Source organism: Roseofilum halophilum BLCC-M91 (assembly GCF_030068445.1).
In the GTDB taxonomy this organism is placed as follows: Bacteria; Cyanobacteriota; Cyanobacteriia; order Cyanobacteriales; family Desertifilaceae; genus Roseofilum; species Roseofilum halophilum.
The window spans coordinates 1-49,980 of sequence record NZ_JAQPOK010000155.1; the positions used below are offsets into that span (position 1 = coordinate 1).

A 49,980-nucleotide genomic window follows, 5' to 3' on the forward strand; every position below is an offset into this window, starting at 1 on the left:
CGAATGGCTAAGGGTTCTTTACATTTGGCTAAATAGATTTGACCTTCTTTGAACTTGAATGCGGATTTGGTAAACTCAGCACTCCCTCCTTGGTGTTTTTTCTTGAAGTTGGGATATTTGGCACGCGCGGCAAAAAAGTTGGTAAATGCGGTTTGTAGGTGTCTTAACCCCTGTTGCAAGGGGACACAACTGACTTCGTTTAAGAAATCTAACTCTTCTTGTTTTTTCCAGGCGGTCAACAGAGAAGATGTTTGAGCGTAATCGATTCTTTCTTGTCGTTGATACCAAGCCTGAGTTCTTTCATGGAGCGCTTTGTTGTAAACTAATCTTACACAACCCAAAGTTCGCCGCAATAGGGACTCTTGCTCTAAGGTTGGGTAAAATCGGTAGTTAAATGCTCTTTCCATGTTGGAGTCAAAGGATTTTTTACAGGGTAGCACCTAAGATGTAATTGTGGTAGCCTATGGTTAGTAAAGCCCCCCTGGAAGGGCGGGGTTTCAGACCCAATTTTTCTGATGAAAAGACGAGATATACTGCGCTGGGGAGCCTCAGCCGCTCTGGGATGGAGTGCAACTTCTGTATTGAATGCCTGTCGCCGCTTGTCCCCCCCTTCTGCCGTTCAATTATCCCTGGAAGCCACTCGCGGTTCCCAATCGGCAAGTATTGTAGGAACTGATGCTTATCACTTTCTCAAAGACGTAGGCAAAAGATTTTCTGGTACGACTCTACGATTGGTAATAGAAGATGTACCGGGTGTAAGAGTCGCTCGCGAATTAATGCAAACCGAATTCACTCCCCTAACGGGAATCGATGTGCAATGGGATCTACTTCCCCTCCATCGCGTTTTAGGACGAATTGAGCAAGATATCGCCAGAGAAGCCGGAACCTATGACATCATGTATTGGGATCAGGCTTGGATTGGTCGTTTTCTTGAGGTTGGGGTCAATCCTAAAGAACTGCTGGAAAACAGCGAGCTGCGATATCCGAACTACAACTTTGAGGACTTTTTCCCCTCTTTAGTTGCCCATGTTTCCTCTTATCAAGGACAGTTGGCTGCTATCCCCTATGATATCCCCATATTTATCATGTTCTACCGCCCCGATATTTTGGAAGAATTGGGGTTATCTGTGCCGACGACGATGGCAGATTACTTGGGGACGATGCAAAAGATTAGCGAAGCCAAAGCACCGCAAGTCTATGGAACAGTCGGCCAGTGGAAGCTAGAGCATTACAGCTTGTTTTGTAATATGACGGCTTGGTTGTGGGCACATGGTGGATCGACCTATTATGCCAATGGAGAGCCAGCCATTAATGACGATCGCGCGATCGCCGCCCTAGAATATATGCTGGCTCAACGGCAATACGCTCCCCCCGAAGCCATAACCTGGGACTGGGATGGGGAAGCAGAAGCTTTTCGCCAAGGTCGCGCCGCCCTGTTTATCTCTTGGGGAGAAAGGTTTCCCTGGTTTGAAGGTTCACCTGGCTCCCAAATTTCTGGAAGAGTAGCCGTTGCTCCTTGTCCCCAAGAAATTCTCCTGCGTCCAAAGAGTGAATGCAGCTTTGGAGAAGTTCCAGGAATTAGCAATCAAGGGGGCAGCAGTTTGGCCCTGTCTCGTTACAGCAAAAATAAAGATGCAGCCTGGGTGTTTTTGCAATGGCTCACCAGTGCCGATATTCTCACCCGCACGGCGATTCTAGCTAAAACCAACAGCACTCGCCGCAGCACCTATAGAGATCCTCGATTGCAAGCGGGGTTTGGAGATAATCCCCAAGTTACCAATTATTTTCAGGTTACCCTAGATGCTATTGAAAATCGCATGGGAACGGAACCCCACCATCCTAATTGGATTAACTTGGGTTTCGATCGCTTCCCTGTAGAGCTGGGAAAACTAATGACCGACCAACAGAGCATCAAAACTACCCTAAACAATATGGCAGAAGCGGCTGCCAGAGCAACAGAAACCTTCTAAGACCAAACCATGAAAGCTCCTCCTGGGAATATTGGCTCACGAATTGAGCGTTTTTTTTATCAGTACAGTTTACGCCATCAACTTTTAGGCGTATTTTGCTTCATTGCCCTGACTCCCCTTGCGGGCTTCGCTTGGTGGAATTACACCAGTACGCGCACCGCCTTGATTGCATCGGCCAATCAATCCCTGAATGCGGCCGCATCCCAAACGGCTGCCACCCTGGATGCCTTCATGCGCATCAATTTAACGGTTATTTTTACCGAAGCGCAACAGGAAATCCTGGCCGCCTATCTACAAGCCACACCCAGCCCGGCTGAAACTCTGAAAGAGCAGGCCCTCAATACCTTAAATAGTTTAATCGCCAAAGATAAAGTTTTCTTGGTTTCCTCCGCTCTGCTCGATACCGAGGGCAAGAATCTCCTCGATACCCAGTCCTCTCAGATGGGACGAGATGAGTCCAATCGCGACTATTTCCAAATTGCCCTAGAAACGGGTGAGCCTTTTGTTTCTAATGTAGAATTTTCTGAAGTTGACGGTCAGCCTTATTTATATTTCAGCCAATCGATCCGCGATCGCCAAACCGGAGAAGTCGTTGGCGTGCTTCGCAGTCAATATAGCGCGGCTAAACTCCAATATCTGATCCTCGAAAGTAATAATTTAGCCGGTTCTTTTTCCTTTCCTATTCTGCTTGATGAGTATAATTTGCGCTTGGCCCAAGGCTATCGAGATGATGGCAGCCTGCCTCAAGAAATTCTATTTCGATTTCTCGCTCCTGTCGAACCCGAAACCCTTGAGCAGTTACAAGAAACTTCTCGCTTGCCCGCTTCCCTCCCAGAAGAGAGTGCCACTCAACTAACAGAATTTGACAAATTGGCGGCCGATTTTAACCCCGATCGCCCCGACTTCAGTACCATTCTTTCTCAACAGCAGCAAATAGAGTATGCTGGCGCGATCCAACTGAGCCAAATTCAACCTTGGAAGATCGCCTATTTGCGTCCGAAATCCGTTTTTCTGCAACCGATAGATATTCAAACTCGCCATAACCTCCTGCTGGGTTTGGGAACCACTCTTGCCGCCCTTGGTGTAGGGTTTGGCATGGCGAATGTAATTGCTTCTCCCATTCAACGCTTGACCGAGACTGCCAAGCAAATCGCCGAGGGGAATTTAAGCGCCCGTGCAGACATGGAATCGCGCAGTGAAATTGGTCAATTGGCTCGCGCGTTCAATACCATGACGGCGCAGTTGCGATCGGCGATCGATACCCTAGAAGAAAAAGTGCAAGAACGCACCCTAGAATTAGAAGTCGCCAAAGAAGCCGCCGACAATGCCAACCAAGCCAAAAGCGAATTTTTGGCCAACATGAGCCACGAATTAAGAACCCCCCTCAACGGTGTTCTCGGCTACGCCCAAATTTTAGGACGCTCCAAAACTCTCTCCGACGCAGACAGCAAGGGCGTGAATATCATTCACCAATGCGGTTCTCACTTGCTGACGTTGATTAACGATGTCTTAGATCTCTCCAAAATTGAAGCTCGCAAACTGGAGTTGAATCCCACTGCCATTCATTTGCCCTCCATCTTGCAAAGTGTGGTGGAAATGTGCAGAATTAAAGCCGAACAAAAAGGAATTAACTTCATTTATCAGCCCAGCTCTCGCCTGCCGGAGGGCGTGAAAGCCGATGAAAAGCGCCTGCGACAGGTGTTAATCAATCTGTTGGGCAATGCGATTAAATTTACCGATCGCGGTGCGGTGACTCTGCGGATCGATGTTCTCGACGAGTCCGAAACCAGTGTCACACTCTTGTTCCAAGCGATCGACACTGGAGTTGGCATTGCCGAAACCGATCTGAGCAAACTCTTCCAAGCCTTTGAACAGGTGGGCGATCGCCACAAACAATCCGAAGGAACTGGGTTAGGACTAGCCATTTCCCAGCAAATTGTCGGCTTAATGGGTAGCACCATTGAAGTCACCAGCCAATTCGGTAAGGGCAGCGAATTTTCCTTTTCGGTGTGCTTTCCCCTAGCTTTAGACTGGGCAGAACAACAGATCGGTTGGGAAGGAAGCGATAATGCTCGACATCCCAGGCGCGATCGCATCATCGGCTACCAGGGAGAGCCGCGCACAATTCTCGTGGTGGACGATCGCTGGGAAAATCGCACCGTTGTCTCGAATTTACTCGCACCCCTTGGCCTTAAAACCGTCGAAGCCGAAAACGGTTGCGAAGGCTTAGAAAAACTGCGGGAGGCACAAATCGATTTAGTCGTCACCGACCTCGTTATGCCCGTGATGGATGGTTTTGAGTTCCTTCACCAGATCCGCAGTTCTCAGGACTTGCAGCATCACCAAGTAATTGTCTCTTCCGCATCCGTCACCCAAATGGATCGCTATCAAGCGATCGATGTCGGCGGCAATTACTTCATCGGCAAACCCATCAATGGGCGAGAGTTATTATCCGCGATCGGGGAATGCTTGGATTTGCGATGGATTTATGAAGAGCAAGAGAATACGGATGTAGCTCCCGGAAAGTCAAGCCAAATGGTTCTGCCAGCACCTGCCATCCTCACTACCTTATTAGATTTGGCCCAGCAAGATCGGGTCAAAGATTTATGTGAGTCCCTCGAAGAACTGGCTCGGAACGATTCCACTTATATCCCTTTTGCCCAACCCTTACTCGATCTGGCCAACCAATTTGCAACTGAGGAAATTGAAGATATCCTACAACAATATCTCAGCGAAGGAGGCTCTCATGGACAATAAAGCCGAAATTTTAGCCATTGACGATACGCCAGCCAATTTGCGAGTGGTAGCTGATGTGTTATCTCCTGCGGGCTATACGGTGGCGACTGTAACCAATGGCGATCGGGCGATCAAGCGCTTACAAAACTATATTCCCGATCTCATCCTCCTGGATATTCAGATGCCCGGCATGGATGGATTTGAAACCTGTCGAAAAATTAAGGAAAATCCCCATACTGCCAACATTCCCATCATTTTTCTGACTGCCCTATCCGATGACAAGAGCATTAGCAAAGGATTTGACTTGGGAGCGGTGGATTACATTACCAAACCCTTTCGCGAGGTGGAAATGCTGGCACGAGTGAAAACCCATTTACAGTTGCGAAACTTCATGGCACAACTGGAGCAACAAGTCCAGCAGCGCACGGCTGATTTAACCCAGGCGTTGGAAAAATTGCGATCGTCACAAATGCAATTGGTTCAACAGGAAAAAATGGCCACCTTGGGGAATCTCGTCGCTGGTGTTGCTCATGAAATTAACAATCCTTTGGGGTTTATTGGGGGCAATCTCAGTATGCTTCAGGAATGTCTGGTCGATCTGACGGAAATTGTTAAAGGCTATCGCCAAGCATATCCGGAACCAAGTCCTCAACTGGCAGAAGCAATTCAAGAAGTGGATCTCGATTTTTTGCTGGAGGATATTCCCAAAAATATTGCTTCTATGGAAAAAGGAGTAAAACGAATTGCTAATATTAGTACATCTTTGCGAACCTTTTCCCGCACGGATACGGAGGTCAAAACCGAGTTTCATTTACATGAGGGTCTTGACAGTACATTACTTATCTTAAAATACCGCCTGAAAGCCAACGATAAACGCCCCGCTATTGAAATCGTGAAAAATTATGGCGATATTCCGGAAATAAAATGCTATCCAGGTCAAATCAATCAAGTTTTTATGAATATATTAGCCAATGCGATCGATGCTCTCGAAGAAAAGACTAAATCAAAAACATTTCAAGAGATAGAAAAAAACAATAATTGTATCACTCTTTCCACAGAGATAAGCACAGATAAAAAGGATATAATCGTTAGAATTATGGACAATGGAATGGGAATGCCCTTATCCGTACAAGAAAAAATATTTGAGCAGGGATTTACGACTAAGGAAGTCGGGAAAGGAACGGGATTGGGCATGGCGATCGCCTGTGATATTGTCACAGAAAAACATGGTGGAAAAATTACCTGTTCTTCAGAATTGGGACAAGGCACTGAATTTGTAATTTCCCTTCCTTTTCATGAGTAATCAGTAATCACTAATCAGTAATCTCCCCTATCCCCCCATCTCCCCATCCCCCCACCCATCCTATCCGGTTGCTTTGTGTCCCCTTTATCCGGAAAATAGAGGTTAACCCAAATCAAGGCTCACTAGGGATTATGGCTTTAGACTATTCAGATATTGATATTGCTGACTATATCGAACATTCCCTGTTGCATCCAACAGCAACCCCGGAGCAGGTGCAACAATGGTGCGAACAGGCAATGGCGATGAATTTTCCTACAGTTTGTGTATCTCCGGTTTACGTGCGGCAAACGGCGGATATCTTGCAGGGAAAACCGACTAAAGTGTGTACGGTGATTGGCTTTCCCACTGGCGCAACAACCCCAGGGGTAAAGCTCTATGAAGCGCAAGAAGCGGTTGAGCATGGAGCCGTAGAATTGGATGTGGTGATGAATATTGGTTTACTGAAGGCGGGCAAAACGGAAGAAGTGCATCGGGAAATGGCCCAAATTTGTGAGGAAACGGGGCAAACGGTGAAGGGGATTTTGGAGATGACGGTGTTAACGGAGGCGGAAAAACGATTAGCCGCAGAGCTTTGTTTAGATGCGGGGGTGGCGTTCTTGAAAACGAGTACGGGTTGGCAAGGGGGGGCAACGGTGGAGGATGTGAAGGTGTTGAAGTCTATTAGCCGTGGGAATGTGGGGATTAAAGCTTCTGGTGGCATTCGGAATTTAGAACAAGCTTATGCCTTAATTGAGGCTGGAGCAACCCGGTTAGGGACTTCACGGGGGATGATGTTAATTGAGGAGCGCGATCGGGCGCTTCGCCCTGGTAATGGGTAACAAGCTGTGATGGGGGGATAGGGGGATAGGGTTTTAAACCACCCTCTGCCAGGCGATCGCCCTAACTAACCCAGTGGACTGTATCAGCTATGGTGAATATGGGGGCAATGAATCGATATTCCCTAAAGCAAAATTCAGCATTTCTTCCCCCTGAGATAGCAGTTGTTCCACATCAGTTTCTGAAATATCAAGTTCGGTATTGTAATCGGCTCTTAATCGGATTCTTTCCGCATCAATGAGATAGCGATGTAGCTCAACGGGAATGCGGTTCGTGCGAGCAAATATCCTACCGAAAGCAGCGATAACGGCTGAATGTTTAGAGTAGGACAACCCCTCGCCTTCTAAAAATGCTGTGGCAATGTAAAACATAGCGTAGTAAGTGCGCGATGCCGCAAAATCAGGAAAACCTTTACGGTTTAATTCTCTGGCAGCTTGTAGACTGCGAGTCGCTTTTTCTAGCAATTTTTGTTGTTCCGGTGTCATAGGGGTATTCCTTCTTTGCGGATGTTACGAAAGAAGCTATTGTTATACTCTTGGAATTGGCGACTGCTGACCAAAGCGCAGCTTATCAACGTATTATGTTCTAAGCATAAATCGGCAATTGTTTGGCTAATTCTGTTGCTCTCTTTAGAGTATTGGAAGTCTTGTTTCAGGATAATTAAAAGATCGATATCTGAGTCAGGTTCTGCATCACCTCTTGCTTGAGAACCATAGAGAATGATTTGGTCAATTTGCTGGCCATACAGGGTTTTCAGTCCTTGACAGGTTTCGTTTAATATGGTGTTAAGAGTTTCTTTTCTCATCTTTGATTTGAACCCTGTAATTAGTCTAATGATAACACTTATCGATCCCCCCAACCCCCCTTAAAAAAGGGGGGCAGTAAAAGTCCCCCTTTTTAAGGGGGATTTAGGGGGATCGTTCCAACTGTTCGTCATTGTCGTGCGAAGCGCTATAGTGTTGAATGATGGGTTCTAGAATCAACTGGAAGTGTTTAGAGTCTAGAGATGTTTGAATTAAGCCCCGTTTTCTTAAAGAGTAAATGTTGGCTAACAGATTGAATTCTGAGGGGAATGGTTCTGAAGGAATATTAGACAGATCGCTGATGTCCTCTTGATGAGCTAAGTAGGATAACAAAGATTTTTCTGAGGGAGATAAGCGCTGGTAATGTTCTATGATGATGAGTTCTATATCGCCTAAAAATAGGTTTGGATAGGATAAGAATTGGGCGACGCTACCGTTAAATAGGTCTTGGATCGTCGCAGCAATAATGTTAAGCCATGAGGGGTTTTGACTGTAGCGGTTGATGAGTTCTAACCATTGCTCTGGATCGCTTAATCCTTTGTTTTTTAAGAGTTCTTGCGCGAGTTGGACAGAACCGGATAATAATAGGCTATGACAAGGACGGTTTTCTGCTTCGAGGGTAGCTATTTCTGGGGGTTGTTCCCAACTGAGAATCAGTAAGCAACTGTTGTGGGGCGATCGCCCAATATCTTGCAGCAGTTTACCAAAATTCTGGTATTCGGGTAAGTAGCGCCCAACGAGTTCTCCAGGGGTGAGGGTTTCCTGGAAGTCGTCGAGGATAATGAAGCAACGGTGCGATCGCAAGTAGTCGAGTAGTGCGCGATGTTCGGTTGCGTCTCCTTGGGAGAGGAATTGGATCAAGTCGGTGGTGAGGGCGTTAAGATTGGGGAAGGTGCGGTGACTATACCAGATTAGGCGATCGAAATGCTCTGCGATATCGTCTACGAGTTGGGTTGCGAGGGCTGTTTTTCCCATTCCTGATAACCCATAGATGGTGATAATGGCGCTATTTTCGTTGAGTATCCAGTGTTTGAGCGTGTTGAGTTCCTCTGTGCGGTGGGGATAGAGGCGATCGTATTTGGGGATGTGGGTGCGATCGTGAATTTTATTTGGTTGATTGATTATAGAATTTAATTCCTTTTTTCCAGTTTCACCACAATTCAATTGTTCTCCACAAACATTGATATTGTATGAAACATGATTACTATTACTAATATGTGCATGGTTAGCAATATAGTATCTTTGCATTGCAGCACGCAAATTTGACTTATTAACTTTTTCCTCCAACTCTTCCGATAAAAACTTGTACAACTCACCCGCCACCCTTTTCACATTTACTTCAGTACAGTGATAATTATCCGCAATTTGTTTATATTTTTGACCATTCCAAACCCCAATTAACACAGCTTGTTGCAGGCTATTTAGGTGGGAGCCAGTTTTAGCAAGCACTAATTTATCAGCCCAGGCGAGGACTTCCTTGACATTCATCAGAGATACATATATGAGTTTTGCAATTTTACTACTTTTTTAACCCTTTTGCAACCTTTTGCAGCTAAATTAGACTTTTGGTTACTAATGAAGACTTTTTAAAAACGTTTAACTCTGCACTTGGTTATACTTTTTTTTGCTTTACAAGTTCATTATAAATGTTTATTCTTAAAGTAAGTCGCTTCCATCTGACTATCAGGAGAAAAAAATGAGTCAACAATTAATAGAACAAATTAAAACTATTCAGCTTCAACCAGCTAAGAAAGTTGCCCTAGCATATTCTGGAGGTTTAGATTCAACCCTTTGTATCAAGCTACTTCAAAATTTTTATCATACAGAACAAGTTTTATTAATTAATGTAAATGTTGGGCAAGGTGCAGTTGAAATAGAAAAAGCTCGCACTCAAGCTTCATCGCTAGATCTAGATGTAATACACCTTGACGCGGAGGAGGAATTTCTGTCTGAGTGGGTTAGCAAAGCTATCAAAGCCAACTCTAGCTATGGAGGTTATCCACTTGCTACTGCAATGACACGCCATTTAATTGCCAAAAAAGTGACTGAAATTGCCTTAGAACACAAGTGTGATGCAGTTTCAGAAGGAACGACGGGGAAGAGCAATGACCAATTTAGAATGAGAAACACCTTTGAGCTATTTGGATCTGGAATCAGAACAATTCAACCAATCAGAGAATTTGATTTATCTCGTGTCGATGAAAAACAACTAGCAGAATACTTTGGAATAGCCTACTACGAGGCTATGTTTGGTGGAGATGATAAAACAATTTGGTGTCGATCAATTGCTAGTGGAGCTATTACCAGCCTAGATCAAATACCACCTGATGTGTGGATTTGGTATGTTCCGATTGAACAGGCAAAAGATGAATCAACCTATCTTGATATAGAATTTTCAAACGGTATTCCTATTGCTGTTGACAATAAAGAAATGTCACTCAAGGAAATTCTTAACCACTTGAATACTGTAGGCGGCCAAAATGGAATTGGGTTTATTGATACTTGGGAGCAAGACGTTATTGATGTAAAATCTCGCGAATTTTACGAGGCTCCAGGAGCAGTGATTATATTAGAAGCACATAAAAATCTAGAGCGTGTTTGTTTTCCAAAAGATGAATTAAGATTTAAAGAAACGGTAGACTCTGAATGGGCACGGTTAGTTTTCAATGGTGATTGGTTTCACCCATTAAAAGCAGACTTAGATGCGTTTATTGATAAATCTCAAGAAGCTATAACTGGAAAAGTAAGGCTGATGATTTACAAGGGAAGTATTCGTGTAATTGAATGTACCTCAAAATATTCTCTTTACAAACCAGAGATTAGAGCTTTACAAAGTAGAGGATTCGATCAGCGTATTTGTGGGCCTGCTGCCGAGCTAAAAGCTCTTCCATACAGAATACTAGCAATGAGGAAGTAGAACCCTCTTGAAAAAGTAACCGAATAATTTTTTAGACTTTTCATGGGAGGTAAGGATAATGTCAAATTCTAGTCTTGCGACTAAGGCAGCAAGAAGGCTTGCCTCGCTTCCCCTGAAGCAAATTAGAGAAGCTGGTATATGGCGAGATCGCTCTTCATATTTCCTGAATATTGCTTATCCTTCAATGCAAGCGATGGAAACAATTTCTTGTGCTGATGTCTATCCATACGAAGTGAATAAGTGTGACCAAAAAACTGTTGCTCTATACATCCATATACCATTTTGCACTTCAGAATGTTACTACTGCCATTACTACAAGCAATTTGGCAGATCTCCTGAGCAAGTAGATACATACTTAGATGCTATTGAGCAAGAACTCATCATACACAAAGAGCGTTTCGGTAAGATATATGCTGCGTCTGTATATGTTGGTGGTGGTACACCTAGTTACATGACTGCATATCAAGTAGATCGGCTATTTCAGGTTGTCAATAATTATATCACCTTGCTTCCCAAAGCAGAAGTTTCTTTTGAAATTCATCCTGAAAACGGAACTCTAGAAAAACTCAGGATTCTAGGAGAACAAGGTGTTAATCGAATTAATATTGGAGTTGAAAGCTTTAATGATACTCTTTTGGTTTCAGAAAATAGAAGGCACACTGCTTCAGAAGCAGTAGAGACTTTTGAAAGGGCAAGAGCGCTAGGTTTTGAAAATATTAATCTCGATCTTATCTATGGACTTAAAGATCAAAAGGTTTTCATGTGGGAAGAAAGTTTAAGTAAAGTTGCTCAACTGCTTCCGGCATCAACAACAATGTATTATTTAAGGCTAAAGCGGGGGACTCCCGAATTTAAGCTTTGGAAAAAAAGTCCTGAAACCTTCCCTTCTGATGAAGACTTGTTGTTGATGCACGCGATGAGCTTTGAAAAAATGGAGGGTGAGTTAGGTTATATACAAAATCCTGTTGACTGGTTTATAAAAGATGACTTTTACTTCCATACATATCAAGACTTCAATTGGCGAAGAAGTGATGAGGTAGAACTTTTAGGAATTGGAGCATCATCTTACTCCTATGTAAATGGCTGGCAGTATTACAATATTAATGACGTAAAACTTTATCAAGAATTTATCGCAAAAAAAACTTTGCCAATTTGGAAGGGAGAGTTTCTCAGTAATGAGGAACGCATGAGAAGAACAGTTATGCTTGGACTCAAGATGGGCATTGATCGAGAGTTGTTCTATACAACTTATGAAACTGACGTTTTAGAAATATGTACCCAGACTTGGGAAGAGCTTTCATCGCTAGAACTTATTGATATTAACCACAAATATATTAACTTAACTTACCTAGGCAAACTATTTGCAGATGAAGTTGGACAAAAGTTCTATTCAGATGATATGAAGAGAAGAATGGCACTCGTCGATCCAGATCTGGTTTCAACAACGTGGCCTAAATTCAATCCTTATAGGTAAAAAATTTAAAAGTTCAACAGCCGCTAAATTAGTAATGGGCGAAGTATCGCTGATAACAATCATAGACGACCGAGAGCTTGCAAGGTTTTCATATCCTCTTCAAATTCTTCAACATCATAATGAATGCAAATACCGCGACTAGCAATTTCTTTCTGAAACTCTAACAAGTGCATCCCGGCTAAATGACGCGCTTTGCCTATACTAATTCTGTCTTGTTGGAAGAGCAGAATTGCAATCTCCAGCTTCAACTGTGCTTCGGACATTTCGGCAGCTTTGAGAATATCATCTGGAATGAGGACAGCCATGTTTAGTTACCTCCTGAATGGTTTAGAATCGATCGCACCTGCTCCTGACTCAAGGGTGGATAATCGGCTACAATTTGTTCTACTGTGACTCCCTCTGCCAAGTTATCTAAGATTACAGAAACCATAATCCGAGTTCCTTTTATACAAGGCTTCCCATGACAAATATTGGGGTTAATCTCAAGGTGTTCTTGCCAATTGTTCATCATTTACTTTATCAATCCGTAATCTTCATGATAGCCTAATCTAGGGCGATCGCCGACCTAAGAAAGAATATACAGCAGTTTTCTTTCTCTGTGCCCTGCATTTCGATCCCCCCAACCCCCCTTAAAAAGGGGGGCAGTATAAAGTCCCCCTTTTCAAGGGGGATTTAGGGGGATCTTGTGCCTGTACCTCAACCGCCCAAAGTGCTGTAAACCTAGAATCATCTTTGTTCTCTCGGACTCTCTTAAGATTTATGAGTCAAACCTATAAGGCGACGGGTATTAATTTGAAGGGAATGCCGATGGGGGAATCCGATCGCCTATTAACGGTGTTAACTTTTGAATTTGGCCTCATTCGGGCGATCGCCCCCGGAGCGAGAAAAGCGAAATCGAGTTTGGGGGGACGCAGTGGGCTGTTTGTGGTGAATGAGTTGTTGGTGGTGAAGGGGCGATCGCTCGATAAAATTATTCAAGCGCAAACGATTAAATCCTATCCTAAATTAAGTCAACATTTACTCAAACTCACAGCCAGCCAATATTTAGCCGAATTAGCCCTCTGTCAAGCCTTGAGTAATGGCTCCCAAAGTGACCTCTACGATCTACTGCTTCTCCACCTCGATCGCCTGGAAGCCAGCAGTCTCAATCTTACTTTACCCCATCTGATCCAAGGAACCTTTCACCTGCTGGCTCTGGCGGGGATTGCGCCCCAAGTGCAGCATTGTTGCCGCACCGGAAAGGCGATCGCGCCTAATTTCCAAGATCCCCAGTGGCAAATCCAATTTAACATCGCCTCCGGTGGTCTTGTCAGCCAGGAAAAAGAGCCACAAGCCTTTCAGGTTAAGGAATCTGGCGGTTCCTATCAGGTGCGAAATTTAGCCAAAAAATCCCCCCAAACCCAAGCATTTTCCCTCAACGCCAGCCAATTATGGACGCTCCAGCATCTAGCGGGGCCAGAACTCCCTAAACTAGAACAAGGAACAGAAAATCTCTGGCCTTCCCTAGAACATCTCCTGCGTGCCTATGCCCAATATCATTTCGATCGCCCGATCCGAGCAGCAACGCTCATGGAACCTTGCCTGGCCAACTTGCCCAAAGATCCCTGAAGTTTACAGCATTTTTATACATTTTAACTAGCGACCATTACCCAGTTCGCCATTGCCTATGTCCTTATCCAAAACTGATATAAAAGTAACCCCCCAAACCCCTACCCCTAATTCTGCTCCACCCTCCCCTAGCCTGGGTGCAGTGCTAAAGAACCGCAATTTTCTCACCCTGTGGAGTGGTCAAGTATTTTCCCAGTTAGCCGATAAGGTCTATCTGGTGTTAATGATTGCCATTATTACCAGCCGCTTTGAACAACAGGGACAAACCATTAGCGGTTGGGTTTCGGCGATCATGATTGCCTTTACCATTCCGGCGGTTCTGTTTGGCTCCTTAGCCGGTGTATTTGTAGATCGCTGGCCGAAAAAATCCGTCTTGGTGCTGACAAACTTGCTCCGGGGAGCCTTTGTCCTCACCATTCCCCTATGTCTGAGCCTCTCTACAGGAATAGATTTGGCGATCGATATTCCCCTAGGGTTTGCTTTGCTCTTAGGGATTACCTTTGTCGTCTCTACCCTAACCCAATTCTTTGCCCCGGCTGAACAATCCATTATCCCCCTAATTGTCAAGCGCCATCTGCTCCTGCCGGCCAATTCCCTCTATACTTCCACCATGATGGCCTCCATTATCTTGGGATTTGCCCTGGGAGACCCGCTTCTAGACCTGGCCAGCCACCTGATTAGCCCGATTTTAGGCAATGGCGAACTGGGTAAAGAATTCTTGGTGGGAGGCGGTTATCTGCTGGCCGGTGTGATTTTATTGGTGGTGAATACCAAGGAAAATACTTATCCTCCCGACCACGAACATCCCCATGTTTTCCAGGATCTGCGGGATGGATTGAACGTTTTGCGCGATCGCCATCGGGTTCGCAATGCGATTTTACAACTGATTATTCTCTCCTGCATTTTTGCCGCTTTAGCCGTGTTAGCCGTTCGTATTGCGGAACTGATTCCCAATCTCGAAGCGTCGCAATTTGGCTTTTTATTAGCCATTGGCGGTCTCGGCCTGGGCATTAGTGCTGCTGTCGTGGGAGAATTTGGCCATCGTTGGGCCTCGAATGCCCAATTGAGTCTGATCGGATCGATGGGTATGGCTGGCTCCCTGTTAGGTTTGTCATTTACAGTTCAATCTTTGGGATGGTCTCTATTTTGGATTGGTCTGTTAGGTGCATCGGCCGCGTTCATTGGCATTCCCATGCAAACTACGATCCAATCGCAAACGCCCGAAGCAATGCGGGGTAAGGTTTTTGGCTTGCAAAATAACGCCATTAATATTGCTTTGAGTTTTCCTCTGGCTTTGGTGAGTGTGGCAGAAGCATGGCTAGGAATTCAGTCGGTTTTACTGGCTTTAGCGGCTTTGGTCTTCGCAGGGGGAGTCTCAACCTGGTATATTTCCCGTACAGGAGGTCGGGATCAATGGCCATCGTCTCCTACCCGATAATTTTGGGCATCCTTGGTGCGATATGGCAGTTTGGGCTGCACAAGACCCTCTATCTCCCCATCTCCCTATCCCCTTTTTGGCACTTGAATGCATATCGCTTGGCTTGGTAAAAAATCTCCGTTCTGTGGTAATGTCACTTATTCCCGTGAGGTGACCAATGCGTTGCTTGACCGGGGACATCAGGTGAGCTTTTTTCATTTTGCCTCGGAGGATGGGGTGGCAGAACTGCTATCGAATGGCGATCGCGGGTCTCCGGAAGGATGGCCCGATTGTCCGGAAGTGCCGATTCCTTGTTTGTATAAATCGACGATTTATACGATTCCGACGTTCAGTTCGTCTAAGGTTTTAGCGCGATCGCTCCATTCTTTGCAACCGGATCTGGTTCATGCGTCGTTAACTCTGTCTCCTCTGGATTTTTTGTTGCCGGAAATCTGCCAAGATTTGGATTTACCTTTGGTGGCTACGTTTCATCCGGCCTTTGACCGCAAATTACGCAATTTTTCTTCGGGAACTCAACAACTGACCTATCAACTCTATGCCCCTTGTTTGGCTAATTATGATAAAACGATTGTGTTTTCCCAGATTCAGCGCGAGATTCTGATTAAACTGGGGGTTCCCAAATCGAAGGTGGTGGTGATTCCGAATGGGGTGGATGCGCTGAAATATTCCCCCGGCCCCTCTTTGATTAAGCAGGATTTGCAGGCGGAGCGGTTATTTTTGTATCAAGGACGGATTGCGATCGAGAAAAATGTAGAATCTTTGCTCAAGGCTTGGAGGATGGCAGACTTGGGGCCGGGGTGCAAATTGGCGATCGTCGGCACGGGCCCCCTGAAGAGTTCCTTAAAAGCCTCCTATGGTACAGAACAGGGGGTGATTTGGTTGGGCTTTATTGGCGATGAGCAGCGACGGATCGAGATATTACGGGGAACAGATGTGTTTATTCTTCCTTCTTTTGTGGAGGGGTTATCCCTGTCTCTGTTGGAGTCCATGGCCTGCGGAACGGCTTGTATGGCAACGGATGTGGGCGCAGATGGTGAGGTGTTGGAAAAGGGAGCCGGGGTGATTTTGAATGCCAATCGAGTTACCACTGAGTTACAAACCTTGCTTCCCTTGTTTCGAGACCATCCGGAATTAAGTATTATGCTGGGACAAAAGGCGCGGCAACGGGTACTAGAGCGCTATACCCTGAATCGGAATATTTCTCAGGTGGAACAGCTTTATGATGAGGTGATTAAACAGGGTAATGATGCTGCTTATGGGAGTTTGGTGAATTAAGGGGACTCCAGAGTATCGGGATCGATATTTATAGTCTATTGAAATAGCACTAAATCGGTTGGTTTTGGCGATCGCCGGATGCAAGAAACCGAGTTCTTCAACCCATACCTTCACCCTTTTCTCGTAGGTTGGGTTGAGAAACGAAACCCAACCTACAAATCATTGAATCTAATTAAGGAGCTAGGATTCTTTGGCTTCTAAGGCTTCGACCCGACTTTTTAAGGTTTGATTGGTTTTCTTCAACTGCTCCATCTCTTGTCGTAGGGTCTCTATAGCGCTATCAGAGCCGATCGCCTTCTGCACCTTTTGCACAGCTTCTTCTGCTCGACGTTGCACCCGGCCATCTGGGGTTGAAGCGGCGATCGCCTGTAAAATCTCCATCGCTTTTGCCGTTTTCATCCCTCCCAAAGCCTGGATCGTCGCCATTTGCGTCAGGAAAAAGGATTCGGCCGATAGACTCTCTAACCGCGCTAACACCTGTTCCACCTGGGCTTCATCTTGACCAGAGGAGGCCGTACCTAAAGCACGAATAGCACTTAAACGCAGAGCTTGAGGAATACCAGCCTGAGTATAGTCGAGGATGACCTCTAGGGCCCCTTGAGAACGATGCATTTGACTTAATCCGGCGATCGCCCCACTGCGAACCACCTCATTCCAACCGGCCTTGGTTTCCAACACCTTCTTGAGCAGTTTAACCGCCTTACGAGGTTTCGGGGTATGCTCATCCTTAATTGCGGCGATCGCCCCCACTGCCCTAGCAGCAGCCGCTTCTACCTGATAAGACGGATCGCCATTGACCAAAACCGACTTCAGCACCTTATAACTCGCCTTAGTTTTGATCTTCCCTAACGCCTCAATCACCGTCTTGCGAACCCTCGCATCCCCATCTTTCAAACCCGGCAACAAAGCCTCAAACCCCTGATCTAGGCGAATTTTACCCAAACCCTTGGCAATTTCCACCCGTACCCCCCAAAAGGCTTCGGTTTTCAGCGCTTCAGCCAAAGCCTTCACCACCGGTAACGTGGCTTTCTTAACTAAAGCGCTAATGGCGTAAATCCGAGAAATGGGGTCAGGATCGTAACACAACTGAGCCTTTAATTCAGGCACAGGATACTCTAAAACCACAGTTTTCAGATAGCAATTGCCCACATCAAAACTGATAAAACTGGGCTTCTCCTCTAACGGAAAATAAAAACTTTCTTCCCGTTGATGAATTCTCACCGTATGGGAGTCGATCGCCACCTCCGGCTTTTGACCTTCTTTCTCTGATGGCACAACCGAGCCAAAACCGATGGGAATGTTCAAATCAAATAAAGCTTTTTCATCATCTTTGGCTTGGGTCTGCACCACCGTCACCTTCGCCAGCTTATGGTCGCGATCCCAACTGTAACTGACCTTAAAATCGGGATGCCCCCCGCGATAGACATATTGATCGAATAAAAACAGCAGATTGCGCCCCGTCGCTTCTTCAACCGCTCGCAATAAATCCACAGTTTCTACGGTACTGTGAGCATGATTGCGGACAAAGGTTTGCATCGCCTTCAAAAATAAATCATCCCCCAATTCTGCCCGCATCATATGATAGACACAGGCTCCTTTTTCGTACAAATGGCGGTCATAGAGTTCGATTGGCTCCCGATAGACATGGGTGACGATGGGGCGACGGTAGCGGGTTTTATCCTCTTGTATATAATTGCGGGCTTCTCTCAAGTAATAATAGGCAGCATCCTCTGCGCCATATTCGTGTTCTGTCCACAGCACCTCACAATAGGAAGCCATCCCTTCCTTGATCCAAGCATGAGACCAATGTTTAATTACCACTAAGTCCCCAAACCATTGGTGAGCCAGTTCATGGGCGACTAAACTTTCGGTGAAGGGATGATCGAGTAAGGAGCGTTTATCAAGTAAACAGCGATCGGTTAACAGGGTTGTTGAGGTATTTTCCATGCCCCCAAAGATAAAATCAGCGACACAAACTTGGGCATATTTGGGATAGGGATAGGGATAATCAAAGATGTTACTAAAAAAGTCGATCATTCGGGGCGTTTTGCCCATGCTTCTCTGACCATCATCTTTGCGGCTTTTCTCCACGTAATAAGTGACGGGTTTATCTTGCCATCGATCTTTGATTTCTACGAATTCCCCCACAGCTAGAGTGATTAAATAGGTGGGATGAACTTCTTTTTGAAACCAGTGATAGATCTTGGTTTTGCCTTGAGTTTGGGTGTCGATCAGTTCCCCATTGGAAATAGCCATAAATTTAGCCGGGACTTGTACGCGAATTTCGGAAGTCGAGAGTTGTCCGGGATAGTCGAGACAGGGGAACCAGTAACGGGAGTCTTCATCTTCTCCCTGAGTCCAAACTTGGATGGGTTTGTCGGGATAGTGAGCATCGGGATGAATGAAATAGAGTCCTCTTTGGGGATGTTCGACGCGATAGGTAATTTGGATTTCTAGGGTTTGTTCGGCTTGGGTAGGGGGGTCTAGATGGATGTGAAGTTGTTGACCATTGTAGTCAAAATTTTGGGTTTTGTGGTTGATTTTGACACTCTCTATGATTAGATCTACTGCATCTAGAGTGAGGGTTTCAATACCGTTACGAATGGGTTTGAGATGGAGAGTACAGGAACCGCTATATCGAGATTTGGGAATATCTAAGACTAAATCTAGGAAAATATGTTCGACTTGTCCGGGGCGATCGGGGGTATAGTGGGGATAGGAGCCGGGAAGTGCAAAGGATTTATGCTTGGGTTTTTCGCCATCGAGGAAGGATTGCAATAGTTCAGACATGCAGTTACGGATTAAATTAGGAGCAATTTTTTAGTTTAATACAGTTTTTAGGGTTTGGAAAATTTACTGAGGAAAACTAATCTATGAGTCAGTCTTCTATTGGTATCGGTATTGTGGGCACAGGATTTGGTCAAAAAGTCCATATCCCTGCTTTTAAGCATCACCATCGTACTCAAGTGGTAGCAGTGTATCATCGGGATCTAGGGACTGCTGAGAAGATCGCCGCCGAACATCAAATTCCCCATGCTGTAGATACCGTAGAGGCGATCGCCCAATTACCAGAGGTAGAAGCGGTTAGTATTTCTACCCCGCCCTTTTTACACTACGAAATGGCGAAAACGGTTCTGAAGGCGAAAAAACATCTATTGCTGGAAAAACCGACCACCCTATCTGTTGAGTCGGCCCAAGACCTTTATCAATTGGCACAAGCTCAAGGCGTTGTGGCAGCGATGGATTTTGAATTCCGCTTTGTCCCCCCATGGCAAAGAGTTAAAGAACTGCTTGCTGATAATTATGTGGGGGAAAAACGGTTCATTAAAATTGATTGGTTGGCTCCCTCTCGCTCCGATCCGAATCGTCCTTGGAATTGGTATTCCCAAAAAGAGAAAGGAGGCGGAGCATTAGGGGCGATTGGTTCCCATACATTTGACTATATTTCCTGGCTATTTGGAGACATCAAGCGGCTATCGGCTCGCTTGAGTACCGCCATTAGCCAGCGCCGAGATCCGACGACGGGAGAACTCAAACTGGTAGACGCAGATGATACGGGGTTATTGATGCTCGAACTCGCTGATGGTACACTTTGTCAAGTCTCCCTCAGTTCGATCGCCTATCAAGGACGGGGGCATTGGGTAGAAGTGTATGGCGATCGCGCAACCCTAATTTTAGGCAGTTCCAATCAAAAAGATTATATCTATGGCTTTACCCTGCAAGGAGCCAAATTTGGCGAACCTTTGAGCCAACTAGAAATTCCCCAACGCCTAGAGTTTCCCCAAACTCACCCCGATGGACGCATTACCGCATTGATGCGCGTGGTGGATGCTTGGGTAGAAACGATAGAAAACCCTTCTGCTCAACCCACTGTTCCCACCCTGCGAGAAGGGGTATACTCCCAACTGTTGATGGATTTAACCCATCAATCCCATAAGACAAACCGTTGGGTCGAAGTTCCCCGGCGATCGGATTTGATTTAACTTTTGCCCATCACTTGAAATTGCTATGACAACCTCTGTTTCCTCCTTATCCAGTCTTCTTGAGGCGATCGAAAAAGCCGACTCCTCCGATCGCCTCATCAATGCAGTAGAAGACTTAGCCGCCGCCCAAATTCCCGAATCTGCCCCCACCCTCATTCAAGTCCTCAGTTATAACAACCCTGGAGCCGCCGTTGCTGCGGTTGATGGCTTAATTGCCCTAGGAGATTTAGCCGTCAATGACTTACTCCAACTGCTTGATAATTACAACTACGGGGGACGAGCTTGGGCCATTCGCGCCCTAGCCGGAATTGGTCACCCTCACGCTTTAGAAACCTTGCTCGACGCTGCCACCACGGACTTTTCCATGAGTGTCCGTCGGGGGGCTGCCAGGGGACTCGGTACGATCCAATGGTCAAAATTGCCCGCTAATGAGGTTCCTGCGGCCCAAGAGCGCGTGATGAAAACCTTATTTCAAGTCACCGAAGATCCTGAATGGGTGGTGCGCTATGCTGCTGTTGTGGGTTTAGGGTCTCTAGGGGAAAGCATCGATCCGAGTCTCTACCCAAAAATTATTCATCACCTACAGCAACTTCAAGACCCGGAAGAAGAGCCAAGCGTTCGCGCACGTACTCAATGGGCGATTCAATGTCTGAAAGAAAAAAAGAGCGATCGCCCATAAATCAGGCGTTTCAATCAAGCGCTTGTTAGTCGAGCTTTTCGCCGCTAATAATAAACATGGGATTGACGGCGGCAAAAACCTGATACATGCCCCGTTTTTCCAAACGATTGACCCCAGACTGAACGACTTCGATGTTGCGGACTTGGAGCTGGGCAAAGCCTTCGGAGAGGGCATATAAACTTTCTAAGGATGCGGCAGTGGCAACAATTCGCCCTTCTGGGAGTAACAAATTCCAGACCGCTTCTAAAATCGGTCTAACGGAGCGTCCCCCTTCCATACAAACCCGATGGGGAGGCAGGGTAATTTCCTGTAAACAGTCGGGGGCGCTGCCTTCAATAATGTCTACATTCTGGACTTCAAAGCGATCGCAATTTCGACGAATTAAGCTGGCTACCTCATGATCGCGCTCGACGGCAAAAATTCGTCCTTCCGGACACAATAACCCAGTTTCCACAGGAATTGTCCCCGTTCCTGCGCCAATGTCCCACAACACGGAATCTTTGCGTAACCGCATAGCCGAAATCAACAATAACCGGATCTCCCGTTTACTTAAGGGAATACCAGGCAACCGCTCAAACAGATCGTCAGGGATACCGGGAGAAACAAAGGGCCAAAGAGACATAAGATCAATTAAAAATTAAAAATTAAAAATGGGTCTGGCTTGGGGTCACCATTGCCCATTTCACCCAATTTTCTATTGTCTCACAACTTTTAAGGTTTTCAGGGTGGGATCGCTACACCCGGTGATTGTCCCTCCCAGGGATAACACCTGTTGCAGATAGTCTAAAGCAGACATATTAATCATTTCACCGGGCATGATGGCGGGAATTCCCGGAGGATAGGGACAAATGATTTCCGCACAAATGCGCTCATCGGTTTGTTCGAGGGGTAAGGTTTCGGTCTGGGAGAAAAAGGCTTGACGGGGAGAAAGGGAAGGAGTAATTAAAAAGGAGGAAGGATGGACAAATAAACATTCTTCTTGCCATCGTTGTAAGACCGTAGGATGGGAGTCAAATTGATGAGTTCCTGGGGTGTGGCAAACCTGGGATAACCCTTGCACCAATTGCTCGATATCGTTCTGAGTATTACCCAAACTAATAATAAAGGTTAAATATTGGGCAGAGGGCAATTCAGCAATTACGCCATGGCGATCGTGCAAAAGCTTGTCTACTTCGTAGCCAGTCAAGCCACAACCACTCACTTTCACACTTAAGCGAGTGGGATCTAAGGCCATAAATCCCCGACTGATTTTGGCTTCTAAAATGGCTAATTGGGGAAGGGTTTTCAGGTTTTGTTTAGCCCGTTGTGCTAAGTCTAAAGTTTGGGAAATCAGCACTTCTCCTTGCACAGCCATTTGCTGACGAGCAGCATCTAAAGAAGCGAGCAGTAAATAACTGGGGCTGGTAGACTGGACGAGTTGAAGCGATCGCCGAATGGCTTGGGGATCGATCCGCGACCCCTTCAGATGGAGCATCGAGGCTTGGGTCATGGCTCCGAGAACCTTATGAATCGATTGAATACTCACATCTGCCCCACAGGATAGGGCTGAAGGCGGTAAATCTTCATGGAAGTGAAAATGGGGGCCATGGGCCTCATCCACAATCAAGGGAATATTATATTCATGACATAACTTGGCGATCGCCCCCACATCCCCACAAACCCCCTGATAAGTCGGATAAACCATCATCACCGCCTTCGCATCCGGATGTTGGGTCAACGCCTTCTCAATGGACATCGGCGTAACACTATTGACCATATCCCAATCCGGGTCGTACTCCGGATTAACAAAAATTGGCATCGCTCCAGAGAGAATTAACCCAGAAATCGCCGAACTATGAATATTTCGGGGTAGAATAATCTTCTCGCCACTGGTACAAGTCGCCAAAATTGCAGCGATCGCACCGGCAGTCGAACCATTGACCAAAAACCAGGTTCGATCTGCACCAAACGCTTGGGCAGCCAAATCTTGCGCTTCTCGGATCGCCCCCTCTGGAGCATACAAATTATCCAGATCGGGCAATTCCGGTAAATCCGCTTGAAACACCAAACTCCCGAATAAATCCGCCAAAGGGCGAGAAATACCCACTCCCCGTTTATGGCCGGGCGTATAAAACGGAGCATGAGCGTGAGTCGCATAGTGCCGGAGTGCATCTAAAATTGGGGTTTTGGCTTGAGACACTTTGGTAAATCCTATAACTTTCAATCAACCCAGTTGGCGATTGGGTACACACTTAAATCAACTTGACAACCTGAAACTTCATTAACAAACTCCACTAATGCTCAGAGCTGGAATTGTTGGACTGCCCAATGTGGGCAAATCTACGTTATTTAACGCCTTAGTCGCCAATGCTAAAGCACAGGCGGCTAATTTTCCATTTTGTACGATCGAACCCAATGTCGGGGTGGTTGCCGTCCCCGATGAACGCCTTTCGGTGTTGGCTAAACTTTCCCAATCTGAACAAATCGTTCCCACGCGAATGGAATTTGTTGATATTGCAGGGTTAGTCCAAGGAGCCAGTCAAGGTGAAGGCCTCGGTAACCAGTTTTTAGCCAATATTCGCGAAGTAGATGCCATTGTGCATGTCGTTCGATGCTTTGAAAATGATGATATCATTCATGTTTCCGGTTCTGTTGATCCCAGTCGGGATATTGAGGTAATTAATCTAGAATTGGCCCTAGCCGATCTCGCTCAAGTAGAACGGCGCTTAGACCGCGCTCGTAAGCAAGCGAGGGGAAACAAGGACGCTTTGGTAGAAGTGAGCGCCCTAGAAAAGCTGATGGAAGTCTTAAATGAGGGGCAATCTGCCCGTTTAGCGCCCTTAAGCGAGGAGGAATTCGACAGCGTTAAAGGCCTAGGGCTGTTGAGTGCCAAACCGATTATTTACGCGGCCAATGTGTCTGAAGATGATTTAGCTGAGGGGAATGCATGGGTAGAACAGGTCAAAAAAATTGCTGCCCAAGAAACCGCCGAGGTGGTGAGGATTTCAGCCCAAGTGGAATCGGAGTTAATCGAACTGCCCCCAGAAGACCGGGATGATTTTCTTGCCAGTTTGGGTGTAGAAGAGGGCGGCCTGAAGTCCTTGATTCGCGCCACCTATAGCCTGTTAGGGTTACGGACTTACTTGACTACCGGCCCCAAGGAAACCCGCGCTTGGACAATTAAAGCAGGGATGACAGCTCCCCAAGCGGCGGGAGTGATTCATTCCGATTTTGAGCGGGGCTTTATTCGCTCAGAAACCATTGCTTATCCGGATTTGGTCAGTAGCGGTTCTATGAATGCGGCCAAGGAAAAAGGATGGGTACGCAGTGAGGGGAAAGAGTATGTGGTGCAAGAAGGGGATGTGATGTTATTCCGGTTTAATGTTTAAGTTGGGTGAACCAAACATTATCCATGACCAGCGCCCAGCGCTATAGGATAGATCACAAGTCTGCTTGTGTTGCGTTTTCTCCGTTTAAAAATGACCCAATCTAATTCTAGCGATCGCCAGCCCTCCGAGTCCCAACCTGACTCCAAACCGGAACTTTCCTTAAACCCCCCTAGGGTTCAACGGCCCAAGCGCCCGGAAATTGTGCAAAGACCCCAAAGACCCCAGTCCTCGGCTAAACCAGAACGAGGGTCTCGAACCCCTAAACCCCGTAAATCCCATGATGCTCCCAAACTGCCGAAAATAGAGCAACCGGAGCCAGTGCCTGAATATGGAGAACGGAAAGCTGGCGATCGGATTGTCTTGCCCTACAGTGGTAGAAGTGTCGAGATTAGCCACTTTTATGAAAGTGCCGGCCACTGGTACGCGGTCTTTGAAGTCGGTTGTGTTCGGGTGGATTTATTAGAAAAATCCTCTTAACCCCTTGACAAGCGATCGAGATGTGATAAACTGTGGTTGGTGGTGAGGAGTAAAGTGAAAGGAAAACGCGCTTGGGGTCGAAACACGGCCAGACTCCCAGGCGCTTTTCCTTTTTCTTCAAGATTTTAACTATACAAAAAATATCTTAAGTCCAGGTGGGTAAGTGAAAGCAATCCATTAGAATCCAGTATGAGGATAATGGATAAATAGTTTTTGTGGCGATCGCCCTATGACCGAACCAACCCAAACCCTACCCCCTAACTTAGAGAAAATCGTTAAACGCTTCCAACGCTGTCAAGACCCGAAGCGTCGAATTGAGCAATTAATCGACTACGCCAAGAAATTACCCCCCTTTCCAGACGCGGATAAGGTGGATGAAAATAAAGTCCCCGGTTGTGTCTCCCAAGTGTATGTCACCGCAACCCTAGAAGAGGGAAAACTGCACTATCAAGCCGACTCAGATGCCCAACTAACCAAGGGCTTAGTGGCCTTGCTCGTGAGAGGATTAGAGGGGTTAACCCCGGAAGAAGTGACCCATCTCTCCGCCGACTTTATCAAAGATACCGGACTAGAGGTAAACCTAACGCCATCAAGGGCCAATGGATTTTACAACATCTTTGAGACCATGAAGAAAAAGGCGATCGCCGCTAGTACGCCATAGGAAGGCAAAAAACTGGGTTTTAGCCTGTTCTTGATGAACACTCCCCGGTCTAAAAATGGTAGCGTTTGTGTAATGAAGGGCGATCGCCCTTTTACCTCTCTCCCCTCTGGAAACGCTACAGTAGAGGAATAGAATCATACCCAGGATAACCAGAAGATGCGATCGCCACTACCTCTACTCACCATTGAAGAGTATCTGCACGGCGAAGCAGATAGCCCCGTTCGCCATGAATACCTGGGCGGGCACATCTTTGCTATGGCAGGTGCAAGTGAAGAACACAATCTCATTGCGGGAAATCTTCTTGCCCTATTGCGTCCCCATCTGCGAGGAACTGACTGTCGGGTATTTATGTCCGACATGAAAGTTCAAATTCAAGACCATATTTTTTACTATCCCGACTTGCTCGTAACCTGCAACCGGAAAGACAACCATCGGTACTTCAAAACTCAGCCCAACCCGATCGTTGAAATCCTTTCCCAAAGCACAGAAAGCCTTGACCGACGAGAAAAACTCACCAACTATCAAAAACTAGAAAGCCTAAAAGAATACATTCTCGTCTCCCAAGATAAAATCCAAGTTGAAATCTATCGCCAAGACACTCCTGGCAATTGGACAGTACAAATTTTAGAAGCAGAAAGTGAATTAACCTTAGAATCAGTGGGACTAACCCTGACCATGGCACAAATCTACGAAGATGTCTTCAACCTGGGATGACCTATCGTTTTTGAGTTTTTCCTTGCTCCAACCACGCCTCATACAAATCCGGCCGTCGTTCTTTCGTCCGCTCCACCTGCTGCTCATAGCGCCATTGGGCAATTTGGCCATGATCCCCAGAAAGCAACACATCCGGAACCCTCTGGCCCCGAAACTCAGCCGGTCGCGTATAGTGGGGATAATCCAACAACCCCTGCTCAAAACTCTCCGCCTTCAAAGACTCCTGCTTTCCCACCGTCCCCGGTAACAGCCGCATCACCCCATTGAGCAGCGCCAGAGCCGGAATTTCACCCCCCGTCAGCACAAAATCCCCCAAAGACACCTCGCGAGTCACCAGACTTAATACCCGCTCATCTATGCCCTCATAATGGCCGCAAATCATCACCAACTGCTCATACTCCCTCGCCCAGAGCTTAAATAATCCCTGTTCCAGAGGCTCTCCCTGGGGAGTCATCAATAGCACCTCCCGGCGAGCCAACACCGGCAAAGATTCTACTGCCGCAAAAATCGGTTCCGGCTTAATCACCATCCCCACCCCACCCCCATAAGGTTCATCATCTACCTTATGGTGCTTATCAGTGGTAAAATCGCGGGGATTGGTCAAATAAACCTGAGCAATGTTTTTGGCAAGGGCCTTGCCCAACAATCCTGAACTCAGGGGGGACGTGAAAAAATCAGGAAACAGTGTAATGAGATCGAATCGCAAGAGTGACTCCTATTCAACTGAACTAGCATCACAGAGAGCAGATTTCCCCGTGATTAGATTATGTATTGGCCATTAAGCTATAGCATAGAAGATACCCGAAATCCCAGAGGTTGAAGGTCTAAAGGGTTGAACTCCTCAACCCATTTGCTAGTCCCTTGTTGACCGTTTCAGAAGAGAATTGTTTTTTAAACCCTCTCTTCTAAGCCCATAAGTCACCATGATGTGTAAAGTCAGTTCCATGTTAAAGTTTCAATCCCAACCCCAATCGCCACAGGCTCCTCGATCGACCAAAACCTCGATTATGATCATTGGCGGAGCAGAAGACAAAATTCATGGTCGAGAAATTTTGCAAACCTTTTTTAATCGCTCTGGGGCGAAAGAGGCCAAACTAGGGATTATCCCCTCAGCCTCTCGCGAACCCTTACTGGTGGGCGATCGCTACCGCAGCATCTTTAGCGACATGGGCGCTAAAGATATCATGGTCTTTGACATTCGAGACCGGGAAAGTGCCAGCGCCTCCCAATGGCAAACCTTTCTCGAAGAGTGTACCGGAGTGTTCATGACTGGAGGGGATCAACTGCGTCTATGTGGACTATTGGCTGATACCCCCGTCATGGAAACCGTGCGCCAAAAAGCCTTAGCCGGTGAAATTACTCTGGCCGGAACCAGCGCCGGGGCCGCTGTTATGGGAGAATATATGATTGCTGGCGGCGGTAGTGGTGAATCACCCAATCGTTCCCTGGTGGATGTGACCACCGGATTGGCGATCGTGCCCCAACTGCTCGTCGATCAACACTTCCATAACCGCAATCGTATGGCCCGCCTAATCAGCGCCATATCTGCCTACTCAGACCGCATCGGCATCGGTATAGATGAAGATACCTGCGTCATCGTCGAAGGTGATGGACTCCTATCCGTGATTGGCAAAGGAACCGTCACCATTGTCGATCCCGGCGATCTCCTCTTTAACAACGAACACACCGTTGGCGCAACCGATCCCCTAAGCGTCTGTAACCTCAAAGTTCACATTCTTTGTCATGGAGGACGCTACAATATGCACTCAAGAGAAATTATTATCGATCCAGGTCAAACCGGAAACCTACAAATATCGAGTTAAATCCCCAGAACTGTCCAATGTGAACAGTTTCCTATCCACTTTACCCTTCATGCTTACCAGAGGGTAGAATCAGGATGTCAAAATCCTTAACTAACAGCCTGTATCAACCTGTCTGCCATAGCAGCCTGCCTTCCTTAGCATCCCTAGCATTGCGCGATCGATCTGCCCCATGAAAATCCTCAGAACCCTAACCTTACGTGGCCCTAATTACTGGAGTATTCGCCGAACTCAATTGGTGATCCTACGCCTAGATTTAGAAGACCTCGCTGAAAGACCCTCAAACACGATTTCCGGTTTCTATGAAGGACTCACCCAAGCCCTACCCAGTTTAGTCGAACATTATTGTTCCCCAGGATGTCGGGGAGGATTCCTCAAACGAGTTCAAGAAGGCACATACATGGGCCATATTGTCGAGCATGTAGCCCTAGAACTGCAAACCCTGGCCGGAATGAGTGTTGGCTTTGGTCGTACCCGTGAAACCGCCGATTCAGGTATTTATCAAGTCGTTTTTGAATACCTGGATGAAAAAGCGGGTCGATATGCCGGTAGAGCTGCCGTCCGTTTGTGCCAAAGCATTGTGGAAACCGGGCGTTATCCCCTGTCGGAATTAGAACAAGATTTACAAGACTTACGAGAACTGTGGGCAGATGCGGCCCTGGGGCCATCTACCGATGTCCTGGTTAAAGAAGCCGAAGCCCGTAACATTCCTTGGATGAAACTCAATGCCCGATTCATGATTCAATTGGGCTATGGAGCTTATCAAAAACGGATTCAAGCGACCCTGAGTAATCTCACCGGAATTTTGGGTGTAGAACTCGCTTGTGATAAAGAAGGAACCAAAAAAATTCTCCGGGATGCTGGGATTCCCGTCCCCAGAGGAACGGTGATTGAATACCTCGATGAGCTAGAAGATGCCATTGATGAAGTCGGTGGTTATCCCCTGGTGATTAAACCCCTCGATGGTAACCATGGTCGTGGCATTACCATCAATGTTAAATCCTACGAAGAAGCAGAACTTGCCTACGATGATGCCAGTTCTGCCTCTAAAACCCGTCGGGTGATTGTAGAACGATATTATGAAGGCAATGACCATCGGGTTCTGGTGGTTAATGGTAAAGTCGTGGCAGTAGCTGAACGAGTGCCGGCCCATGTGGTGGGTGATGGAAAATCAACCATTGGTGAATTAATCGAAGAAACCAACCGAGACCCGAACCGAGGCCAAGGCCATGATAATGTCCTGACTCGGATTGAAATTGACCGCAACAGCATGAACTTGCTAGAGCGGCAAGGTTATACCCTTGACAGTGTGCCCAGAAAAGATGAAATGTGTATGCTCCGGGCAACTGCTAACCTTAGCACAGGGGGTGTGGCCATTGACCGCACGGATGAAATTCATCCGGAAAATATATGGTTAGCGGAACGGGTGGTGAAAAGTATTGGTCTGGATATCGCGGGTATTGATATCGTGACCTCTGATATTAGCCGGCCCCTGCGGGAAACCGATAGCGTGATTGTAGAAGTGAACGCGGCTCCCGGCTTTAGAATGCACGCAGCGCCAAGTTATGGGCTACCTCGGAATATTGCGGCTCCGGTGATGGATATGCTCTTTCCCGCCGATGCTCCATCCCGTGTGCCGATTTTTGCTCTGACGGGGACGAATGGGAAGACGACAACTACCCGTTTGACGGCCCATATTATGAAACAAACGGGCAAAGTGGTGGGATATACGACTACTGATGGCACGTATATCGGTGATTATTTGGTGGAGCCGGGGGATAATACGGGGCCGCAAAGTGCGGAATTGATCCTTAAAGACCCCACGGTAGAAATTGCGGTTTTAGAAACCGCTCGCGGGGGCATCCTGCGGAGTGGACTGGCGTTCGATCGCTCGGATGTGGGGGTAGTCCTAAATGTTGCAGCCGATCATTTAGGGCTGGGAGATATCAATACCATTGAACAAATGGCCCAAGTCAAAGCGGTGGTGGCTGAAACGGTTAAACCGGATGGCTATGCGGTGCTGAATGCTGACGATCCCCTGGTTTGTGCCATGGCAGACCGGTTAAAATGCAAGATTGCCTATTTTGCCATGGAATCGGATAACCAGGTGGTGAAACGACATACGGAAAAAGGCGGTATCGCGGCAATTTATGATGATGGCGATTTACTGATCCTCAAAGGAGAATGGAAAATGAGGATCGCTAAGGCGGTGGATATCCCCATGACTATGAAGGGGATGGCTCCGTTTATGATCGCTAATGCCTTAGCTGCTAGTTTGGCCGCGTTTGTTCAGGGGGTGAGTCTGGATCGGATTCGGGCTGCTTTAGATACGTTTGAGGCTTCATCGAGTCAAACCCCAGGACGGATGAATTTATTCGAGATTAAAGACTATAGTGCTTTGATCGATTACGCCCATAATGCCCATAGTTATAAAGCGTTAGGGGAATTTGTGAAAAATTGGCCGGGAGAGCGCATCGGTGTGGTCGGTGGCCCTGGAGACCGCAGGGATGAGGATTTTATTCTCCTCGGCGAGCTGTCGGCGGAGATATTTGACCGGGTGATTATCAAAGAGGATGATGATACCCGTGGCCGGCCTCGCTCAGATGCGGCGGATTTAATTGCTAAGGGGATTGAAAATGGCGATCGCCAGTGCAAGTACGAGATTATTCTCGATGAAACCGATGCCATTAATACAGCCCTAGATTCCGCTCCCAAGGAGAGCTTAGTGGTGATTTTGCCCGAAAGCGTCTCACGGGCAATTGGCTTAATTGAGAGCCGCTTACCGTCTAAAGACTAGGAGGGTGGAGAGTCTGAGGGGTTGGCTTCAGCCGTGGAGTCACCCTCTGATTCGGGTTCATTGTTCATTTCTGCCTTAAATCCACGAATGGTTTTGCCCATGGCTCTACCCATTTCGGGGATTTTTTTGGGCCCAAAAATGAGCAGGGCGACTACAGCAATAACGCCGATTTCTGGTAATCCGAGACCAAACATAGGGGTTTCCTGAGCGATAGAGTGAGGGGTTACTGCTGCCAATTCTAGGTGATGGCTTTTGGCAGATCGAGCAACCTGGTATACTGATATGCTTAAAGGTTAGCATCCTTTGGAAGTCCCTTGCTGATGTCTTGAATGGGTGAAAGTCTGGTTATGGAAAAAGTGGTATTGAGAGAACAACAACATCCCCTGATTCGGCAGTTGGCCGATACCCTAGAGCGGGTTTGGAAAACCCATCTGGATCTTGAACCCTATGATTTGCCTGGAGAGTTGGGCTATGTGGAGGGACGACTCGAAGGGGAAAAGCTAACGATTGAAAATCAATGTTATCAAACGCCTCAGTTTCGCAAAATTCATTTGGAGTTGGCGAAGTTGGGCCAGGGTTTGGATATTCTCCATTGCGTGATGTTTCCGCGACCGAATTATAATTTGCCCATGTTTGGTTGCGATTTGGTGGGGGGTAAGGGCCAGATTAGTGCGGCGATCGCCGATTTGTCTCCGGTGAGTCCGAACCGAACTTTGCCAGATTCCTATTATCAGGCCCTGCAATCTTTACCTAAACCGGAGTTTGCCCAACCTCGCCAACTTCCCCCTTGGGCAGAGATCTTTTCTGAGTTTTGTGTATTTATTCGACCGGCAAATGAAGCCGAAGAGACTCAGTTTCTTCAACGGGTAGAGGTGTTGATGAAGATTCATTGCGCCCAAGCCACAGCCGCCCAACCGGTTTCAGCCGGAGAACAGAAGACGATTTTAGCCGGTCAACGCTATTACTGCACCCAACAACAACAGAATGATAAGACCCGCCGAGTGTTAGAAAAGGCATTTGGCCGGGAATGGGCAGACAATTATATGAATAAGGTGTTGTTTGATTACGTGGAAACTCCGGAAGATTGCGTAGTTTAATTGACCTTAGTCAGGGCTAAGTTTCGGACTTGAGATAGGCTTGGATCGCCTGAAGTTCAGTCTCGGTAAGAGCGGTACGGCGATGGACTTCTTTGAGAAAGCGTAGTCCCTCCCAGAGTTCTAGACCTTGGTGGCGACAGAGATAGGCAAGACAGACGGTGGGCGATCGCTCTATAGCGGCAAAGCAATGGATGTACAAAGATTCTCCTTGCTCTAGGGTTTCTTGAACTCGCTTAACGGCTTCGCCTAAGTCTTCGGGTGTCAATGGCTCTTGATAGTGGCTATCGGGTAGGGGATAGCACAGACAATGGAATTGATCCCTAAATTCGGGCAGGATCGATCCCTCCGTTTCTGGACAGAGGGATAAAATAGCTTGAATCTGTTCTTCTTGTAGACGGGCATAATGATTTTTATGGATCGGCAGGGGGCCGATCGCCAATTTTCCCGGTAAAACCCAATGACAACAAAATCGATCTTTACGGTTTAAAGGTTGCCCTGGGGACTTTTGGATTAGTTTTTTCCAGAATGAAATCACGATAATCGATAAGTTTTAGATCATGAGTATAATCAAGGGAAGGTAAGAAACCTCCGGAATTTCAGTCGCTAAAGGTGATGTAGTAATCGTCAACACCCTTGGCGGGTTGAGTGTTACACTATATGCCCATAGTATAGGGTTGAATCTTTAAAAAAGCATATATGGCTAAGTCGATGATGACACAGGCGATCGCCCAGGAAAAGAAAAAGTTAGGCCCCTTAAAAACGAAGAGAAGAAAAACTACATGGGCACAAGCCATACGATCGGCGGGAGCGATCGCCTTGGCTGGTTGTCTCACCTGGAGTAGTTTCCCCTCCCTAGTCTTGGCTCAAAGCCCAAACGCCCCGGTATCTACGCCCTTGGCAGTGGATGAGGGATATACCTTGGGAGCAGGCGATCGGCTTAAAGTCGATATCTTTAACGTCCCCGAATATAGCGGCGAATTTTTAGTCTTATCCGATGGCTCTCTCAATTTACCCCTCGTCGGAGCCGTTCAAGTTCAGGGCTTAACTTTTCCCCAAGCCTCTGATAAAATAGCTACAGTCATGTCTCGTTATCTGCGGAACCCAATTGTCACCCTCAGCCTGATCGGGGTGCGCCCTGTTAAAGTCGGGATTGCCGGAGAAGTCTATAGTCCTGGCGTATACTCCATGTCCTTAAGCGGCAATGAAGAAGTGGCCTTACCCACTGTTACCCGTGTAATTGATTTAGCTGGAGGAATTACCCAAGCCGCAGATATCCGCCGAATTCAAGTACGGCGCACCCGTCCCAGTCAACCGGGCAGCGATCAGATTATTACCGTCGATCTGTGGAAATTATTACAAACTGCCGATCTCAGTCAAGACATCTTACTCAGAGATGGCGATAGTATTTTTATTCCCACCGCCACCGATGTAAATCTACAAGAAAGTAGTCTTTTAGCCAATGCCAGCTTTGCTGGTGCAGACTCAGGGCCCTTAAAAGTGGCAGTAGTGGGTGAAGTCAAACGACCGGGCCCCTATACGATCGATAATAACTCAGAAGAGAATGATGTAACCGTTACTGCCGCCATTCAATCAGCCGGTGGGATCACAGAACAAGCCGATATTCGCAATATTCAAGTGCGCCGGTTAACGAAATCGGGAAGAGAGCAAACGATTGATATCGATTTGTGGAAACTGCTTCAAGAAGGGGATGTGCGCCAGGATCTGCCCCTACAAGAAGGAGATACCATTGTCATTGGTACGGCAACTGAACTGAGTCCAGATGAAGCCACGGAACTAGCCTCAACCAGCTTTTCGCCAGAATTGATTAACGTTAATATTGTCGGAGAAGTCATCCAACCGGGTAGAGTAGAAATCCCCCCTAATACCCCTTTAGCCCAGGCCCTATTAGTGGCAGGAGGCTTTAATAACAATGCCAAAGAACGTTCCGTGGAATTAGTCCGTCTGAATCCGAATGGGACAGTGACGAAGCGACAAGTTTCTATTGACTTTAGTCGAGCGCTGGATGAAGAGAATAACCCCGCTTTGCGTAATAACGATACAATTATTGTATCTCCATCGCGGGTCGCTGAGTTTGGCAATGCCTTAAATCCAGTGTTTAGAGTCATAAGCACTGTAGGCGGAATCTTTTCGATTCCCAGAACAGTGTATCGTTTATTTGATGGTTTATTCGATGGTTTCTAATCACTTTTTTAATTGAATTGATAAAATAATGCTCCTCAGCCATCAGTTTTATTGCTACACTGCTGTCAATTGAGAGGTTCTGAATCCATGCAAGCTGGTACTCCCCCTAAATCGAATCAAAACGGACATAACCCAAATGGAAATGGCCACAACGGAAATGGCCACAACGGGTATAAGCCCTATCCGGTTGTCATGCCTGCTCTTCCTAATGCATCGGAGACGGAGGAATTTGATCCGAAGCAGTTATTGGCGATTATTCGCAGACGTTGGCTGCCACTGGCAGGAGTGGCGATCGCCGTTACCGGAGCAATCTGGGCCTGGACGCTCACCCGTCCCCCGGTTTACCAATCTAATTTCCGCATGTTGGTCGAACCCATTTCCGAAGATGATGGGTCTAAAGAATTATTACGGTTAGGCTTGGGGCCAAGCTTTGATTATGCTACTCAAATTGAAGTGTTGCGATCGCCCACTCTGCTAGAACCCCTAGTGCGAGAACTCCAACAAACCTATCCCGATATGAGTTATGGGGAATTGGTGGGTAATTTAACGATTCAACAGGCCCTGGGTGACCAAGAACGATACACCAAGATCTTAAATATCTCCTTCCAAGGAGACGATCCTCAAAAAATTAAAGACGTTTTAGATACCTTACTCACAGGATATTCCTTGTATGGAATTCAACTCAGGCAATTGAGTATTCAACGGGTGGTGCAATTTGTAGAAGAACAACTACCCGTCATCCGCGAGCAAGTCAACTCATACCAAGCCGAACTAGAAACCTTTCGAGAACAACATAGCGTCATCGATCCAGAATTTAGAGGCAACGATATTACTCGCTTGCTCACGGACATTAACAAACAACAAAAAGAAGCACAAGCAAAACTAGCAGAACTACAATCGCTCTATGTCGTCCTGCAAAGACAACTAGGAGCCTCTCCAGAACAAGCCTTAGCGGGAGCTGCCCTCAGTGAATCCACTCGATATCAACAACTGCTCAATCAACTCCTAGAAATAGAAACCAAGATAGCCGAAGAATCCGTTCGGTTTCAACCCGATAGCCCCAACATTAAAGCCCTCCTAGAGCGACGGCAAAATCTATTACCCCTGATTGACCGAGAAGCTCAACGGGTTGTTGGCGATAAGGGTATCCCTAGCAATGGCGGCCAGCTTGCTCCCATTTCCGTAGGCTTGAGTAAACAACTCGTAGACACAACCAATCAGATCCAAGTCCTACAAGTTCGCCTCTCTGCCTTAGCCCAAGTTGAAACTCGCCTCAAAGAAGAATTTTCCATTATTCCGGGTTTAGCCAGAGAATATACGGATATTCAACTGAAACTAGAAGTCGCCACCCAAAGTCTGGCCCGACTCCTAGAAACTCGGCAAACCTTACAACTCGAAGCCGCCCAAAAATCCGTATCTTGGGAAGTTCTTTCTGAACCTTTCCAACCCGGAGCGCCCATCTCTCCCAATGTCCCCCGTAATATAGTCTTAGGTCTCTTTGCCGGAACCTTAATGGGATTAGGTGCAGCCTTACTGTCTGAACAACTCGATAACGCTTTCCACTCCACCAACGACCTCAAAGATATGACGGGTTTACCCCTATTAGGGATTATTCCCTTTAAGCGGGGCTTAAAACCCATTAGTGCCCCAGAAACCGTTAGAGCTAAAGTAGCGGCCGGTTCGGATCATGAACCCACTCCCGAACAAACGCCAAAACGTCCTCTTAATCTCAGTTTAGGCTCTAAGGGCACTTACTATAACTCTTCCCCCTTCCTAGAATCCTTCCGCTCTCTATACACCAATATTCGCTTTCTCAGTTCCGATACGCCCATCCGTTCCCTGGTGATTAGCTCCTGTTTGCCCATGGAAGGGAAATCGACTGTATCGATTAATTTAGCGCGATCGGCCGCCGCCATGGGTCAACGGGTTCTATTGGTTGATGCCGACTTACGTCATCCCATTCTCCATAGTCGGTTAGGACTACCCAATTTGCGGGGATTAAGCAATATCATTACCAGTGAAATTGACCCCCATGAAGTCATTCACGCTGTTGAAGATCATTTTTATATGCTCACCTCCGGTCAAGTGCCTCCCGATCCGATTAAGCTATTATCCTCTCGAAAAATGCAGCATCTGATCGAACAATTCCAAACAGAATACGATCTCGTCATTTACGATACTCCTCCCAGTTTAGGATTAGCGGATGGTAGTCTGCTGGCGAAGCGTTCCGATGGCATTCTTCTAGTCGTTGCCCTAGGAAAAACCGGGCGTTCTGAACTCAATCAAGTCTTAGATAACCTCAAAATGTCCTATGTATCGGTTCTGGGCATTATTGCTAATGGAGTTAAAGGGTTTGCTTCCGGTGTAGATTACTATTACCGAAGCTATACCCCCAATAAAGACTAAGGGGTTTAACATGGATTCAAATCAGCAAGACATCAACCCTCAATAAACTTGTTGGTTGATGTTTGGGGAGGTTGGACTGTCGAGGGAAACCTAAAACTCTTTGAACTTCACTAGCCTTCCCATGTTGAGTTTTATGTTCCATTCCGGAGCAACCGTTAAGACTTCTCCGTATTGTTGGGCAATCCGTTCTGGGGTGAAGTGGGTTTCGAGATAACGACGGCCTTGACGGCCCATCAATTCAGTTTTTTCCCGATTAGCTGCTAGATCTTTTATGAATTGGGCTAACCCTTCGGAGTCTCCATTATCAAATGCTTTGCCAAAATTGACTTCTGATAACATTTGCCGGAGATAGGAATGGGGTTCACAAATAGCAGCAACTGCGCGACCCGCAGCTAGAATTCCATAGAGCTTACTCGGAGCAACCAAACCCTCCATACCGGGGCTAATGCTGACTAAGGACAGGTCACAGGCTGTGAGGGAGTAGGGTAAGCATTCTTTGTCTTGATAGGGTAAAAAAGTAATCTGATTTAAGCCCAAAACTCTGGCTTGTTCTTGACAGGCTTGATATTTAGCTCCATTGCCAATAAAGACAAAGTGGATGGGTTCATTTTTCAGGTGTTGGGCTGCACTGAGAATGGTGTCCATATCATGGCAGCGTCCCATATTGCCTGAGTAGAGAACACAGAATTTTTCGACTAGATTATGTTGATGGGCAAACCAGTTTTCGGATTTAGGAATGGGGACAATATGATGGGGATCTGCCCAACTGTGAATCACAGCGACTCGCTCGGCAATATCGGGACATTGGGCAAGCACTCGGTTTTTCATGCTTGAACTGAGAACAATCACTGATTTGGCTCTGCGCCAAACTAAGCGATTGACTTTATTCCAAAGCTCGACTAATTTATGCTTTCTGGAAATAACTTTGAGTTCTACAGCTACATCTGGATATAGATCGTAAATGAGGCAAACATAGGGAACGCCAAAACAGAGGTTGGCTAAATAGCCCAATAGGGGTAGGAAGGGCGGGGCAGTTGTCACTAATAAGACATCTCCGCGACTGGCTGTTTTTAGCAAGTGGAGTCCAGCGCGTAGGCAGAAAATGAGGCCATTGATCGCTTTGCCTCGGATGCGTTGTGATAGGATTCGGGTGGTGCGCGATCGCCGAACAGATAAATGCTCATTTTCTTCTGAGGTAGGAGCATCTTCTTGCCCAAAGGCGTATCCTGGCTGTCCAGTAAAAATATGAACTTTCATCCCCTGACGACCCAGTTGATGGGCGAGTTCTTCAATCAGTTGCCCCGTGGCTGCATAATCAGGAGGATAATATTGAGTTAATATGGACAACCTTGTTGAATAGGATGCCTTTTTACCATTTTGGCTCGTATTGATTACGCTTAGATTCTGAGTAAAAGAGCGATGCAATTTAAAGTCCTCCTCAACAAGGATAATGATTATATTCTCTTTGCTTGGGTTGCTTCGTTTTGGCTATAATAGACTTCACAGGGTCTGTTCCCAATTCCAGTTAAAAGCGCTCGATTTAGGATAATTTATTTAACACAGGATGGCAACCGATCTCCCAGTTGCAGATTTTGACAGATCAGAGTAGCTACCGCTTGATTGCCTTGTTCATTGAGGTGTACGCTATCCCGAAAGAAGCTATCGATGACCGATGGACTTAAAGTAGACCAAGCTTGGTAAACATCAACAACCGGGATTGTTTCTGATTTTAACAATGCTAAAAATTCTGGGTAATAGGGTGGTGTTTGAGCATCGGGAATCAGATCAAATCGATTGGGGGTAAATACCACCATAACTGGAATATCTTGAGCGCGAATAAAACGAATCATTACCTGAAGAGTGTTCATGTTTTCGGTAAACTGTTCTTCGGGTTTAACTTGTGATTGAGGAATTTCTGAGCTGGGGGCATTTAAGGGGAGATAACCTTGAATTCTGGGCCAAGCATAACGACTCCAAGCTTCTGAAATTGCCAACATTGGGGGACGATCGGGAAAGTGAATTGATCCTACGGCATCACTGGTACTGGTCGGTTGAACTAAGTCATGAACTCCGATTTGTAAAATTACTAAATCGCTGTCAAAAACACCAAATTTTCGGAGATATCCCCATTGATTTCCTAGTCCCCAAGATCCAGATGAAGCATTGAGAATTTCTAGTTGAAAACCCGAATTTTGAAGTTTAATTTCAAGTTTTTCAGAAATAATATCCGATTGATCGATGGGATTTCCACCATTTAAAACTGAATCCCCAATCATCAAAATTCGTAAAGTTCCTGGAGGTTTTTCCGGAGTAATGGGATCGGAGCGTTGAGAATATTGGTTATAAATAATAGTTCTGCCAAACCGCCATAGGTCTTGGTTGGGTTGAAAACGGTATCCTGTTTCGGTATCAGCTTGTACCAGGGCTGGATTTCCTAAGCCAAAACCGAGTCTTAAAATGGTTTCGGTCATTAGAAAAAATGCTAAAATTGCCAGAGGAATTCGATAGAGAGATCTTTTTGGAAAAAGATGGGAAAATTTCATAAATTAAAGATTACTTTTTAATCTAATTAATTCAGGATACCCTGTTTTTTCTAGATATTGTTTGTGCAAACCCAAATTACGGTACTATTAAATAAGTTTCCCAAAAGAGGGAAGGGAGAAAACATTTTTTTCTGAATGTTTAGTTTGTTATTCAATAAGGTTTCTAAGCCTCGATAGTCAAACCCTTTGTGGGCGCGATAGGATGATTTTTGGGCGTGGGATGAGGGGAAGCTTTTGCAATCCCAAAGAATGGCGGCCGAAAAGAGTTCTTTCGGGGTGTAGCGCTCATAGCCATATCCGCCTTTTAGGTTCGCCAGATAGCGTCCCGTTTGTTTAACGAATAGGGAGGGGCCAACTTCAATGGGGACGGAAATTACGATTTTGGCGTTGGGTTTACAGAGGGGTAAAATGGTGTCGAGAATAGGGGCAGGATCGGGGACATGCTCTAGGGTTTCGGTGCAAAAAACCAGGTCTAGACTTTGGGGAGTAATTAGGGTCTGGGTTTCTGAGGGCAGACCGAATTTAAATCCGGGAATATCTCTTAAGGTTTCTTGAGATGCGGCGAGCATATCGGGGGAAATATCAATACCAAAACCGGATTGAATGAAGCCTTGTTCATAGGCCGATCGCAGCAACCACCCATCGCCGCATCCATAATCCAAGGCACAGGGATACTTTTGGTTTCCTAGGGCATTAAGAACGGCTTGAAATCGAGATTTATGGGCGACGCGAGTGAGGGTATTTCCTTTTTCTAGAAGACGCTCTGAGTAGGACATAAAGGTAAGGTGATTTGGGTTAGGGATGGAAACGGGATGGGGATTGAGTTTTAAGTTTAGGTTAGTGTATCACAAGGGGTGGAACTGTACGGGTATCCCAGGTTTGGGGGAAGTAGTAGCACAATCTACCGCTCCTCAAGGTTAGTCTACAGAAGAGTTACAAGTTATTCCTGAATTACCCCGATCGCGATCGCTTTCAGGAGACTCAGGTCTACGCCATGCCATAGAAGTGGCTAAAATAATCGTCAACTATAGCTTTAATATCTTCAATCTGGCTACCCTATAGGGGGCGATCGCCGCCCTCAGAACCCCAAAAACCCCAAGCCAACTCTATCCCAGCACCATGTCTGAATCCATCATCGATCGCATTCAACCCCCCCTAGAACACATCCCCCCCCAATTCAATCCCCTTGCTCTCAAAGGCGTACAACTCATTCTCCCCTTTTGGTTACGCACCCAGTGTCAAATCACCCAAATTCATACCCACAACACCCTCACCCTCGCCCAACTCTATCATCAATTTCAGCAACAGCAAATCCGCCTCATTCTCGCCTTTCGCCATCCCAGCACCTATGACCCCTATTCCATGGCTCATTTACTCTGGAAGGCCGTACCGCAAGCCGCCAAACAGCATAAAATCCCCCTAAAATCCCCCGTTCATACCCATTTTATGTACGATCGCGGGATTGCCATTTGGGCCGGAAAACTTGCCAGCACCATCTTTTCCCAACTGGGGGGTACATCCATCCAGCGCGGAAAACTCGACCGAGAGGGTCTAAAATGCGCCCGATCTTTACTCCTTGACGGTCGTTTTCCCCTCACCTTAGCTCCCGAAGGAGGAGTTAACGACCATAGCGAACTCATGAGTCCCTTAGAACCCGGAGTGGCTCAACTCGGATTTTGGTGTGTAGAAGATCTGCAAAAAGCCAACCGTTCCCAAAAAGTCGCCATTCTTCCCATCGGCATTCGCTACTCTTTCCCCCAACCCCCATGGGAACAACTCGATCGGCTCTTAAATGACCTGGAACAGGATTTAAGCTTACCGCCCTTGAGCAGCAATTCCCCAGACAATATCACCCAAGCTCGGTATACTCGACTCCTGAGAATTGGCGAAAGCTTACTCTCCTTAATGGAATCCTTTTACCGCCAATTTTATGATGTCAAATTTGAAGAACTGCCAGACGTAGAAGACCCGAATCAAAACTTCTCTCAACGGCTAAACCGGTTGCTCGAAAACGCCCTTCAAGTCTCTGAAAGCTACTTTAAAACCCAACCCAAAGGATCGTTTCTTGACCGGTGTCGCCGCTTAGAACAAGCAGGTTGGGAACGGATTTATCGCTCAGATATTGAACGTTTATCTCCCGTAGAATCAGGGCTAGGCAATTGGGTTGCCGAAGAAGCCAGTTTACGCATGGGACATATGCGAATGGTGGAGCGGGTTTGTGCAGTGACCGGGAAATATGTGCGGGAAAAACCGACCGCAGAACGATTTGCCGAAACTTTATTAATTTTGTGGAAAACGATCGCCTGGATTAAAACTGGAAAAGCCGATACTCGCCCCAATTTAGGAGAACTAGAAACCACCCTGACTGTGGGAGAGCCATTATGGGTTAACGATCGATGGGAAGATTACCAAAACAGCCGCCGTCAAGCGGTTTCTAGCTTAACTCAGGATTTGCAAGTTTCCTTGGAAAAATTAATGATTTCCTAATGTTAATTCGTACCCAAAGATACTTTATAGGATTGCCCTCTATAACCTTCTTTGCTATACTCCCTAGCAACATTTAGGTTATATAAACTGTAAACAACTATGACTGTTCAAGGCGAACAATTTAGATTTTCAGCAGGTGATAAACTCCATTTAGTCCGTTCTATACCCTCTCAAAAGTCAGAATCAACTTCAGAATCGGGGTATTTTGATTACTTTGCCTATGGGTCGTGCATGTGTCCTGTAGATCTTCAGCGCACCCTAAAAGAGCCAACTTATCCTTATATTGTTGGACAAGCGACGTTGCGCGGATATCGGCTTGGATTTTATCGTCGTTCCTTAAAACGTAATTGTGGCGCTTTAGATGTGGTTCCCGATGCACAAAGATCGGTAGAGGGGGTGCTTTATCGACTGCCTTGGCGGTTAAGTGAGTTGCTGGATATTCGGGAAGAAATTCCCCGCAATGGCTATCGTCATGAAACGGTGGAAGTATCCTGTCAGGGAAAGCTGTACAAAAATGTTCGTACCTATGTGGTAGTGGACAAGTTACCGGAAGAATTGGCTCCCAATGATTGGTATTTTAATGTGGTAATGCGGGGTGCAATTACTTGTGGCTTACCGGAACAGTATTGTTGGGATTTATTTAACCATATGCATCGCCTGCAAGCGACTCAGTTGAGGCGATCGGCTTAGGGAGATGGGGGAATGGGGGGATAGGGAAAAGACTCTATTACCCATTACCCATTACCTATTTATTTCAGTTCAAAGCTAGTTCCGCGATAACATCCTTGAAAAGAGGTTAGGGGAATTTGCGTCCGGTGTTGTAATTGAGCCACTAAGGATTGACTATTAGCGGTGGCGGATGCTTCGCCCCAATTGTAATCAATCATGCCCAACATATTGCCGGTTTGGTAATAGCTGTATTCTTCTACGGGAATGCCTTTTACACCGGTAATGGTTTGGTCATAATAGCCATTAATGATAATTTTCTCGATTTTCACACCTGGAGCGATGCTAATGTTCCATTGTACGGGTTCGTAGGCGGAGAGGGCGAGGGTGATGGGCCGATCGCGTCTTTCAACCCGAATATCAATTTGTCCGGTGGGATGATAAGCACCACTGTGATCCCAGCGAGCTTCATAGACGCTAATCAAGTGTAATTCTTCCTCGCCAACTCCACGAGCTACATATCCGGAAAAATCGCCTGTTCCTCCAATACCGCAGCTATAACCGGGACTAAAGGTGGTGGGGGTTTGCTCTTGTAGTCTGGGTTTGAGCCATGTCCAAGCGGCAAACCCAAGTCCAGCGACTAACACCACCCCTACACCCACGGGGAGAACGGTTTTCAGTAAACGTGCTGCGTCAGACTGACCCCATTGATTGAAGGTTTGTTTTAGGGTTTCTGCGGTATCTTGAATGGGGTTGGTATTGCCATCAAGTTGGGCGAGTAGGCGCAAGCTTTCGGGGTTATCGAGTAGGCTTTGAATGGCTGTACCTTCACCGACATAAAACTGGCGGGACGTGCGATCGAGTAGGAGCCAATTTTCTTCTTCTTCCAGATGGTAGGGTTCGATGATGGAGTGAACTTCCCCATGCTGGAGAAAGACTTGCCAGGCGATGGCATGGCCTGCGCCCACATCATCGCCATCGGTATACATCAGTTGCCCAATATCGCTATCCCAGTGCCAGGCAACCCAACGGCGATCGCCCGTATAACCAAGGGATTTTTCTAACTGTGTATGGGCGGTGAGATTAATCCGTTCAACTAATTTAGACATAATGATGAGAGTTGTGGGGTAAGGACTTGGCTTTGTTATACGGTAACCTTTCCTTCTTTCCGGGCCAAGTGTGGGGTCAATTAAAAATGATAGCGCTAGTAATGGGTAATGGGTAATGGGTAATGGGTAATGGGTAATTGGAGTCTATCCATGTAAGGGTATGATCGCGGGGATGGGTTAGGGACGATCATGTATACTTACGCCTTGATGAAAAGACCGGAAACGGCTCTAGAACTGCCTCCAGGATTGGTTGGTGATTTAGAGCTGGTGGGTACTGGGCAGTTAGCGGCAATTACTGAGCCACGAATCTCGCCGACTAAAATGGAGGCGCTGGTGCAAGACGATCGCCTTTTAGAGCAAGCCTATATTCATTATGGGGTCGTGGTCTGTGATTTATTTGCCAAGACTACGATTTTACCTCTGAAATTCTACCATTGTTTTCGCGATCGCCCGGCCCTAGAAGAGCATCTCACTGCCCATCAAGACCAATATCTGACAACCCTCAATACTTTAGACGGGAAAGGGGAATATATCTTAAAAGCCTTTCCCAAACCCTTAGAGCTTCCCCCTTTAGACAAGGAACAAAAGGGTAAAGCCTATTTTCTGGCCAAAAAACGCCGGTATCAGCAGCAGCAAGAGTATCAAAACCAACAAGATTTACAATGGGAAACGCTGACAGAGCAAGTGTTAGCCCTGTATCCGGAGGCTGTTATTCCTGAATCCCAAGACGAAAAACGAGAACTGTTTTGGTTAGGAGACAAGAATGGGCGATCGCTGTTAGAAAAACACCTCTTCACTTGGCAAGAACTTTGCCCAGATTGGGATTTAAACTTGAGCGATCCCATTCCACCCTACGATTTTCTAGGGATCTTGAACACTCTCCCTGATGATTTGGGATGAAGTGCGAAAGACTTCCTCATTCTCTTCAAAAGCGACCAAATCAATCCGCAGTGGGCCGGCTGTATAGGTAGTTTCCGAGGCGATGGCTTGAATAGTGATTCGGGTGGGATTAGCTTGAATTTTCTGCACAAAATTCATCAAGGTTTCTGGCGACCCATCGCCCACTTGTAAACGGCTTTCTAAAATCCCACCTCGACGGGCCCGAAAGCGACAAGATTCAATCAAAATTCCAATTTGTTCGATTAATTCCTCTTCACTCATGGTCGCGCCATTGGTTATCCCAGTGGCGATCACTTCTCCGGATTCAAACACGACTTGATTTAAGGCGACATCGGCAAAAATTTCCACATTCGATTCGCCACGAATATAGTTTCCTGCTGAGAGCAGACGAACCACATATTCTTGACCATCAGCAATTCGTTCTTTTAACCGTTCCACCTGGTCTGTCGTCACTTCAATCACTTGCTCATTCAGTTCTCCCGTGCCTGGTTTGACCTGTTCTCTAGCATATTGATTAGCAATGTCTAATAACCGATTAACCACTTGTACAGATCCTTGAGGATCGAGAATTTCTACCACCGCAGAAGCCAAGATTTGTCCCCGCAATAAAGCCAAGTTTCCTTGCCGTAAATCTTGATAATCTTGATAATATCGCTCAAAAATTCTGACTTGGCGCTCTAAAAATTTCTGTTGATTTTCGAGTTCTTTTAATCGCTCCTCTCGCTCTTCAATGACTTGATTGCGATCCTCAATTTCCCGATCGCGGTTTTCGATCTCCTCATCACGCTGGGCAATCAACTCATTGCGTTCAGCAATTTCCTCATCTCGTTGTGCAATTTGGGACTTGACCTCATTTTGCTGACGAATCAACTCTTCCCGCTCGGATCTCAGTTGCTCTAATTCTGACCGTAGCGTTTCGGTTTGAACGTTGACTCTTTGCAGTTGATCTTGGGCTTGTTGAAATTTCCCCATCACCTCCCGTAATTGAACTTGGGTGTTCTCAAAATTGGCTTGAATGTCCCTTAACTGGGCTTGAGTTTTTTCCAAGTTTTCCTCGGTGGCCGATTTTTGGGCAATCACCGTCTGCAAACTGGCATTGAGATTATCTAAATTTTCTTGTACCAGTTCCCGTTCTGCTCGTGCCTGAGCGAGGTCAATTTCAATCTGTGCCTTTTGCGCTTGGGTAGATTGGAGTTCTCGACGAGCTTGACGCAGTTTACGCTGGGTTTCATCGTATTCAAAAATCCCTCGGCGCAAAGGCTGACTCATGGCAAAGAGAATGCCTAGGGTTGACCCAGAAATCAAAGTACCCGTAACAATGGTTACTAAAACGGCGGTTTGTCGGGGGCGAAGATTAAATAAACTTAACCTGGCTTTACCCACCTTTGTCCCCAGGCGATCGCCCAGGGTAGCGAGTAAACCCCCTAAAAACAAAATCGAGACAATCAGAATAATGCCAATAGTCATGGGTAGCTAGAGACAATCCAAGATCCAGATATAGCCTAGCCCATCAGAGTAAAGGCGATCGCCTAAAGCGTCAGAATTCACATCACTGTTCAAGTTAAGCAAACTGTTGACTCAGAACCACTGGATTATGTACCGTAATCTTCTTCTTATGGATAGAAATCATTTTTTCGGCGCGTAAATCACCGAGCAAACGGGTAACCGTCACTCGTGTCGAACCGATCGCCTCGGCGATCGCCTGATGAGAGAGTTTGAGATCGATGGTAATGCCATCCTCGGAAGGAACTCCAAAATCTCGACACAAAATCAACAAAAAACTCACCAGTCGCGATCCCATATCCCGATGAGCCAAAGTCTCAATCATCATCTCCGTTTGTAAGATCCGAGAAGAAAGACCTTGCAGCATCACCATCGACAGCTCTGGATTTTGTTTAATCGTCTTCTCTACCCGATCGATCGGCAGAGAAAGCAATTCCACCGGAGTAAACGCCACAGCATGATAGAATCGGTCGGAACGATGGCCCGTAATTAAGGACAACACCCCAAAGACACTATTTTCCCGCAGTAGGGCTACGGTAATTTCCTCTCCAGCCTCATAAACTCTAGAGAGCTTCACCGCTCCTTTGAGCAGGAAATAAACCCGCTCGGCTGGATCGCCCGGAAAAAAGATGGTTTTACCACGCTCAAAGCTTTCCACCACTGGAGGAAAACCACCGCCACTCATTTGGCGAAACATAGCCGCTAGGGATTTGTCATCACTGAGTACCATATTGCTTTACTTCGTAATGTGTGACTGTGCGATCGCGATAGCGTTGCGGAGCAATCTCGCTCTCCAACCAAGTGATCTGGTGAGCAGTGTATCACCTTCCACCACTGACCTTAAAACAAATTTAACGGAGTTTTTAAATAAAAGTGTTATCTTCATCCCGGATGGATTGGTATGAGTTTAACTAATCTAGACCCATTTGTGGAAAACTCGACCCTAAAAAATCTCTGCCCACCCAGATCGGGCAGTCAGTCTGTATGAGATGATGCCAATAGACCTAAAAGAGTGCATGATGCGCTCTTTTGGGATATCTTAGCTAGATTCTATTGACGATCAAACCATCATGCTCAATTTAACTGGAAAAAACGCGCTCATTTTAGGAGTTGCCAATAACCGCTCCATCGCTTGGGGAATTACCCAACAACTCCATCAAGCGGGAGCTAACTTAGGAATTACCTATTTACCTGACGAAAAAGACCGCTACCGCAAAAAAGTCCAAGATTTAGTCTCTCCCCTCAATCCCAGCCTATTTATGCCCTGTGATGTGCAAAACGACGATCAGGTGGCCGAGATGTTCGAGACGGTGAAAAAAGAATGGGGCCATATCGATATTCTGATTCATTCTTTGGCCTTTGCTGGTAAAGATGAACTCACGGGAGACTTTAGCGAGACCACGCGCTCCGGGTTTCTCAAGGCCATGGAAATTAGCACCTATTCTTTAACTCAGTTGTGCGCTCAAGCCAAAACCTGCATGGCTGAAGGGGGTTCGATTGTTACCCTGAGCTATTTGGGTGGCGTAAAGGTCATTCCCAATTACAATGTCATGGGTATAGCCAAATCAGGTTTGGAAATGAGTGTGCGCTATTTGGCTGCTGAATTGGGGCCGAAAAATATTCGCGTGAATGCTATTTCTTCTGGGCCCATTCGCACGTTGGCTTCTTCAGCCGTGGGGGGGATTTTGGATATGATTAAGCATGTGGAAGAAATTGCTCCCCTACGACGGACAGTGACGCAAACGGAAGTGGGAAATACGGCTGCGTTTCTTTGTAGTGACTTAGCTAGTGGGATTACGGGGCAAGTCATCTATGTGGATGCTGGATATGAAATTATGGGCATGTGATCGGAGTGAATCGTTGACCGTGGCAAGGTCAAAAGCGAGGATCGCAATTTTATTCAGGATTTAGCATCTCGGCAATTTGTACGACCCATTGCTGACGCTCCTGATGGTCTAAGGCTAAAATTTCGGCCCTCGACCAGTGAAAATGAAAGGCGATAAAGGCTACCTCCCGATACAACTGGGGTAGGGGGTAGCCGGTTGCTCCCCCGACATCCCTAATTCTGCCTCCCCAGGGTTAATGCTGTTGTAGAGATCGAGGAGGTAGTCTAAATCGATCAGAAACAAGTTTTCTAAGGCTTCTGGGGTGACTAAGGGGAGTGTACCCAGTTCGACTATGGTGCGCGAGAGCATGACGAGAGGGCGATAATCGGGGTATTCGGAGAGGTTCGGGTGGCGATCGCCAATTATCTCATCATTCCCCGTTGCCAAACGGATCGCTCCTTCTCGATGTACAGTTCCTTCCTCATCCACCAGCCCTTTCGGTAAGACAAACCCAAACCCCATGGAATCATCACTCATTCTCTACCGGTTCCAACTCATTAATCTGACGATAAAAATCCTGAAGATAACCTAAATCTACAGCAAACATATTTTCTACCACTGCCGGGGAAATTTCCTGTAGGGTTCCCAACTGCACAATCACCCGCGCCAAAATAATCACCGTCGCATAAGCCGGATTATCCATCACCCTCGGATCGCGCATGGGGATAATTTCATCCATAGCGCGAGATAAGCGCATCCGTCCCTGACGGTGCAGATTTCCATCGGAGTCTAAATAGCCTTTCGGCAACGTAAAATCAAACTCAGTTTGCAGCATATCATTTTTAATTTTTTCGGCTGTCGCCTTTACTGAAAATTTTTAATTGTTTACGGCGGCGAAATTCGCTTAAACACCTCACAAGCCATTTCCAACTCTTCACAAGCAAGTTCGGAACTCGAAGCCGTATTATCCGTGACACTATAGCTGATCGGCCAAGCATTTTCAAACTGAAACAGAGCGCCAATATCCCCATTCTGACGATAAACGGCGATCGATCCATTACGGCGCTGTTTAGCCCAATCCCCCTCTTGCACCGCATTCAACCAATTCCAGAGGGTTTCCGAACCACTTAACCCCCGTCTAAGACTAATATTATCAATCGTTGTTTTAGCCCCAGGAAGTTTAGAGGTATAGAGCATTCCCCGCTTGGCTTTGCCCCAAGGTTCCGGGAAAACTTCCGTAAATTCAACGACTTCTTGAGAAACTTTGAAGCCTTTACACTCCATAAATAACCCATCCACCCCATCCTTAGAGCCATCTAAATATAACTCCACATAAAACCGACAAGCCGTTAAAATTTCCGCCAAGTCCCGTTGAATTGCAAAGGCATCTTTGCCCCGACTCGAAAATCGAGAAGAGATATTAGAGCGTTGTCTACTCGGTTGGCGTTGGGATCGATTCAGATTGGGAAAACGAGAAAACATAGGCATAATTAAGATCAAATCTACTGGTAGGGGCGGGTTTCAAACCCGCCCCTACCCTGTATTTCATCATCTTCCTGAATTATACGGCTGGTGCTGGTGCTATGCTGGTTCCTTCCGTTGGCACTTTTCTAATCCCCGTATGGCTAATTTCTATGGTTTCCTTGAATAAATCTGCGCTATCTGCGCCCGCCTGAGTTGTGGTATATTTTGCGGGGATAGCTTGTATTATATTGTACCTCGCCCCTTCCGTTCCATCCTGCTTATAGATCACTAAAGAAGCATCTCCAGAATCTGCCACAGCATTTGTTGTTCCCCCAGTCATGGATGAGGGATGAGAGCTGGTATACCAGTTAATTAGAGCATCATTTTCGACGGTTGTCACAAACTCTAAGGTCATATTCTCATAGCTGACATGAGAAGGGGTAATTTGGGTTCCAGCCGCCACATTTTTCCCGGCATAAATGGCTTGTCCTTCGGCTGCGGGTTCAATGCTCATGGAAATGCCACTGACTTTTTGTAATTGTAGGGTGGTAATGCCCTTCAATTCAAAATAAAACCGGGCTTGGGTCAAATACTCCATGGTTCACTCTCCTGTTAAGATAGTTATGATGAGATGGAAAAAGGTACAGAGGTTAAGATTCTAGTGCCGTGATACAGGCAATTGGGAACTTTGTATTTTGGGTAATGCGAGCATCTTGCTCGCTAGAGAAAGGTACGGAGCAATATGCTCGCTAGAGAAAGGTACGGAGCAATACAGCGCTAGAGAAAGGCACGGAGCAATACAGCGCTTCGCGCGGTAATGGGTAATGGGTAATGGGTAATGGGAAAACCATTTTTTACGCTAGAGTGCCCATTCTTCAGGCTTTTCATGGGACAACACTCTCAAGGAACATTTCGATTACTGTACCTCATAACATCGA

At 46.5% G+C, this 49,980-nt stretch carries 47 protein-coding genes; 24 read left to right on the forward strand and 23 right to left on the reverse strand.

Annotated elements, in window-relative coordinates; all coding sequences use genetic code 11:
- Nucleotides 1-407 (reverse strand): RNA-guided endonuclease InsQ/TnpB family protein (locus PJF56_RS19990; protein WP_283764477.1); only part of this gene is annotated, 407 nt, incomplete at its 3' end.
- Between the two features lie 108 nt (nucleotides 408-515).
- Here PJF56_RS19990 and PJF56_RS19995 point away from each other — a divergent pair.
- The 4 genes from PJF56_RS19995 to deoC all read left to right on the forward strand — a co-directional run bounded on the left by PJF56_RS19995 (nucleotide 516) and on the right by deoC (nucleotide 6,827).
- A complete protein-coding gene (locus tag PJF56_RS19995; protein ID WP_283764478.1) occupies nucleotides 516-1,970 on the forward strand; it encodes an ABC transporter substrate-binding protein in 1,455 nt (484 codons plus the stop codon).
- Nucleotides 1,971-1,979: 9 nt separating this feature from the next.
- Entirely contained in the window at nucleotides 1,980-4,727 is a 2,748-nt protein-coding gene (locus PJF56_RS20000; protein ID WP_283764479.1) for an ATP-binding protein, read from the forward strand.
- Nucleotides 4,717-6,009, forward strand: a complete 1,293-nt coding sequence (locus PJF56_RS20005; protein WP_283764480.1) for a hybrid sensor histidine kinase/response regulator — start codon at nucleotides 4,717-4,719, stop codon at nucleotides 6,007-6,009. Before PJF56_RS20000 ends, PJF56_RS20005 begins: the two co-directional genes overlap by 11 nt.
- 131 nt (nucleotides 6,010-6,140) lie before the next feature.
- A complete protein-coding gene (gene deoC, locus PJF56_RS20010) occupies nucleotides 6,141-6,827 on the forward strand; it encodes a deoxyribose-phosphate aldolase (RefSeq protein WP_283764481.1) in 687 nt (228 codons plus the stop codon).
- A gap of 87 nt (nucleotides 6,828-6,914) precedes the next feature.
- On the opposite strand, the gene PJF56_RS20015 is transcribed toward deoC, so the two are convergent.
- The 3 genes from PJF56_RS20015 to PJF56_RS20025 all read right to left on the reverse strand — a co-directional run bounded on the left by PJF56_RS20015 (nucleotide 6,915) and on the right by PJF56_RS20025 (nucleotide 9,116).
- Nucleotides 6,915-7,310, reverse strand: a complete 396-nt coding sequence (locus tag PJF56_RS20015) for a HEPN domain-containing protein (RefSeq protein WP_283764482.1) — start codon at nucleotides 7,308-7,310, stop codon at nucleotides 6,915-6,917.
- Nucleotides 7,307-7,630 (reverse strand): nucleotidyltransferase domain-containing protein, encoded by a 324-nt coding sequence (locus tag PJF56_RS20020; protein WP_283764483.1) that lies wholly within the window; start codon nucleotides 7,628-7,630, stop codon nucleotides 7,307-7,309. Before PJF56_RS20020 ends, PJF56_RS20015 begins: the two co-directional genes overlap by 4 nt.
- A 103-nt stretch (nucleotides 7,631-7,733) precedes the next feature.
- The gene (locus tag PJF56_RS20025) at nucleotides 7,734-9,116 is read right to left on the reverse strand and encodes a helix-turn-helix domain-containing protein (protein WP_283764484.1); all 1,383 of its coding nucleotides are present in this window, start codon (nucleotides 9,114-9,116) and stop codon (nucleotides 7,734-7,736) included.
- Nucleotides 9,117-9,324: 208 nt separating this feature from the next.
- Here PJF56_RS20025 and PJF56_RS20030 point away from each other — a divergent pair, with 208 nt between their 5' ends.
- Both PJF56_RS20030 and PJF56_RS20035 read left to right on the forward strand, forming a co-directional pair.
- Nucleotides 9,325-10,545: an argininosuccinate synthase gene (locus PJF56_RS20030; protein ID WP_283764485.1), complete on the forward strand. Its 1,221-nt coding sequence runs from the start codon at nucleotides 9,325-9,327 to the stop codon at nucleotides 10,543-10,545.
- A gap of 58 nt (nucleotides 10,546-10,603) precedes the next feature.
- Nucleotides 10,604-12,019: a coproporphyrinogen-III oxidase family protein gene (locus PJF56_RS20035; protein ID WP_283764486.1), complete on the forward strand. Its 1,416-nt coding sequence runs from the start codon at nucleotides 10,604-10,606 to the stop codon at nucleotides 12,017-12,019.
- Between the two features lie 59 nt (nucleotides 12,020-12,078).
- Here PJF56_RS20035 and PJF56_RS20040 read toward each other — a convergent pair whose 3' ends face one another.
- The gene (locus tag PJF56_RS20040) at nucleotides 12,079-12,324 is read right to left on the reverse strand and encodes a UPF0175 family protein (RefSeq protein ID WP_283764487.1); all 246 of its coding nucleotides are present in this window, start codon (nucleotides 12,322-12,324) and stop codon (nucleotides 12,079-12,081) included.
- A 2-nt stretch (nucleotides 12,325-12,326) separates the two neighbouring features.
- A complete protein-coding gene (locus PJF56_RS20045) occupies nucleotides 12,327-12,527 on the reverse strand; it encodes a DUF433 domain-containing protein (RefSeq protein WP_283764488.1) in 201 nt (66 codons plus the stop codon).
- Nucleotides 12,528-12,778: 251 nt separating this feature from the next.
- On the opposite strand from PJF56_RS20045, the gene recO reads away from it, so the two are divergent.
- The 3 genes from recO to PJF56_RS20060 all read left to right on the forward strand — a co-directional run bounded on the left by recO (nucleotide 12,779) and on the right by PJF56_RS20060 (nucleotide 16,340).
- Nucleotides 12,779-13,627 carry a DNA repair protein RecO gene (gene recO / locus PJF56_RS20050; RefSeq protein ID WP_283764489.1) on the forward strand — a complete coding sequence of 283 codons (849 nt, stop codon included), beginning with the start codon at nucleotides 12,779-12,781 and terminating at the stop codon, nucleotides 13,625-13,627.
- 58 nt (nucleotides 13,628-13,685) lie between these two features.
- Nucleotides 13,686-15,065: an MFS transporter gene (locus PJF56_RS20055; protein ID WP_283764490.1), complete on the forward strand. Its 1,380-nt coding sequence runs from the start codon at nucleotides 13,686-13,688 to the stop codon at nucleotides 15,063-15,065.
- Nucleotides 15,066-15,152: 87 nt separating this feature from the next.
- On the forward strand, nucleotides 15,153-16,340 hold the full coding sequence (locus PJF56_RS20060; RefSeq protein ID WP_283764491.1) for a glycosyltransferase family 4 protein: 1,188 nt from the start codon (nucleotides 15,153-15,155) through the stop codon (nucleotides 16,338-16,340).
- A 180-nt stretch (nucleotides 16,341-16,520) separates the two neighbouring features.
- Here PJF56_RS20060 and PJF56_RS20065 read toward each other — a convergent pair whose 3' ends face one another.
- Nucleotides 16,521-19,130 carry a M1 family metallopeptidase gene (locus tag PJF56_RS20065; protein ID WP_283764492.1) on the reverse strand — a complete coding sequence of 870 codons (2,610 nt, stop codon included), beginning with the start codon at nucleotides 19,128-19,130 and terminating at the stop codon, nucleotides 16,521-16,523.
- Between the two features lie 83 nt (nucleotides 19,131-19,213).
- Here PJF56_RS20065 and PJF56_RS20070 point away from each other — a divergent pair, with 83 nt between their 5' ends.
- Both PJF56_RS20070 and cpcF read left to right on the forward strand, forming a co-directional pair.
- Nucleotides 19,214-20,323, forward strand: a complete 1,110-nt coding sequence (locus PJF56_RS20070; RefSeq protein WP_283764493.1) for a Gfo/Idh/MocA family protein — start codon at nucleotides 19,214-19,216, stop codon at nucleotides 20,321-20,323.
- A 25-nt stretch (nucleotides 20,324-20,348) separates the two neighbouring features.
- Nucleotides 20,349-21,002, forward strand: coding sequence for a C-phycocyanin alpha-cysteine-84 phycocyanobilin lyase subunit CpcF (cpcF, locus tag PJF56_RS20075; protein WP_283764494.1), 654 nt, complete (start codon nucleotides 20,349-20,351; stop codon nucleotides 21,000-21,002).
- A 25-nt stretch (nucleotides 21,003-21,027) separates the two neighbouring features.
- On the opposite strand, the gene cbiT is transcribed toward cpcF, so the two are convergent.
- Nucleotides 21,028-21,624: a precorrin-6Y C5,15-methyltransferase subunit CbiT gene (gene cbiT, locus PJF56_RS20080; RefSeq protein WP_283764495.1), complete on the reverse strand. Its 597-nt coding sequence runs from the start codon at nucleotides 21,622-21,624 to the stop codon at nucleotides 21,028-21,030.
- Between the two features lie 72 nt (nucleotides 21,625-21,696).
- A complete protein-coding gene (locus PJF56_RS20085; protein ID WP_283764496.1) occupies nucleotides 21,697-23,181 on the reverse strand; it encodes an aminotransferase class I/II-fold pyridoxal phosphate-dependent enzyme in 1,485 nt (494 codons plus the stop codon).
- 97 nt (nucleotides 23,182-23,278) lie between these two features.
- Here PJF56_RS20085 and ychF point away from each other — a divergent pair, with 97 nt between their 5' ends.
- The 4 genes from ychF (at nucleotide 23,279) to PJF56_RS20105 (ending at nucleotide 26,222) form a co-directional block, all read left to right on the forward strand.
- The gene (ychF, locus tag PJF56_RS20090; protein ID WP_283764497.1) at nucleotides 23,279-24,370 is read left to right on the forward strand and encodes a redox-regulated ATPase YchF; all 1,092 of its coding nucleotides are present in this window, start codon (nucleotides 23,279-23,281) and stop codon (nucleotides 24,368-24,370) included.
- 90 nt (nucleotides 24,371-24,460) lie between these two features.
- Nucleotides 24,461-24,847 (forward strand): hypothetical protein, encoded by a 387-nt coding sequence (locus PJF56_RS20095; RefSeq protein ID WP_283764498.1) that lies wholly within the window; start codon nucleotides 24,461-24,463, stop codon nucleotides 24,845-24,847.
- Between the two features lie 229 nt (nucleotides 24,848-25,076).
- Nucleotides 25,077-25,508, forward strand: a complete 432-nt coding sequence (locus tag PJF56_RS20100; protein ID WP_283764499.1) for a SufE family protein — start codon at nucleotides 25,077-25,079, stop codon at nucleotides 25,506-25,508.
- 156 nt (nucleotides 25,509-25,664) lie between these two features.
- Nucleotides 25,665-26,222 (forward strand): Uma2 family endonuclease, encoded by a 558-nt coding sequence (locus PJF56_RS20105; protein ID WP_283764500.1) that lies wholly within the window; start codon nucleotides 25,665-25,667, stop codon nucleotides 26,220-26,222.
- A gap of 1 nt (nucleotide 26,223) precedes the next feature.
- Here the strand turns inward: PJF56_RS20105 and trmD are convergent, their stop codons facing one another.
- Nucleotides 26,224-26,928, reverse strand: coding sequence for a tRNA (guanosine(37)-N1)-methyltransferase TrmD (gene trmD / locus PJF56_RS20110; protein WP_283764501.1), 705 nt, complete (start codon nucleotides 26,926-26,928; stop codon nucleotides 26,224-26,226).
- Between the two features lie 220 nt (nucleotides 26,929-27,148).
- Between trmD and PJF56_RS20115 the strand changes: the two genes are divergently transcribed.
- On the forward strand, nucleotides 27,149-28,045 hold the full coding sequence (locus tag PJF56_RS20115; protein WP_347179595.1) for a cyanophycinase: 897 nt from the start codon (nucleotides 27,149-27,151) through the stop codon (nucleotides 28,043-28,045).
- A 169-nt stretch (nucleotides 28,046-28,214) separates the two neighbouring features.
- Complete coding sequence (gene cphA / locus PJF56_RS20120; RefSeq protein WP_283764503.1) at nucleotides 28,215-30,839, forward strand: cyanophycin synthetase; 2,625 nt, start codon at nucleotides 28,215-28,217, stop codon at nucleotides 30,837-30,839.
- On the opposite strand, the gene tatA is transcribed toward cphA, so the two are convergent.
- Nucleotides 30,836-31,033: a twin-arginine translocase TatA/TatE family subunit gene (gene tatA / locus PJF56_RS20125; RefSeq protein ID WP_283764504.1), complete on the reverse strand. Its 198-nt coding sequence runs from the start codon at nucleotides 31,031-31,033 to the stop codon at nucleotides 30,836-30,838. The two genes, cphA and tatA, sit on opposite strands and share 4 nt — an antisense overlap.
- Before the next feature lie 153 nt (nucleotides 31,034-31,186).
- On the opposite strand from tatA, the gene PJF56_RS20130 reads away from it, so the two are divergent.
- The gene (locus tag PJF56_RS20130) at nucleotides 31,187-31,936 is read left to right on the forward strand and encodes a phycocyanobilin:ferredoxin oxidoreductase (protein ID WP_347179596.1); all 750 of its coding nucleotides are present in this window, start codon (nucleotides 31,187-31,189) and stop codon (nucleotides 31,934-31,936) included.
- A gap of 16 nt (nucleotides 31,937-31,952) precedes the next feature.
- Here the strand turns inward: PJF56_RS20130 and PJF56_RS20135 are convergent, their stop codons facing one another.
- Nucleotides 31,953-32,471 carry a protein-tyrosine phosphatase family protein gene (locus PJF56_RS20135; RefSeq protein WP_283764506.1) on the reverse strand — a complete coding sequence of 173 codons (519 nt, stop codon included), beginning with the start codon at nucleotides 32,469-32,471 and terminating at the stop codon, nucleotides 31,953-31,955.
- 161 nt (nucleotides 32,472-32,632) lie between these two features.
- Here PJF56_RS20135 and PJF56_RS20140 point away from each other — a divergent pair, with 161 nt between their 5' ends.
- Both PJF56_RS20140 and PJF56_RS20145 read left to right on the forward strand, forming a co-directional pair.
- Nucleotides 32,633-34,138 carry an SLBB domain-containing protein gene (locus tag PJF56_RS20140; RefSeq protein ID WP_283764507.1) on the forward strand — a complete coding sequence of 502 codons (1,506 nt, stop codon included), beginning with the start codon at nucleotides 32,633-32,635 and terminating at the stop codon, nucleotides 34,136-34,138.
- An 87-nt stretch (nucleotides 34,139-34,225) separates the two neighbouring features.
- Nucleotides 34,226-36,544 (forward strand): GumC family protein, encoded by a 2,319-nt coding sequence (locus PJF56_RS20145; protein ID WP_283764508.1) that lies wholly within the window; start codon nucleotides 34,226-34,228, stop codon nucleotides 36,542-36,544.
- A gap of 90 nt (nucleotides 36,545-36,634) precedes the next feature.
- On the opposite strand, the gene PJF56_RS20150 is transcribed toward PJF56_RS20145, so the two are convergent.
- The 3 genes from PJF56_RS20150 to PJF56_RS20160 form a co-directional block, all read right to left on the reverse strand.
- Nucleotides 36,635-37,891, reverse strand: a complete 1,257-nt coding sequence (locus PJF56_RS20150; protein WP_283764509.1) for a glycosyltransferase family 4 protein — start codon at nucleotides 37,889-37,891, stop codon at nucleotides 36,635-36,637.
- Between the two features lie 203 nt (nucleotides 37,892-38,094).
- Nucleotides 38,095-39,015, reverse strand: coding sequence for an SGNH/GDSL hydrolase family protein (locus PJF56_RS20155; protein WP_283764510.1), 921 nt, complete (start codon nucleotides 39,013-39,015; stop codon nucleotides 38,095-38,097).
- A 122-nt stretch (nucleotides 39,016-39,137) separates the two neighbouring features.
- Nucleotides 39,138-39,863 (reverse strand): class I SAM-dependent methyltransferase, encoded by a 726-nt coding sequence (locus PJF56_RS20160; protein ID WP_283764511.1) that lies wholly within the window; start codon nucleotides 39,861-39,863, stop codon nucleotides 39,138-39,140.
- A 343-nt stretch (nucleotides 39,864-40,206) separates the two neighbouring features.
- Here PJF56_RS20160 and PJF56_RS20165 point away from each other — a divergent pair, with 343 nt between their 5' ends.
- Together PJF56_RS20165 and PJF56_RS20170 are read left to right on the forward strand one after the other, a co-directional pair.
- Nucleotides 40,207-41,574 carry a 1-acyl-sn-glycerol-3-phosphate acyltransferase gene (locus tag PJF56_RS20165; RefSeq protein WP_283764512.1) on the forward strand — a complete coding sequence of 456 codons (1,368 nt, stop codon included), beginning with the start codon at nucleotides 40,207-40,209 and terminating at the stop codon, nucleotides 41,572-41,574.
- 99 nt (nucleotides 41,575-41,673) lie between these two features.
- Nucleotides 41,674-42,264, forward strand: coding sequence for a gamma-glutamylcyclotransferase family protein (locus tag PJF56_RS20170; protein ID WP_283764513.1), 591 nt, complete (start codon nucleotides 41,674-41,676; stop codon nucleotides 42,262-42,264).
- Nucleotides 42,265-42,323: 59 nt separating this feature from the next.
- Here PJF56_RS20170 and PJF56_RS20175 read toward each other — a convergent pair whose 3' ends face one another.
- The gene (locus tag PJF56_RS20175) at nucleotides 42,324-43,349 is read right to left on the reverse strand and encodes a hypothetical protein (protein ID WP_283764514.1); all 1,026 of its coding nucleotides are present in this window, start codon (nucleotides 43,347-43,349) and stop codon (nucleotides 42,324-42,326) included.
- Between the two features lie 189 nt (nucleotides 43,350-43,538).
- Here PJF56_RS20175 and PJF56_RS20180 point away from each other — a divergent pair, with 189 nt between their 5' ends.
- A complete protein-coding gene (locus PJF56_RS20180) occupies nucleotides 43,539-44,249 on the forward strand; it encodes a GvpL/GvpF family gas vesicle protein (protein ID WP_283764515.1) in 711 nt (236 codons plus the stop codon).
- Here the strand turns inward: PJF56_RS20180 and PJF56_RS20185 are convergent.
- Together PJF56_RS20185 and ntcA are read right to left on the reverse strand one after the other, a co-directional pair.
- Nucleotides 44,211-45,716 (reverse strand): DUF3084 domain-containing protein, encoded by a 1,506-nt coding sequence (locus tag PJF56_RS20185; RefSeq protein WP_283764516.1) that lies wholly within the window; start codon nucleotides 45,714-45,716, stop codon nucleotides 44,211-44,213. The genes PJF56_RS20180 and PJF56_RS20185 overlap by 39 nt on opposite strands.
- A gap of 94 nt (nucleotides 45,717-45,810) precedes the next feature.
- The gene (gene ntcA, locus PJF56_RS20190) at nucleotides 45,811-46,482 is read right to left on the reverse strand and encodes a global nitrogen regulator NtcA (RefSeq protein WP_283764517.1); all 672 of its coding nucleotides are present in this window, start codon (nucleotides 46,480-46,482) and stop codon (nucleotides 45,811-45,813) included.
- Nucleotides 46,483-46,822: 340 nt separating this feature from the next.
- Here ntcA and fabI point away from each other — a divergent pair, with 340 nt between their 5' ends.
- Complete coding sequence (gene fabI, locus PJF56_RS20195; RefSeq protein WP_283764518.1) at nucleotides 46,823-47,599, forward strand: enoyl-ACP reductase FabI; 777 nt, start codon at nucleotides 46,823-46,825, stop codon at nucleotides 47,597-47,599.
- A 49-nt stretch (nucleotides 47,600-47,648) separates the two neighbouring features.
- Here the strand turns inward: fabI and PJF56_RS22275 are convergent, their stop codons facing one another.
- From PJF56_RS22275 to PJF56_RS20215, 5 genes are all read right to left on the reverse strand, one after another.
- Nucleotides 47,649-47,816, reverse strand: coding sequence for a DUF6760 family protein (locus tag PJF56_RS22275; protein WP_347179597.1), 168 nt, complete (start codon nucleotides 47,814-47,816; stop codon nucleotides 47,649-47,651).
- Nucleotides 47,759-48,115 (reverse strand): hypothetical protein, encoded by a 357-nt coding sequence (locus tag PJF56_RS20200; RefSeq protein ID WP_283764519.1) that lies wholly within the window; start codon nucleotides 48,113-48,115, stop codon nucleotides 47,759-47,761. The genes PJF56_RS22275 and PJF56_RS20200 overlap by 58 nt, the downstream gene beginning before the upstream one ends.
- A complete protein-coding gene (locus tag PJF56_RS20205; RefSeq protein WP_283764520.1) occupies nucleotides 48,108-48,413 on the reverse strand; it encodes a hypothetical protein in 306 nt (101 codons plus the stop codon). The genes PJF56_RS20200 and PJF56_RS20205 overlap by 8 nt, the downstream gene beginning before the upstream one ends.
- Nucleotides 48,414-48,463: 50 nt before the next feature.
- A complete protein-coding gene (locus PJF56_RS20210) occupies nucleotides 48,464-49,060 on the reverse strand; it encodes a phage tail protein (protein ID WP_283764521.1) in 597 nt (198 codons plus the stop codon).
- Nucleotides 49,061-49,139: 79 nt separating this feature from the next.
- Entirely contained in the window at nucleotides 49,140-49,640 is a 501-nt protein-coding gene (locus PJF56_RS20215; protein ID WP_283764522.1) for a phage tail protein, read from the reverse strand.
- Nucleotides 49,641-49,980 lie beyond the last annotated feature (340 nt).

Bases quoted from the DNA above. Each gene is read 5' to 3' on its own strand.
- PJF56_RS20040 (WP_283764487.1), bottom strand. From the start codon at position 12,324: ATGGCTGTCCTCATTCCAGATGATATTCTCAAAGCTGCCGAAATGTCC.
- fabI (WP_283764518.1), top strand. From the start codon at position 46,823: ATGCTCAATTTAACTGGAAAAAACGCGCTCATTTTAGGAGTTGCCAAT.
- tatA (WP_283764504.1), bottom strand. From the start codon at position 31,033: ATGTTTGGTCTCGGATTACCAGAAATCGGCGTTATTGCTGTAGTCGCC.
- recO (WP_283764489.1), top strand. From the start codon at position 12,779: ATGAGTCAAACCTATAAGGCGACGGGTATTAATTTGAAGGGAATGCCG.
- PJF56_RS20160 (WP_283764511.1), bottom strand. From the start codon at position 39,863: ATGTCCTACTCAGAGCGTCTTCTAGAAAAAGGAAATACCCTCACTCGC.
- PJF56_RS20100 (WP_283764499.1), top strand. From the start codon at position 25,077: ATGACCGAACCAACCCAAACCCTACCCCCTAACTTAGAGAAAATCGTT.
- PJF56_RS20035 (WP_283764486.1), top strand. From the start codon at position 10,604: ATGTCAAATTCTAGTCTTGCGACTAAGGCAGCAAGAAGGCTTGCCTCG.
- PJF56_RS20200 (WP_283764519.1), bottom strand. From the start codon at position 48,115: ATGAGTGATGATTCCATGGGGTTTGGGTTTGTCTTACCGAAAGGGCTG.
- PJF56_RS19995 (WP_283764478.1), top strand. From the start codon at position 516: ATGAAAAGACGAGATATACTGCGCTGGGGAGCCTCAGCCGCTCTGGGA.
- cbiT (WP_283764495.1), bottom strand. From the start codon at position 21,624: ATGTCTCTTTGGCCCTTTGTTTCTCCCGGTATCCCTGACGATCTGTTT.
- cpcF (WP_283764494.1), top strand. From the start codon at position 20,349: ATGACAACCTCTGTTTCCTCCTTATCCAGTCTTCTTGAGGCGATCGAA.
- cphA (WP_283764503.1), top strand. From the start codon at position 28,215: ATGAAAATCCTCAGAACCCTAACCTTACGTGGCCCTAATTACTGGAGT.
- ychF (WP_283764497.1), top strand. From the start codon at position 23,279: ATGCTCAGAGCTGGAATTGTTGGACTGCCCAATGTGGGCAAATCTACG.
- PJF56_RS20165 (WP_283764512.1), top strand. From the start codon at position 40,207: ATGTCTGAATCCATCATCGATCGCATTCAACCCCCCCTAGAACACATC.
- PJF56_RS20005 (WP_283764480.1), top strand. From the start codon at position 4,717: ATGGACAATAAAGCCGAAATTTTAGCCATTGACGATACGCCAGCCAAT.
- PJF56_RS20185 (WP_283764516.1), bottom strand. From the start codon at position 45,716: ATGACTATTGGCATTATTCTGATTGTCTCGATTTTGTTTTTAGGGGGT.
- PJF56_RS20020 (WP_283764483.1), bottom strand. From the start codon at position 7,630: ATGAGAAAAGAAACTCTTAACACCATATTAAACGAAACCTGTCAAGGA.
- PJF56_RS20130 (WP_347179596.1), top strand. From the start codon at position 31,187: ATGGAAAAAGTGGTATTGAGAGAACAACAACATCCCCTGATTCGGCAG.
- PJF56_RS20055 (WP_283764490.1), top strand. From the start codon at position 13,686: ATGTCCTTATCCAAAACTGATATAAAAGTAACCCCCCAAACCCCTACC.
- PJF56_RS20140 (WP_283764507.1), top strand. From the start codon at position 32,633: ATGGCTAAGTCGATGATGACACAGGCGATCGCCCAGGAAAAGAAAAAG.
- PJF56_RS20000 (WP_283764479.1), top strand. From the start codon at position 1,980: ATGAAAGCTCCTCCTGGGAATATTGGCTCACGAATTGAGCGTTTTTTT.
- PJF56_RS20175 (WP_283764514.1), bottom strand. From the start codon at position 43,349: ATGTCTAAATTAGTTGAACGGATTAATCTCACCGCCCATACACAGTTA.
- PJF56_RS20030 (WP_283764485.1), top strand. From the start codon at position 9,325: ATGAGTCAACAATTAATAGAACAAATTAAAACTATTCAGCTTCAACCA.
- ntcA (WP_283764517.1), bottom strand. From the start codon at position 46,482: ATGGTACTCAGTGATGACAAATCCCTAGCGGCTATGTTTCGCCAAATG.
- PJF56_RS20095 (WP_283764498.1), top strand. From the start codon at position 24,461: ATGACCCAATCTAATTCTAGCGATCGCCAGCCCTCCGAGTCCCAACCT.
- PJF56_RS20215 (WP_283764522.1), bottom strand. From the start codon at position 49,640: ATGGAGTATTTGACCCAAGCCCGGTTTTATTTTGAATTGAAGGGCATT.
- PJF56_RS20070 (WP_283764493.1), top strand. From the start codon at position 19,214: ATGAGTCAGTCTTCTATTGGTATCGGTATTGTGGGCACAGGATTTGGT.
- PJF56_RS20065 (WP_283764492.1), bottom strand. From the start codon at position 19,130: ATGTCTGAACTATTGCAATCCTTCCTCGATGGCGAAAAACCCAAGCAT.
- PJF56_RS20115 (WP_347179595.1), top strand. From the start codon at position 27,149: ATGTGTAAAGTCAGTTCCATGTTAAAGTTTCAATCCCAACCCCAATCG.
- PJF56_RS20015 (WP_283764482.1), bottom strand. From the start codon at position 7,310: ATGACACCGGAACAACAAAAATTGCTAGAAAAAGCGACTCGCAGTCTA.
- PJF56_RS20155 (WP_283764510.1), bottom strand. From the start codon at position 39,015: ATGACCGAAACCATTTTAAGACTCGGTTTTGGCTTAGGAAATCCAGCC.
- PJF56_RS20060 (WP_283764491.1), top strand. From the start codon at position 15,153: ATGCATATCGCTTGGCTTGGTAAAAAATCTCCGTTCTGTGGTAATGTC.
- deoC (WP_283764481.1), top strand. From the start codon at position 6,141: ATGGCTTTAGACTATTCAGATATTGATATTGCTGACTATATCGAACAT.
- PJF56_RS20170 (WP_283764513.1), top strand. From the start codon at position 41,674: ATGACTGTTCAAGGCGAACAATTTAGATTTTCAGCAGGTGATAAACTC.
- PJF56_RS20045 (WP_283764488.1), bottom strand. From the start codon at position 12,527: ATGAACAATTGGCAAGAACACCTTGAGATTAACCCCAATATTTGTCAT.
- PJF56_RS20180 (WP_283764515.1), top strand. From the start codon at position 43,539: ATGTATACTTACGCCTTGATGAAAAGACCGGAAACGGCTCTAGAACTG.
- PJF56_RS20025 (WP_283764484.1), bottom strand. From the start codon at position 9,116: ATGAATGTCAAGGAAGTCCTCGCCTGGGCTGATAAATTAGTGCTTGCT.
- PJF56_RS20145 (WP_283764508.1), top strand. From the start codon at position 34,226: ATGCAAGCTGGTACTCCCCCTAAATCGAATCAAAACGGACATAACCCA.
- PJF56_RS20210 (WP_283764521.1), bottom strand. From the start codon at position 49,060: ATGTTTTCTCGTTTTCCCAATCTGAATCGATCCCAACGCCAACCGAGT.
- PJF56_RS20105 (WP_283764500.1), top strand. From the start codon at position 25,665: ATGCGATCGCCACTACCTCTACTCACCATTGAAGAGTATCTGCACGGC.
- PJF56_RS20205 (WP_283764520.1), bottom strand. From the start codon at position 48,413: ATGCTGCAAACTGAGTTTGATTTTACGTTGCCGAAAGGCTATTTAGAC.